This window comes from Sphingobium sp. CFD-1, from assembly GCF_024611115.1.
In the GTDB taxonomy this organism is placed as follows: domain Bacteria; phylum Pseudomonadota; class Alphaproteobacteria; order Sphingomonadales; family Sphingomonadaceae; genus Sphingobium; species Sphingobium baderi_A.
This window is the reverse complement of the sequence record NZ_CP084398.1, coordinates 554,029-609,152: the sequence shown is the minus strand read 5'-3', so window position 1 is coordinate 609,152 and position 55,124 is coordinate 554,029. Positions and strand designations below refer to the sequence as shown.

Below are 55,124 nucleotides of genomic sequence, written 5' to 3'. Positions count from 1 at the left end.
CATCGAACAGGTCTTCCGCATAGCCATATTCGATGCAGCCTTCTTCTGCACGACTAGCGACGGCCATTCGTCTCATGATGAGGCGCGCCGCCGCTAAATTTTCGGCCGGAAGGCGCATTGTTCCAATTATCAGCAGCAGCAAGGGTGAGCATCGAATCGGATGAAAGTAGCATGTCTGCTTCTCGTCCGTGGGCATCTGGAAGCTGCCGCGGTGCTCACCTGCCCAATCGCCCGCACAACCGCCCAAAACAAAAGGGCGCCGTTACGGGCGCCCTTCTCACTCATCCTCGCGGATGAGATTATTTCTTCAGCGTCAAGCCGCCGAAACGCTTGTTGAAGCGCGCCACCTGGCCGCCTTGGTCGAGCTGACGCTGACCGCCGATCCATGCCGGGTGCGACTTGGGATCGATGTCGAGCGCCATCGTGTCGCCTTCCTTGCCCCAGGTGGAGCGGGTGCGGAAGGTCGAACCGTCGGTCATCTGGACGGTGATGAAGTGGTAATCGGGATGCGTATCGGCTTTCATGATTTGCTCCATATATGGCCGGTTTCCGACCGGCCGTGGATGCCCAAAATGGCGAAGGCGCGCGGTTACATGCGTTTCCGCCCAAAAGCAAGGGGGAAAGGCTGCCCTTTCCCCCTGCCCGTCAGTCCTTCGGCGGGTCCGAGATCATGGCGACGAAGTTGGCTTCCGCCACCAGCTTGCCCTCGATCATCGCCTTGCCCGCGAATTTGCATATCGCGCCGCGCGACTGGGTGATCTCAACATGAAGGTCCAGCAGGCAGCCCGGCTCGACCGGCGAACGGAACTTCGCGCCGTCGATGCTCATGAAGTAGACCAGCTTGCCGGAATTGGCGAGTTGCATGGTTTCTACGGCGAGCACGCCCGCCGCCTGCGCCATGGCTTCCACGATCAGCACGCCCGGCATGATCGGCCGTGTCGGGAAATGGCCCTGGAAAAAGGGCTCATTCACGGAAACCGCCTTCACCGCGTGGATCGCGCTATTAGGCACAAGCGAAACCACGCGATCGACGAGCAGCATCGGATAACGGTGCGGAAGCGCCGCCATGACCCCGCGGACATCCATGGGGCCAAGAGCAGCGGCAGCCGCTTCAGGCTGATCGGTCATCTTCGATCAGCGCGAGGTCGGCTGCTGCGAGGGGTTGGCGGGAGCGGGAGCAGCCGCCGCGGGTGCCTGCCCCTGCTGCTGACCGCCCGGACGCCAGCCGGCCGGCGGCGTGATGCCGACGGAGGGAACCAGCGCATTGAGTTCGGTCACCACATTCTGCGTGATGTCGACGCTGGGCTGATAAGAAACGGTGGCGTCGGGGCCAAGCACCAGGTCAACCTTCGCCTTGCTCATCGCGGTCTTGAGCGCATCGGACAGCTTCGCCGAGATTTGCTCTTCGACATAGGCGTTGGCGAGACCGATGGGCTGGCCCAAACGCTGCAATTCGGCCTGGCCGTCCTGTCCTGCCTTCTGATAGGCTTCATATTGCGCCTGAAGCGCGGGCGTGCTCTTGCCACCGGCAGCCTTCGCGGCAGTTTCCAGCGCGGTCGCCTTCGCCTTCAGGTCGGCGTCGATGGCGTTCTTGCGCGCGGTGAAGCTGTCGATCTGCGCCTTGTAGGTCGTCTGGATCTGACCGCGTGCGGCGGTGTAGGCGTTGCTGGTCGCAACGGCGCGCTGGATGTCGACGACAGCGATGCCCTGTTTCGACTGGGCAACAGCGGGCGCGGTCGAAAGCGCGATGACGGAAACGGGCGCGAGTGCGATCGCGGCGGCCTTGAAGATCATTTTCATCAGAATTGAGTCCCTACGTTGAAGGTGATCAGTTTGGTATCGTCCCCTGGTTCCTTGAGCAGGGCCTTGGCGATGTCGATGCGGAACGGCCCGAAAGGCGAGTTCCAGTTGACGCCAAAGCCAACGGACACACGCGGTTTAAGCGTGTCGCCGAGATATTCTTCCTCGAACGGCCCGATGAGAAGAGAATGCGTGTTCTGGGTTGGGTCTGTAATATTGTCGCCTGGACACACGCCGTCGCTCACTGCCGGCGTACGCGCACCGGTTGTGTTGTTGGCGCAAACGCCTGGCGAGTGGGAAATAACCGAGGGATTTTTGAGCCCGGCTACGGCGCCGGCATCAACGAATATCGAAGGCCGAAGCCCCATTTCGCGTGCACCGGAACCCAATGGAATTTCGACTTCAGCGCGCGCCATATAGTAGATTTTGCCACCCAAGGCATCGTCGGAAACGCTGTTGCTTCCGCTCCCGCGCACATAGTTCCCGTCCGCATCCTTGGTGAGGTAGAAACGCTTGACCCGAGGACCGATACCGCGAATGTCGAAACCGCGAATTTGCGGCTCACCCAGGAAGAAGCGATCAGTCAGACGAACCTTGTCAACCAAATCGCCCGAAGCATCACGGCGCTCCCCTTCCAGCGAATGGATATAGCCGCCTTCGCCGGACAGCGAGAAAATGAAACCGCCACCCAACGGCCAATATTTGGAACCGTTGAGGCGGGTACGCACATATTTGACACTGCCGCCAAGCCCAGCAAAATCCTGGCTCAGAACGATGTTATGACCGCGCGTCGGACGGATGCGATTATCGCGAGTATCGTAAATCAGCGAATAACCGATGGACGATGTGGTGCGCTTGCCGATGGCGTCGCAGAGATAGCGGCCTGCAAGCAAGGGGTCACATTGCGATTGCGATGGACCCGAACCATCCGGATCGGAATAATAGGTATCCTTGTCCAGCGTCACATCATCCAAATTCAGGCTGTAGCGCAGCGCCAGCGACATATATTCGGTGATCGGGACGCCCGCGCGGATCTGAAAGCCGGTGGTCGTCTGTTCATACGTCGTATCGCGGTCGTTATTGTTGAGATAACGGAAGCTGTTGAGGTCACGACGATAAATGTCGCCGCCCAGCGCGATGTTCTTGTCCATGAAATAGGGTTCGGTGAAGCCTAGCTCAACCGACTTCGAGTAGCTGGACCAGTTGACGCTGGTGCGGAGTTCCTGGCCCTTGCCACGGAAATTGCGCTGGGTGATCGACGCCGATACGATGAACCGCTCCAATGACGAAAAACCGGCCGACAGCGAAAGTTCGCCGGTGGATTTTTCCTGCACGTTGGTTTCAAGCACGATGCGATCGGGCGCCGAGCCCGGTTTCTGCTCCACCTCCAACTTTTCCTGGAAAAAGCCGAGCGAATTGATGCGATCCTTGGACCGCTTGACGAGGAAGCTGTTGAAGGCGTCCCCTTCGGCCAGACGAAATTCGCGGCGGACGACCTTGTCCTGCGTCAGCGTATTACCGTTGATGTCCACCCGCTCAACATAGACGCGCGGCGCATTGGCGATGCGGAAATTGATCCCCATCGTCAGCGTGTCCTTGTCGCGCTGGAAATCCGGCTGCACGTCGGCGAAGGCGTAGCCGAACAGGCCCGCGGTCTCGCTCAGCGTATCGACCGTATCTTCGACCTGCTTGGCATTGTACCAGGCGCCCTTCTTCATGGGCAGCATCTTGGTCAGAGAATCGCCCGACAGGTCGCGAATGTCGCTCTCTACCTTCACATCGCCAAATTTGTAGCGATCCCCTTCTTCCACCACATAGGTGATGATGAAGTCCTGCTTGTCGGGCGTCAGTTCCGCCACCGCCGACGTCACACGGAAGTCGGCATAGCCTTCCGTCAGATAGAATTGACGCAGCTTCTGCTGGTCATAGGCCAGACGGTCGGGATCGTAGCTGGTGCCGGACGAGAAAATCCGGAACCAGCGCGATTGCTTCGTCACCATCTGGCTACGCAATTCGCCATCGCCAAACTTCTCGTTGCCGATGATATTGATCTGACGGACCTTAGACTTGGGCCCTTCCGAAATCTCGAATACGATATCGACGCGGTTCTGGTCGAGTTGCACCATCTTCGGTTCGACCGTCGCGGCAAAGCGACCCTGACGGCGATACAGTTCGATGATGCGGGCAACGTCGGCACGAACCTTCGAACGGGTATATATCTGGCGCGGGGCGAGCTTGATTTCCGGCCGGATCTTCTCTTCCTTCAGGCGCTTGTTGCCTTCCAGGACGATGCGGTTGATGACCGGATTTTCCTTCACCTCGATGGTGAGCGCACCATTGTCGTTGCGGATCTGCACATCGGCGAAGAGTTCGGTTTCATAGAGATCGCGCAATGCCTGATCGAGCGATTCCTGCGTGAAGGGCTGGCCCAGACGCAGCTTGGTGTAGGACAGCACCGTGTCCGGCTCCAGACGCTGTTGCCCCGAGACGGTCAGGCTGCGAACGGTTCCGGCAGGCGCCGCTGCGGGGGCGGCGACAGGCGGCGCGGCAGGCGCAGGCGCACTTTGCTGGGCATAAGCCGGCACGGCGGACAGGCCCGCGATCATCGTTGTCGCAAGCAAGGCCGCGACGACCGGACGCTGCCTGTTGCTGCTCATCATCGCTGTCACCCGCTCCACCCTCAAAATAAAGTTCTTTGCCGTCCGTATAGACGATGCGAAATCGCGTCTCCCTGCCCGATGCGGATCAACCGATCAAGTCAGACAGACGCTCCCAGAGCCCGAAAGAAGACAAATCGTTGAAAGTCACCAGCATCATCACCGTCAGCAACAGCGCCAGACCGGACCGATAGGCCCATTCCTGCACCTGCGGACTGACGGGCCGCCGCTGTATCGCCTCCAGCCCGTAAAACAGCAGATGCCCGCCATCCAGCATCGGGATTGGCAACAGATTGATGAACCCCAAATTAATTGAAATGAGCGCCATGAAGAAGACGAAGCTCTCCACGCCCAGCGTCGCGGCCTGACCGGACACTTCCGCGATCTTAAGCGGGCCGCCCAATTCCTTCACGGACCGTCCACCGCCGACGATCTGCCCCAGCGTCTCCACCATGGTCCGCACGATGTCGCCCGTGCGGTCGATGGCGACTATCGGCGCACGCCACAGGCTCACAGGTTCGATCACCGGGGCGCCGGGCGCAATGCCCAGCCGCCCGATGCGGAAACTATTGCCGAAGCCGTCTTTTTCCTCAACGCTGCCGATCTGCCCCTGCCGGTCGAACTTCTGGCCATCGCGCTCCACCACGATCGTCACCGGCTCTCCGGGACGGATCTGGGCATAGAGGCGAATGTCATCGAACGTCGCCATTTCCCGCCCGTTGAGCGAGACGATGCGATCCCCGGACTCAATGCCCGCCGCGGCGGCGGCACTGCCGGGTTGCACCTGACCTGCTATGGCGGGAGTCCGGCTTTCCCCATGAACAAAGGCGAAAGCGGCCAGGATCACAATGGCAAAGAGGAAATTGATCGCCGGGCCTGCCGCAACAATCGCCGCCCGCTGCCACAAGGGTTTTGCGGGGAAACTTTGCGCGCGTTCGGCTGCGGACTGTTCCAGCCATTTGGGATCGGTCTGGCTGGCGGCGTTCATGTCGCCCTTGAACTTCACATAGCCGCCCAGCGGAAAGGCCGCGATGCGCCAGCGCGTGCCCCGGCGGTCCACCCATGCGGCCAGTTCCGGGCCGAAGCCGATGGAAAAGGCGTCAGCCTTCACCCCGCACCAGCGGCCAACCAGATAATGCCCCATCTCATGCACAAAGACGAGTGGTCCGATAACCGCAACAAAAGCGAGAACGGTCAAAAGGAAGCCGGGATTTTCGATCAAACCGTCAATCTTTCCATCACCTGCCTTGCCATGGCGCGCGCTTCGGCATCGGCAGCCAGCACATCGTCGATCTGACGGGGCACAGCCGCGCTATAGCGGTTCACTACATCCTCCACAATCGTGGCGATATCAAGGAAGCCGATGGCACGTTCAAGAAAAGCGGCAACGGCAACCTCATTGGCGGCGTTCAGGATCGTGGGAACGGCACCGTCCGCCTGCGCCGCCTGCCGCGCGAGCCGCAGGGCAGGGAAGCGATTCTCATCGGGCGCTTCGAAATCCAGGCGACCGATGCACGCCAGATCGAGCGGCCGGCAGGGCGTGGCGATCCGCTTGGGCCAGGCGAGCGCATGAGCGATGGGAATCCGCATGTCGGGCGACCCCAGCTGCGCCAGCGTCGAGCGGTCGCGATATTCCACCATCGAATGGATGACCGACTGGGGATGGACCAGTATCTCGATCCGATCCAGTCCAATGGGGAAAAGATGCGCGGCCTCGATCAGTTCGAGCCCTTTGTTCATCATCGTCGCGCTGTCGACGCTGATCTTCGCGCCCATCGACCAGTTGGGATGGGCAACGGCCTGATCGGGAGTGATGTGACGCATCTCGTCACGGCTGAACGTGCGAAAAGGGCCGCCGCTTGCGGTAAGGGTGATGCGGGCGACTTCCTCCAGACTGCTGCCGGCAAGGCACTGGAAGATGGCGTTGTGCTCGCTGTCCACGGGCAGCAATGTCGCGCCCGATGCCGCCGCTGCATCGGTCATGAGCATCCCGGCCGACACCAGCGATTCCTTGTTCGCCAGAGCCACCGTGCCGCCTGCCCGCAACGCCGCCATGGTTGGCCGCAGACCAGCGCAGCCGACGATCGCCGCCATGCTCCAGTCCGCGCCTGCCTGCGCCGCTTCGATAAGGGCGGCCTCCCCGGCCATCGCCCGAATACCGGAACCGGCCAGCGCATCCTTCAACGCGCCATAGAGATCCGCCCGACCGATCACGGCCATGGCTGCGCCATATTGCCTAGCCAGCCCCGCTAGCCCCTGAACATCGTTATGGGCAGTCAGGGCGACGATTTCATAACCATCCGGATCACGCTGAATAAGGTCCAGCGTCGACATGCCGACCGACCCGGTCGCGCCGAAGATGGAAACCTTCCGCATCAGGCTGCGCCAACCAGCAGGAAAAGCGCAGCCGCCAGGGGCGCGGCAGCGACAACGCCGTCCAGACGATCCATCACGCCGCCATGCCCGGGCAGCAATGCGCCGCTATCCTTGACACCGGCGCGCCGTTTCATGGCGCTTTCCAGAAGGTCGCCCAACTGCGCCGCCACGGCCAGCAAGCCGCTGGCCGCAGCAAGCTGGATCGGCAATCCGGCAAAACGATGAAGCGCAAAACCGGTCAGCAGAGCCGCCAGCACGCCGCCAGCCAATCCTGCCCATGTTTTCGATGGACTGACGCGCGGCGCCAGCTTCGGCCCGCCAATGGAGCGCCCCGCGAAATACGCGCCGATGTCGGTCGCCCACACCAATGCCAAGGCCCAGAAGGCCAGCAAAAGACCGTATCCGTCAGGCGCCTGCCCTCTCAACAGCAGCAACGCCATGACCGGCACGCAGACATACAGAACGCCCAGCGCCAGAGCGAGCGAGCGCCCCGTCAGCAGCACGAAGAAAAAGGCGCTCATCATCAACACGAACGCGAGCCAGGAAATGCCCGCCGCCAAGGGGCATAGAATGGCGAGCGGCACGGAGACAGCAAACATGGCCATGCGCCTGCGCTCTTCGGAAGCGCCGACCAGCGCGCCCCACTCACCCTGCATGAGGACACCCGCGACGACCAGCAGCAGCCAGAACAAGAAACCGCCCATCAACAACCCGCCGAGCGCAAGCGCAACCAAGCCGAGGCCGACGATCGTGCGGGTGCGTAATTCACTCGCCATATGCGTCACAACCCGCCGAAGCGCCGGTCCCGCAATCGAAAGGCGTCCAGCGCCTGCGCGAGCATGGTTTCATCGAAATCCGGCCATAGCGTTTCCGTGAAGTAAAGTTCGGCATAGGCCGCCTGCCACAGCATGAAGTTGCTGAGGCGCTGCTCGCCCGATGTTCGGATAAGCAGGTCGAGCGGCGGCAGATCAGCGGTGTAGAGCGCGCGGTCAATATCCTCGATGCCGATCCGGTCCGGCGCGATCACCCTGTCCACCGCCTTTTGCGCCAGTGCCTGCGCGACACGGACCAGTTCATCCTGCGCCCCATAATTAAGGGCGATAGCGACAATCGGCCCGCTATTGCCTGCCGTGCGGGAAACAGCCCCTTCTATGAGCGTCACCAGCGACGGGTCGAGCACCTGATAATTGCCGATCACCCTCAACCGCACGTCATTGGCATGGAACTCGTCCAGATCGGACTGGATGAAATGCCGCAGGAGCGCCATCAGATCGGCGACCTCATGCGCGGGCCGTTTCCAGTTTTCCGACGAGAAGGCATAGAGCGTCAGACATTCCAACCCCAGCTCCCGTGCCGCGCGCGCAACGCGGCGCACCGCCTGCACCCCGGCGCGATGCCCCGCGATACGAGGAAGCAGGCGCTTCTTCGCCCAGCGGCCATTGCCATCCATAATGATGGCCACATGGCGCGCGCCATGGGCAGGACCGGATGGATGAAGATCGGGCTGGGCCTGGCTTGCCATCAGGATAGGATGCTCGCGCGAGTCACGGAGGACAAGGGCCTCGGCTCAACGGCCAAGGATTTCCTTCTCCTTGGAGGCCGCAGCCGCGTCGATGTCCGCAATGACGCTGTCGGTCAGCTTTTGGACTTCGGTTTCCTTGCGCTTGCGTTCGTCCTCGCTGATCTCGCCCTTCTTCTCGTCGGCTTTCAGATTGTCCATGCCGTCGCGGCGAACATTGCGGACGGCGACGCGCGCGCCTTCGGCATATTTGCTGGCGAGCTTGGCCAGTTCCTTGCGGCGCTCCTCGGTCAGGTCAGGGATCGGCAGACGCAGCGTCTGACCATCGACGATGGGGTTGAGGCCAAGGCCCGCCGAACGGATCGCCTTGTCCACCGGCCCCACATTGCCCTTGTCCCACACCTGCACGGACAACATGCGCGGTTCGGGCGCGGAGACGGTCGCCACCTGGCCGAGCGGCATATGCGCGCCGTAGACTTCGACCGTCACCGGATCGAGAAGCTGCACATTGGCGCGCCCGGTGCGCAAACCAGCCAGATCCCCTTTAAGCGATTCGATGGCGCCCGCCATACGGCGCTCAAGGTCCGCTTTGTCATATTGAGCCATGGGTTTTCAGCGCTCCTGATTTTGAACGATCGTCGCGACGCCATCACCTGCCAGCACCTTGGCCAGGTTTCCGGTTTCGCGGATGTTGAAGACGACGATGGGAATATTGTTTTCGCGGCAAAGCGCAATGGCGCTTGCGTCCATGACCTTGAGGTTGTCGTTCAGCACCTTGTCGAAGCTGATTTCCTCATAACGGGCCGCATCCGGCACCTTCTTGGGATCGGCATTGTAGATGCCGTCGACGCTGGTGCCCTTGAACAGCGCATTGCAATTCATTTCCGCAGCCCGCAGGGCCGCCGTGGTGTCGGTGGTGAAGAAAGGGCTGCCGGTGCCCGCCGCGAAGATGACGATCCGACCCTTTTCCATGTGCCGCACGGCCTTGCGCCGGATATAGGATTCGCAGACCGACGCCATCGGGATCGCCGACTGGACACGGGTGTCATAGCCGATCTTTTCCAACGCGTTCTGCACGGCCAGCGCGTTCATGACGGTGGCCAGCATCCCCATATAGTCGGCGCTCGCCCGGTCGAACCCCTTGGCCGCGCCTGCAAGGCCACGAAAGATATTGCCACCGCCCACGACGACGCACAGCTCGAAACCCGCATCCTTGGCCGCCGCGATTTCTCTGGCGACGCGATCCACCGTTTCGGGATCGATGCCGAACTGCCCCTGCCCCATCAGCACCTCGCCCGAGAGTTTCAGCAATATGCGCTTGAAGGGCGGGCGTGTCATGCGGGGCAATATTCCATCTATAAACGGGCAAGGAAATGGCGCGCACCTTAGGCAGTGCGCGCCATTATGTGAAGCGGGGTTTTAAGACCCGAAGCTTTCCTTAGCGTTGGTCCTGAACTTGTCGAGAAGCCGCGCCTCCCGATGTCGCCCGAACCGAACGGCCTGCCAGATCAGGCGACGCCGGCAGCGGCGGCTACCTCAGCTGCGAAATCGCTCGTTTCCTTCTCAATACCTTCGCCGAGCTGGAAACGGACATAGTTCTTCAAGCTGATGGACGCACCCGCATCCTTCGCCGCCTTGGCGACGACATCGGCGACCGGGGTCTTGTTGTCCATCACGAAAAGCTGCGACAGCAGGGCGTTTTCCTTGGCGAACTTGGCTACCGCGCCGTCAACCATCTTGGCGACGATTTCGGCAGGCTTGCCCGATTCGGCCGCCTTTTCGGCGGCGATGGCACGCTCACGCTCCAGCTGTGCCGGATCGATGTCAGCCGCCGACAGAGCCAGCGGGAAGGCAGCGGCGATGTGCATCGCGATCTGCTTGCCCAGCGGTTCCAGAACGTCGGCCGGCGCATCGCCTTCCAGCGCGACCAGCACGCCAATCTTGCCTAGGCCCGGCGCCGCGGCGTTGTGGACATAGGGAACGACGACGCCCTGGCTTACTTCAAGCTGGGCAACGCGGCGCAGAGTCTGGTTTTCGCCGATGGTGGCAATGTTCGACACCAGCTTCTCCGCCACGGTGCCGCCCGCGGGATGCGCCTGCGCCGACAGCGCTTCGGCGTCGGCGGCGCCGCTCTTCAGTGCGATTTCAGCGACGGTGCGGACGAAATCCTGGAACTGGTCATTCTTGGCGACGAAGTCGGTTTCGCTGTTCACCTCGACGGCTACGCCCTTGGTGCCCGCGACAGCGACGCCCACCAGACCTTCGGCGGCGGTACGGCTCGACTTCTTCTGCGCGGCGGCAAGACCCTTCGCGCGCAGCCAGTCGACGGCGGCTTCCATATCGCCATTGGTTTCGGCGAGCGCCTTCTTGCAGTCCATCATGCCCGCGCCCGAACGGTCGCGCAGTTCCTTGACGGCAGCAGCGGTAATCTCGGCCATGTTTCGGCTCCTAAAGTTTGAAGTTCAATGTTTCCAAATAAGCGGCAGGGCGCGTTCCAGTGGAGCGCGCCCTAGCCTGTCTACTTTGCAGTTCAAAGACCGCTATCAGGCCTGCGCGACGACCTCTTCAGCCTCGGGCTCGTCCAGAGCGCCCAGGTCGACGCCCGCAGCCTGCTGCGCGCCACGGTTGCCCTTGGTCGCGGCGGCGGCGATGGCTTCGCAATAGAGGCGGATCGCGCGGCTGGCGTCGTCATTCGCCGGAACCGGGAAAGCGATGCCGTCGGGCGAGACGTTCGAATCGAGGATCGCGACGACCGGGATGCCCAGCGTGTTGGCTTCCTTGATCGCCAGCTCTTCCTTGTTGGCATCGATCACGAACATCACGTCCGGAATGCCGCCCATGTCGCGGATGCCGCCGAGCGAAAGCTCCAGCTTCTCGCGCTCACGGGTCATCTGAAGCACTTCCTTCTTGGTGAGGCCGTGGGTATCGCCCGACAGTTTCTCTTCCAGGGTCTTCAGACGCTTGATCGACTGGCTGATCGTCTTCCAGTTGGTGAGCATACCGCCCAGCCAGCGATGGTTGACGAAATGCTGGCCCGACTTGCGCGCGGCTTCGGCGATGGACTCCTGCGCCTGACGCTTGGTGCCGACGAACAGAACCTTGCCGCCTGCGGCAACCGTGCCCGACACGAAGTCCAGAGCGCGCGCGAAGAGCGGCACGGTCTGCGACAGGTCGAGGATGTGGATGCCGTTGCGGTCGCCGAAGATATACGGCTTCATGCGCGGGTTCCAGCGGTGGGTCTGGTGCCCAAAGTGAGCGCCGGCTTCGATCAGCTGATTCATGGTGACGACGGGAGCCGCCATAATTTTTCTCCTTCCGGTTGATGCCTCTGGGAATCAGGAACCGAAGGAAGCCCTTCAGCACCGGATATGTGCGATTCCCATGTGGAATGGGCGGCCCTTTACCGGCGCGCGCGCGCAGATGCAAGAGGGCTTGACGCGCCGATCAAAATGGAACATATGGAGAACATCAGGAACAAAGGGCCGCTCGAGGCCGTTTGCGCCGTCATCATGATCAGGCCATGCGAATGGCAAGATAGAAAGTGAGCGCCTTATGTTCACCCTCTTCGCAGCAGTTGTTTTCTTCGCTTCTTTCCTGTTGGCGGTCGCCACGATCATCGGGATGTTCGCGCTTTATCATGACAAGATGGTTGCGGCCTTGCTGTTCGAGCCCATCCCACGGGAAGCCCCGGTCTATCGTTTGCGAATCAGCCGCCGCCGCGTGCCGGGCGGGCGTCATTCAAGCATACAAACCTTTCCCGTCCGCGCCTTAATCGCATGAACCTGCGGCAGGCGTCAGACAGCAAGACCTGAATGGTGGTGCCTGATCCGGGCATAGGACAATATGCCAAAGGGAATGGTCGCGACATAACCCGCGCACAGGACCAGCAGCGTCAACCACGGATCGGTAATCAACAAAGCCGCCAGCAGGCCCGCAAAGGCGATCGCTTCCAGCCTTATCCGTTTTCGCAGACGAAGCGCCGACCAGCTATAGGTCGCGATGCTGGAGATCATGAGAAATGCCGTGAAGGCCGCCCAGGGCGCGACCACATACCATTCACGGAAGATCTGCTCTCCCGTCACCAGCCACAGATACATGGGCATGAAGGCGATGCCCGCTCCCGCAGGTGCCGGAACGCCTGTGAGGAAGCCCGCCGACTTATGCGGCTGTTCGTCCGCATCGATATTGGCGTTGAAGCGGGCGAGCCGCAGCGCACAGGACAGCGCATGGGCGAGGGCGAATATCCAGCCGAACTTCGGCATGGCCTGCAACGACCAGAGATACAGGATCAGCGCGGGCGCTACGCCAAAGGCAATCGAATCGGACAGCGAATCCAATTCCGCGCCAAAGCGGCTCTCGCCCCGCAACAGACGCGCGATCCGTCCGTCCAACCCGTCCAGTACCCCTGCGAACAGGATGGAGAGCACCGCCCTCTCCCATTCACCCGAAATACCATAGCGCACGCCGGTCAGACCAAAGCACAGCGCCATGGCCGTCACGGCGTTGGGCGCGACCATCCGCAGGGTGATCCCCCGACGCAATCCGCGCGGGATGGTCCGCCGCTGCCTCATTGTCGGCCCTTCACTGCTGAATACCCTTGATGACGCGCATGTCCCCCATCTGACCGAGAATCGTCTCGCCCGCCACGGTTCGCTGCCCCAGCACCACGCGGGGGGCGGTTCCGGCGGGCAGATAAACATCCACCCGGCTGCCAAAACGGATGAGGCCGATGCGCTGTCCCGCCGCGACCATGTCGCCCGGCTTCACGAATGGCACGATCCGCCGCGCGACCAGCCCGGCGATCTGGGTGAAGCCCACGCGCACACCGTCATGCCGCTCGACCAATATATGCTGGCGCTCATTATCCTCACTCGCCTTGTCGAGGTCGGCGTTCACGAACTTCCCGGAAATATAGACGACCGCCTTCACCGTCCCGCCAATGGGCGTGCGGTTGATATGCACATCGAACACGCTCATGAAAATAGACACGCGGATCATCGGCTGATCGCCCAGCCCGTCCGCCCCGGCCATCTCACGCGGCGGCGGCACACGCTGGATCAGCGTAATGAGGCCATCGGCAGGCGCGACGATCGCATTTTCATCCTGCGGCACGGCGCGGACCGGATCGCGAAAGAAAGCCAGCACCCACATGGTCACGATGACCATAAGCCAACCCGCTATTTCCCAGCCCAGCAGAAAGAGAACGCCGGTGATCGCCGCGGCAATCAGGCCGAATTTCACGCCTTCGGGATGCACGGAGGGAAAGCGCCATTTCACATTGCCGCCCAGTGCGACCGTCAGTTCGTCATTTTCCATAAGCCGTCTTTAGGGAGAGACAAGGGCAGTGACAACGCCCGATGGCCTGAAGCGGCCAGACAGATGAATTGATCCTGCCTCGCAAGGGCAATCGGGCGGGTTGAACATTGCCGCCGCATTCCCTAGGGCGAGTCCGAAATTCCATCCAAAGCGAAGAAAGCGAAACAGGCGCATGGCGAAGATCAAGGTCAAGAACCCGATCGTTGAAATCGATGGCGATGAGATGACGCGGATCATTTGGGAGTGGATTCGCGAGCGCCTCATCCTTCCTTATCTGGACATCGACCTTAAATATTACGATCTGTCCGTCCAGAAGCGTGACGAGACGAACGACCAGATCACCGTCGATTGCGCGAACGCGATCAAGGAATATGGCGTCGGCGTGAAATGCGCCACCATCACCCCCGACGAAGCGCGCGTCGAGGAATTCAATCTGAAGCAGATGTGGAAGTCGCCCAACGGCACCATCCGCAACATCCTGGGCGGTGTGGTGTTCCGCGAACCCATCGTGATCCGCAACGTGCCCCGTCTGGTGCCGGGCTGGACCGACCCGATCGTCGTTGGCCGCCACGCCTTTGGCGACCAGTATCGCGCCACCGATTTCCGCGTCCCTGGCCCCGGCAAGCTGACCATGAAGTGGGTCGGCACCGACGGCAAGGAACTGGAATATGATGTGTTCAACTTTCCTTCCTCCGGCGTCGCCATGGGCATGTACAACCTTGACGAATCGATCCGCGATTTCGCCAAGGCCAGCATGAACTATGCGCTCGACCGTGGATGGCCGCTCTACCTGTCGACCAAGAACACCATCCTCAAGGCCTATGACGGCCGCTTCAAGGACCTGTTCCAGGAAGTGTTCGATGCGGAATTCGCGGACAAGTTCAAAGCGGCCGGTATCGTCTACGAACATCGCCTGATCGACGACATGGTCGCTTCCGCCCTCAAGTGGAGCGGCAAGTTCGTCTGGGCCTGCAAGAATTACGACGGCGACGTGCAGTCCGACACGGTGGCGCAGGGCTTCGGTTCGCTCGGCCTCATGACCTCCGTCCTGATGTCGCCCGACGGCAAGACGATCGAAGCGGAAGCAGCGCACGGCACCGTCACCCGCCACTATCGCCAGCACCAGCAGGGTAAGGCGACCTCCACCAACCCGATCGCCTCGATCTTCGCTTGGACGCAGGGTCTGTCCTTCCGCGGCAAGTTCGACGATACACCGGATGTCACGCGCTTTGCCGAAACGCTGGAAAGGGTCTGCATCAAGACCGTCGAGGACGGCGCGATGACCAAGGATCTGGCACTGCTGATCGGCCCGGATCAGGCATGGATGACGACGGAACAGTTCTTCGAACAGATCCGCGTCAACCTCGAAGCCGAAATGGGCAAGTGGAACTGATCGCCTTCTCAGGCTTTCAATACGGAAACGGAATGAGGGCGGCGCTGGACACCAGCGCCGCCTTTTCCATGACCAGGGAGCGACACAATGACGAGCACAGCCCGCAAACGCCTTGAGGTTCGCGCCGCCCTTCCCGCCGACGTGCGCGCCATCCAGCGGCTGATTGCCCGCGTCTACCCCGGCATGCCCAACTATTCGCTGGCCACCATAAGGGGACAGATCAACAACTTCCCAAAGGGCTGCTTCGTGGCGCTCTACGACAATAAGGTCGTGGGCTATTGCGCGACTATGCGGGTCAGCAAGACCATGGCCTTTTCCGCCCATGACTGGGAGGAGATCACCGCCAACGGCTTCGGCACGCGGCACAGTGCGGCGGGCGAGTGGCTTTACGGCTATGAGATGGCGGTGGACCCCAAGCTGCGGGGCTTGCGGATCGGCCAACGGCTTTATGACGAGCGGAAGGAACTGGCCGAGGAACTGGATCTGCACGGCATCGTCATCGCAGGGCGGATGCCGGGCTATGCCCGCGCGCGGCGGCGGGTCGAGGGCCCTACGGATTATCTGGACAAAGTCGTCACTGGCAAGCTGCGCGATCAGGTCATCAGCTTCCAGCTCAAGAACCAGTTCGAGCCGCTGGGCGTTCTCGAAAACTACCTCCCCGAAGACAAGCAATCGGCGGGCCACGCCGCGCATCTGGTCTGGCGCAACCCCTATGTCGACCCCGACGAAGCGCCCGAAATGCGGGTACCGCGCGGGGTGGAGGGCGTCCGCCTCGCCACCTGTCAGCTACAGGCGCGCGCGGTGAAGGATTTCGACGAATTCATCCGGAACATCGAATATTTCGTGGACGTAGCGGCGGATTATCGGTCGGACTTCATCGTCTTTCCCGAACTCTTCACCCTGCCCCTCCTTTCCTATGAGACGAAGAAGCTGGCGCCTATCGAGGCCATCGACCGGCTGACCAGCTACACGCCGCGCCTGACCAAGGAGCTGGAGCGGATGGCGCTGGAATATAATATCAACATCATCGGTGGCTCCCATCCGACACGCGCCGAGGATGGTGACATCCAGAACATCGCCTATGTGGCATTACGCGATGGATCGCTGCACCGGCAGGAAAAGATCCATCCCACGCCCAACGAAGCCTTCTGGTGGAACATCAAGGGGGGCGATGCGCTGGACGTGATCCAGACCGACTGCGGCCCCATCGGCGTGCTGATCTGCTACGACAGCGAGTTTCCAGAACTGGCGCGGCGGCTAGTGGATCAGGGCGCGCGCATCATCTTCGTCCCTTTCTGCACCGACAGCCGTCTAGGCTATATGCGCGTGCGCTATTGCTGTCAGGCGCGGGCAATCGAAAACCAGTGCTATGTGGTCATGTCGGGCAATGTCGGCAATCTACCCAATGTCGACAATATGGACATCCAATATGCCCAGAGCGCGATCCTGACACCCTGCGACCTGCCCTTCGCGCGCGACGGGATCGCGGCGGAATCGACGGAAAATGTGGAGACGCTGACGATGGCGGACGTGAACCTCGCGGACCTGAGCTGGGCGCGGGCGGAGGGCACGGTCAGGAACCTGCGCGACCGGCGGTTCGATCTCTATCATATCGACTGGGACAGCAATCCCGACCACGCCCATGCGCCCAGCGGCGGGCCGGTCCCGGCGGGCGGGCACAATGCGCCGGGCGGCGGCTGAGGAACCCGTTCTTGAGCAGACGGTTGACGTTTCATGCCGTCGACCGTCATCCACCGCTTCGACTATGACGCCAGCGCCCATGCGCTCGACATCCTGTTCGTCAGCGGCCGCCGCTACCGCTATTTCGACGTGCCGGAAGAAATCGTCGAACGGATGCGAGTTGCGCCATCAAAGGGCCGCTTTTTCAACGCCCGCGTGCGCGACCGTTACGACTTTACCGAACTGCACTGATCCTCATTCGACGGTGACGGATTTTGCAAGGTTCCTCGGCTGATCAACGTCCGTGCCCTTGGCCACGGCGACATGATAGGCGAGCAACTGCACCGGCACGGCATAGACCATCGGCGCTATCAGCGGGTGGACCTTGGGCATGGTGATGGTCGCGATGCATCCCTCCCCCGCCGCCTGCACGCCGTCATAATCGGAAATCAGCACGACCTTGCCACCGCGCGCCTGCACCTCCTGCATATTGCTGACGGTCTTTTCAAAGAGCGGCCCGCTGGGCGCCAGGACGATCACCGGCACCTGATCGTCGATCAGCGCGATCGGGCCATGCTTCATCTCGCCAGCGGCATAACCTTCGGCGTGGATGTAGCTGATCTCCTTGAGCTTCAGCGCCCCTTCCAGCGCCAGCGGATAATCCGGTCCGCGCCCCAGATAGAGCACGTCGCGCGCGCCCGCGATCAGATGCGCCATCGCCTCTATCGATTCATCATAGGCCAATGCGGCGTTCAGGGCCGCAGGCGCTTCGGCGAGGTGGCGGACCAGTTCTTTCTCCGCCTTTTCGTCCAGCCGTCCCTTGGCGCGGGCGAGATTGGCGGCGAAGGCAGCCAGAACCGCAAGCTGGCAGGTGAACGCCTTGGTCGAGGCGACGCCGATCTCCGGCCCTGCATGGGTGGGGAGCAGCAGGTCCGCCTCCCGCGCCATGGTGCTGGTCGGCACGTTGACGACGGCGGCGATCTTCTGCCCCTCGGCCCGGGCGTGGCGCAGGGCGGCTAGCGTGTCGGCGGTTTCACCCGACTGGCTGATGACGATCATCAGCCCGCCATCCTCCATCACCGGCGCGCGGTAGCGGAACTCGCTCGCCACGTCGATGTCGGCGGGGACGCGGGCGAACTGCTCAAACCAGTATTTCGCGACCATGCCCGCATAAAAGCTGGTGCCGCAAGCGACGATCGTGACGCGGCGGATCGCGCTCAGGTCGAAATCGGGGACCGGCAGTGACACCTGATCCTCCATGCGGCGCAAGTAGGAACGCAGCGTTTGCGCCACGACCACCGGCTGCTCGTAAATCTCCTTGAGCATGTAATGACGGTGATTGCCCTTGGAGATCAGCTCGCCGGTAACGCCGGAAATGGTGACGGGACGCTCGACGGGATTGTTGTCCTTGTCGAAGATCTCCGCGCCGTCGCGGGTGACGACGACCCAGTCGCCCTCCTCCAGATAGGCGATGCGCTGGGTCAGCGGCGCGAGCGCGAGGGCATCGGAACCCAGATAGGTTTCCCCCTCGCCATAGCCGACGACCAGCGGCGATCCGAGGCGCGCCCCGATCAGCATATCGGGATGGCTGCGGAACAGGATGGCCAGTGCAAAGGCGCCATGCAGGCGGGGGAGTACCTGTTCGACGGCCTCGCGAGGGGACGCGCCCTGCTCGACCAGTTCGCTGACCAGATGGGCGACGACTTCCGTGTCGGTCTGGCTGTCGAAGACGCGGCCCCGCGCGATCAGTTCCTCGCGCAGCGGCTTGAAATTCTCGATGATGCCATTGTGGACGAGGGCGACTTCGCGCGTGGCATGGGGATGGGCGTTGCTGGTGGTCGGCGCGCCATGGGTGGCCCAGCGGGTGTGGGCGATGCCGATGGTGCCGGGGAGCGGCGCATCCTCCAGCGCCTTCACCAGATTGACGAGCTTTCCCTCGGCGCGGCGGCGGTCGATCAGGCCGTCATGGACGGTGGCGACGCCCGCGCTGTCATAGCCGCGATATTCCAGGCGCTGGAGGCCGTCCACCAGCCGCTGCGCCACGTCGTCCCTGCCGATGATCCCGATAATACCGCACATGGATGTGAAAGCCCCGTGAAGAGAAAGATGCGCTGTTCATCGCCCTATAGCTGGGTCATTTCCACAAGGCATTAACGAAGGCGGAAGATGGCGAAGATTTCACGCCACAGAACGAAGGCCCCACCCTCCCGCCAGCGGAAGGGGGAGTAAAAGCGTCGCTTATTGCGCGGTCCAGCCGCCGTCGATGCTCATGTTGGCGCCGGTGATATTAGCGGCGGCGTCGCTGCACAGGAACAGCGCCATGGCGGCGACCTGATCCACGGTCACGAACTGCTTGGTTGGTTGGCCCGCGAGTAACACGTCGTTCATCACCTGCTCGCGGGTCATGCCCCGCGCCTTCATCGTGTCGGGAATCTGGTTTTCCACCAGCGGCGTCCAGACATAGCCGGGCGAAATGCAGTTGGCGGTGATGCCGCAGGTCGCCGTTTCCAGCGCCACCGTCTTGGTGAAGCCCGCAAGGCCGTGCTTGGCAGTCACATAGGCGCTCTTGAAGGGCGATGCGGTCAGCGAATGAGCCGATGCGGTCTGGATGATGCGGCCCCATTTCTTCGACTTCATCCAGGGAATGGCCAGCCGCGTCGTATGGAAGGCCGCATTCAGATTCAGCGCGATGATGAGATCCCATTTGTCGAGCGGAAATTCCTCCACCGGGGCGACATGCTGCATCCCGGCATTGTTGATGAGGATGTCGACGCCGCCAAAGGCGTCCGCCGCATCCTTCATCATCGCTTCGATCTGGTCGACCTTGGTCAGGTCATGGCCGGAATAGAGCGCCTTGGCGCCGGAGAGCGTCTCCAGCCCCTGCCGCTCCTTCTCGATCGCATCCGCATCGCCAAACCCGTTGATGACGACATTCGCGCCCTCCCCTGCCAACGCCTTGGCATAAGCGAGGCCGATGCCCGATGTGGAACCCGTGATAAGGGCGGTCTTTCCGGCGAGGGACTTACTCATGCCTTTTTCTCCTTGAGGTGATCGGGGGCGTCGATGTCGAAGGTAGCGCTTTTGCCGTCCATGATGTTGCGGGCGATCAGGTCGCCCTTATGCATCACTTCCTCCACGGCTTCCCGGCCTTGACTCCAATGGTCGAGCATGGTGGGGCGCGAAAACTCGAAGTCGCGCGCGCCGCTTTCCCAATTGCGGCTGCGATAGATCAGATGGACGATGTTCACCGATCCGCAATCCAGCATGTCGCGCAGCCGGCGGGCATCAGGGTCGTTCTGCAATTCCGGCGGCAGTTTGTCGAGCAAGGCGCGCATCGCTCCATGTTCGCGGCGCAGGCGCAGATATTGATCCGTCACCTGCCGGGTGCGGCTGGAATATTGAATATCCTTGGTGCGGGAATAAACGTCGGTGATCTGCCGCGGCATCGGTCCGGCGGCAGGAAACAGGTCCACCTGAAACACCAGCATATCGTCGGTCTGATGGTCAAGTACATGGGCCAGCGGCGTGTTGGACACGATGCCGCCGTCCCAATACCAGCGCCCGTCGATCTCCACTGGCGGCAAGCCAGGCGGCAGGGCGCCCGACGCCATGATATGACGCGCATCGATGCGGGTGGAATTGCCGCCGGGGCCGCGCGTATCCCAATAAGCGAAATTGCCGCTTTCCACGTCCACCGCGCCAACCGAGAGCCGCACCGGGCCGTCATTCAGAAGGTCCCAGTCGACGCAGGCGTCCAACATATCCTTCAATGGCGCGCTGTCGTAAAAACTGATCGCGCCCGGCGTCCCTTCGGGCATCAGCGGCGCAGGCCAAAGGCGGGGGCGGAACATGCCCGGCACGCCGAAACCAGCGACCGTGCCCGCCGCCATCAGATGCGCGAATTCGCGGATATGGTCGATTTCGGGCAGGATGACATTAGGCATGCCGCCCGACACGGTCAGCCAGAATTTCTTGAGGCGACTCAGCCTGCGGTGCGGCGGATTGCCCGCGATGATCGCGGCATTGACCGCACCGATAGAAATGCCCGCGACCCAAGTGACGTCGATCCCCAACCCGTCGAGCCGATCATAGACGCCCGCCTGAAAGGAGCCGAGTGCCCCCCCGCCCTGCAACAGCAATGCAACCTGCTGGGGAAGCGGCAGGGGCGCGGTACGCCGCCGGGGGCGGGACGAAGGGGATTCCGGTTCACTATCAGCCATGTCGCAGTGCAATATAGTCTTTGCGACCATCATTCCAACTTAATCTCCCGTAAGAATCTAGTCGGATTCCTCCCATGGTGGTTTCAGGACAGTTTCCACCTTCCCCCAAATCGCGTAGGCAAAGGAGCAGACGCGCAGAAACGAGGATGCGATGCGGCTGGACGACGAACAGGAAAGCGCCAATTTCGAGGTACAGGACGGCCGTTCCGGCGGTTTTGGCGGCGGGGGCCTGGGCGGCGGCCTGGGCATGTTGCTGCCGCTGATCGGCAGCCGCTTCGGGTGCGGGGGGATCGTCGTGGTGCTCATCATCCTGGCGGTCATGGGGGTCAATCCGCTCAATTTGCTGGGCGGCGGCGGGATCGCCCCTCAGCAGCAAAGCGCACCTGCCAGCAGCGATCCCAAGCAGCTAAGCGACATCCAGCATTGGTCACTGAAGGTGCTGGGATCGACCGAGCGGGTCTGGGGGCAGGTTTTCCAGGAATCGGGACAGAAATATCAGCCCACCATCCTCTCTTTCTACAGCCAGGCCGGCACGTCTGGCTGCGGTGCCGCGCAAAGCGCGATGGGGCCATTTTACTGCCCGAACGACCAGAAGGTCTATCTGGATACGGACTTCTTCACCGAATTGCAGCAGCGCTTCGGCGCACCGGGCGATTTCGCGCAAGCCTATGTCATCGCGCATGAGGTGGGCCATCATGTGCAGGATCTGGAAGGCACTCTGGGCCAGGTAAACAAGCAGCAGCGCGCCGTCAGCGAGGCGCAGGGCAATGCGTTGCAAGTCCGCGTCGAATTGCAGGCGGATTGCTATGCAGGCGTGTGGGCCAAGCGCACCGGCCTCATGGAAGCCGGCGACCTGGAGGAAGGCATGAAGGCGGCCCAGTCAATCGGCGACGATACGTTGCAAAAGGCGGCTGGACGGCGACCGGTCCCCGAAAGCTTCACTCATGGCAGCAGCGAACAACGGATGGAATGGCTACGGCGCGGACTGGACAGCGGCGATCCCGCCCAGTGCGACACTTTCGGGCGGGGCGCTTAACCGGGGGTTTCGGCGTCCGTCCCGTTGGCTTCCTCGTCATTCTGGGGAGCAGGCGGGATTGACGCTCCGGGCAGACCGTTGCCGGGTCTGAGGCTAGGCGTATCCGATCCGGGCATGGGCTGACCGAAAGCGGGCATGTGAGCGGGCGTGGCATCCAAAGGCGCGATTTCCTGTTCCACCGGAGGCGCGCTGACATAAGGGGGCGTTTCGCTAACAACTGGTGCAGGCACGGCATGGCTCTCCGCGGGGACGCGGGACGGAGTCAGGCGATCCGCCATCAGTCCGATCAGAAGCGCCAGCACCAATGTGGCGGCGGCAAATGCCTTGTAGATCATGCGACATGCTTCCCACGAAATCTGCGGGACACGATATTATAGGAAAATGTAAACAAGATATGCGATCCGAGAGGTGAGAAAGCGCGGCCTGTCCCGTTCGATCAAGGACCAGCCTTAATGCCGATCCAATTGCGCCAGCAACGCGAGCATATCGTCGGGCAACCCATCCTGCATCACTGGGCAATAGACTGAACGCAATGCTCTGCCGATGCCCTCGTCAGGAGAAGGCAAGCCGATAGTCACCATTCCGCCGCGTCCCGGTGTAAGGTCCTTCGCCGATCGGCCAGTCGCTTTGCGATGCAAATCCATGACCTGAAGAACGGATAGGCCGCACAAAAGTTTCTGGATTTCATCGCAAGCGGAAGCGATAGGCTGTGCCCATGGGAGAAGATATGGCAAAAGATTGGGCCGACTTGGAGGCACGGATAAGAGCGCATTCGCCCTTTCTATCGCGGCTGATGGATCGCTTTCCGGCGGTGACGGAAATTTTGGCCACCGGCGATTATGACGCCGCGATGGCGGCCGCGCGCGCCGTAACGGAAGGCGACGACAATGTAACGCGATCGCTGCGGCGGCGGCGCGGTGCGTTGGCGCTGGTGACAGCCGCGGCGGACCTTTCCGGCGCATGGGGGCTGGACCGGGTGACGCGCACCTTGTCCGACTTCGCCGACGAAGCACTGGAGGAAGCGCTGCAGACGGCTATGGCGGAACGCTATCCCGATGCGGAACGGCGCGGCTTCGTTGCGCTGGCTTTGGGCAAGCATGGCAGCAGGGAACTGAATTATTCGTCGGATATCGACCCGATCCTGCTCTACGACCCCACAACCCTGCCCCATGGCGAGCGCGAAGATGTGGCCGACGCCGCCGTCCGCATTGGCCGGCGGATGAGCGAATTGCTGACGGCGCGGGATGGGGACGGCTATGTTTTTCGCGTCGATCTGCGGCTGCGCCCCTCCCCCGAGGCGACGCCCATCGCGTTACCGATGGAAGCAGCCATCGGATATTATGAATCGACGGCCTTGGGGTGGGAGCAGGCCGCCTTCATCCGCGCCCGGCCAGCAGCGGGCGACATTGCGCTGGGCGACTATTTCATGCAGGCGATCCGGCCCTTCGTGTGGCGGCGGAGCCTCGATTTCAGCGCCATTGACGCAATCACCGATATTTCCCAGCGCATCCGCGATCATTATGCTCAGGGGCAGGCCTTCGGGCCGGGCTATGATCTGAAGCGCGGACGCGGCGGCATCCGCGAGGTGGAGTTTTTCGCGCAGGTACACCAACTCATCCATGGCGGGCGCAATCCGGCGCTACGGTCCGGCAATACCCGCGAGGCGCTGGCCGCGCTAGCCCAGGCGGGCGTGTTCGAGCCGGAGATTTCGGCCCGACTGGACGAAGCCTATGTCCTGTTCCGCACCATTGAGCATCGCTTGCAGATGGTCGAGGACCGGCAGACCCATGAACTTCCCAAACAAGCCGAAGCCCTGGACAATGTGGCGCGGCTGCATGGTCTGGAGGATGGTGCGGCGCTGCTGGACCTGTTGCGCCCCGATGTGGAGTGGGTGGGGCGCAATTATGACAGGCTGACCCCTGAGCAGGACAAGGCGGACCTGTCCCATGACGAGGAAAAGCTCAAGTCACAGCTTAGCGAGATGGGCTTTGCCGATGCGGAGACACCCTTTGCCCGCATAACCCGCTGGCGCAGCGGCACGATCCGTGCGCTACGCAGCGCCCCGGCGCGAGAAGCACTGGAAGAATTGCTGCCCGGCCTGATGCGGACGCTCGCCAAGGCGCCGGACTCCGACCGGGCGCTCAACCGGCTGGACGACATGATCGGGCGGCTGCCGAGCGCCATCAACTTCTTCAAGCTGCTGGCCGCGCGGCCCGGCCTGGTCGAATTGCTGGCGGAGATATTGAGCCATGCACCCACGCTGGCCGATGCGCTGGGACGGCGGGCGGAATTACTCGACGGGCTTATCGACACCTCAGCTTTCGACCCGCCGCCATCGGTGGAAGTGCTCGCGCAGCAATTCGCACAGCTTGAACCGGGCGAGGATTACCAGATGCTGCTCGACCGGGTGCGGCAACGGGTGGGCGACCGCCGCTTTGCCTTGGGCGCGCAGATCGTTCGGGGCAGCGATCCACTGGAAGTCGGGCGCGGCTATGCCCGTGTGGCGGAAGCCGCCATCGAGGCGCTGGGCGCAGCCACAGCCGCGGAATTCGAAGCGCAGCACGGCAAGGTGCCCGGCGGCGAACTCATGATCATCGCGCTGGGGCGCATGGGCGGCGGAGTGCTGACCCATGCGTCGGACCTCGACCTCGTTTACCTGTTCACCGGCGATTTCATGACGGAATCGGACGGGCCGAAACCCCTGGGCGCGACGCAATATTTCAATCGGCTGGGACAGCGCATCACCAACGCACTGTCTGTCTCCACCGCTGCCGGGCCGCTTTACGAAGTCGATACGCGGTTGCGCCCTTCGGGCGCACAGGGATTGCTGGCCGTCAGCCTCGATAGCTTCGCCAAATATCAGCGGGAGGATGCCTGGGACTGGGAGCATCTGGCGCTCACCCGCGCGCGGCCAGTCTTCGGCTCCCCGCAAGCCCGCAAAGCATTGAACGCCATCCTCGCCGAAACGCTGGAGCGGCCACGCGATTTCGACGATCTGGCGCGCCATGCGGTGAAAATGCGGGCCGACATTGCAAAGCATAAGCCGCCGGTCGGCGAGATGGATGTGAAACTGGTGTCGGGTGGCCTTGTCGACCTGGAGTTCCTGATCCACATCTCACAATTCCGCCACGGCATGGCGTTCGATCCCGATCTGGGCAAGGCGCTGGCCGAACTCGTCGAGGCCGGGCACCTCCCCAGCGACCTGATCGCCGCGCATGACCTCATCACACGCTATCTGGTGGTGTCGCGGCTCGTTTCGCCCAAATCGACCGAACCGCGTGAGGCAAGCCGGGAACTGGTGGCGCGGGCCTGCGGGATGGAAAGCTGGGGCGCGCTGCTGGACAGCTACGCCCATGCGCGGCAAAGCGTGCGCGACACATGGAATGCGCTCGCCGCGCCATTCGAGGAGAAGCCATGATGCTGGAACAAGGCGACAGCGCGCCCGACGTGGCGCTGAAGGATGCGGACGGCGCAGATTTCACGCTAACACGCTATCGGGGCAAGCCGGTAGTCGTCTATTTCTATCCCAAGGCGGACACGCCCGGCTGCACCAATGAGGCAAAGGATTTCACCGAACTAGGCACGGATTTCGCAACGCTCGGCGTGCCTGTGGTCGGGATTTCGAAGGACAAGCCCGCAAAGCTCAAGAAATTCGCGGACAAATATGGCCTCACCGTGACGCTCGCCTCCGACGAGCCGGGCTCGGCTTGCGAGGCGTTCGGCACATGGGTCGAAAAATCACTCTATGGCCGTAAGTATATGGGGATCGAGCGGTCCACCTTCCTGATCAGCTCGGATGGCAAGGTCGTCCGCGTCTGGCCCAAGGTGAAGGTAAAAGGCCATGCCACCGATGTGCTGGAGGCCGCGAAGGCGCTTTGACCCTGCCCGTTGCCATCGACAGCGTGGGCACGGCTTGCGCGCATGTGCTGCTGACGCCCGATCCCCGCAACAAGCTGATGGCGGCGCGGGCCGTCGCGCGAGCGTGGCGGCTGGGGCAGTTGGCACATCGCTTCGATGCCGCGATGCCCGATCGCCCCGCGCGCCCGACTGTGCCGGAACTGCTACCGCCCAATCAGATGCCCCGGCGCGGCAAGATCGGATCGGAGCGGGCGCGGATCGCCATGCTCCATGCGCTCGCTCATATCGAGTTCGTCGCCATCGACCTTGCCTTCGATATGATCGGACGGTTCGGCGGACAGTTCCCGACAGCCTTTACCGGCGACTGGATGCAGGTCGGCGCGGAGGAAGCCATGCACTTCGCCTTGCTCGACCGGCGATTGCGGCAGATGGGCAGCTTTTACGGCGCGCTGCCCGCCCATGACGGGCTATGGCAGGCGGCGGTCGAGACGGCGGGTGACGCGCTCGCCCGGCTTGCCATCGTGCCGATGGTATTGGAAGCCCGCGCGCTCGACATCACCCCCGCCACCATCGAACGGTTCGAGGGAGCCGGCGATTTTGCATCGGCACGCATGTTAGGGCGAATCATGACAGATGAGATTCGCCATGTCGCGGCAGGGACGAAATGGTTTTGCGACGCGACAGGGCGAATGGGCGTAGACCCCGCCAATCTTTACCAAATCCTTGTGAAAAGGCATTTTCGCGGCCCCGTTAAGCCCCCGTTCAACGACTCGGCGCGTCGACAAGCCGGTTTAACGCGTGATTTTTATGTCGCGCTTGCAACATGAGCCGGGATTTGCACTCTGCATCCATCGCGGGGTGATTGAGTTCGCTTGAAGTCAAACGGAGAGGGCCGAGAGGCAAATAAGCCTCCGGGAAAAGTCGGGGTCGGCATGTCAATTCGTTCGATTAATGCTCGTAGAGCGCGTTTGTTCCTGTCTGTCATAAAGACAATCAAGTTTATGGGAGGGGCAGGCATCGCAGGCGCACTGTGCGCCGCAGTTCCAGCCCACGCTTCGAACGATGACGACCCTTATGGCGACGCATCCGAAATCAACATGAGCCCGCTTGGACCTTCCGATGTCGGTTTCTCCAACCTCTTCACCAGCCTCCAGCGCCTTGACGGCAATGCCAAGTCGACTGCCTATATCCCCTCCGGCCGTCCCGTTGAAAAGCTGTCGCTGACCTCCAATTTCGGCGTCCGTTCCGACCCCTTCAAAGGCGGCGCGCGGATGCACAAGGGCGTGGATATCCCCGGTCCCATCGGCACCCCGATCTACGCCACTGCCGACGGCATCATCAGCCGCGCGGGCTGGGCCAGCGGATATGGCAATCTCGTCCAGATTTCGCACGGTCACGGCATGGAAACGCGCTACGGCCATATGTCGAAGCTGCTGGTGGCCGCGAACAGCTATGTGCGGCGCGGTCAGGTCATCGGCCTGATGGGCTCCACGGGCCGTTCGACCGGCAGTCACCTCCACTATGAAGTCCGCGTCGACGGACAGGCCATCAATCCAATTCCCTTCGTCGCCGGTCCCGACTATCTGATCGCGATGAACACCAAGCCGCCGATCGCCATGGGCGGCCCGACCAAGGCTGAAGAAAAAGCGGCCGACTAAGCGCGCTTTACCGATAAGCTTTTCAAAGGCCCGGCGCTCATGGGTTGCCGGGCCTTTCGCTTGCTCCTATCTAACATCCATGGCCGACATTGATCTGACACCCTCCGCCGCCGCTCGCGTGGCCGCCATCGCCGCCAAGCAAGGCAAGCCCGCGATCCTGCGCCTTGCCGTGGAAGGCGGCGGCTGTTCAGGCTTCCAATACCGCTTCGGCCTAGCCGATGCGGTGGAAACGGGCGATCTGACGGCGGAGCGGGATGGCGTGACGCTGGTCGTCGATGATGTCAGCATCGACCTGGTGCGTGGGGCCGCGGTCGATTTCGTGTCCGATCTGGGCGGCGCGGCGTTCAAGGTGACGAACCCCAACGCCACCGCCGGCTGCGGCTGCGGCACCAGCTTTTCGATCTGATAGCCAAGGGCGTTTCTTCTCTTTAGGGAGGCTGGCGAGGAGTCACCGCCATGCGCATCGCCACTTTCAACATCAATGGGATCAAGGCGCGCTTGCCGCGTCTGCTGGAGTGGCTAGACGAAACGCGGCCCGACATCGCCTGCCTTCAGGAGATCAAGACATCCGACGAAACCTTCCCTGTGAAGGATATAGAGGATGCGGGCTATGGCGCGATCTGGCACGGGCAGAAAGGCTTCAACGGCGTCGCCATCCTCGCGCGCGGGGAAACGCCCGTTGAAGTCCGGCGCGGCCTTGATGGCGAGCCGGAGGACGAACATAGCCGCTATATCGAAGCGAACGTGAAGGGCGTGCGCGTCGCCAGCATCTACCTGCCCAACGGCAATCCGCAGCCTGGCCCGAAGTTCGATTACAAGCTGCGCTGGATGAAAAGGCTGCGTGACCGCGCGGCTCAGATCTGGGCGGAGGAAATACCCGCTATCCTCGCGGGCGACTATAATGTCATTCCGCGCGACCGGGACGTCTATTCCGTAAAGGCGATGGCCAATGACGCGCTGATGCAGCCGGAAAGCCGCGCCGCCTATCGCCGCCTGCTGGGCGATGGGTGGACCGACGCGATTCTCAGCCGCCATCCTGCCGGGGGTGTCTGGACATTCTGGGACTACCAGATGAACGCTTGGCCGCGCGATGCGGGCTTTCGCATCGACCATCTTCTGCTCAGCCCCACCGCCGCGGACCGCCTGATCGATGCTCAGGTGGACAAGGAATTCCGGGGGCGGGAAAAAGCCAGCGACCATGCGCCGACGTGGGTAGAGCTACGGATCTGATATTTTACCCGGATCATATTGACTAAATAATACCCGGATAATAAATAGCATGCCGAAGGAGATCGGCATGACACGCACATTGACGGCCTTTGCGGACGAAACATGGATCGCGACGGGCGATGAGGAGGAGATACGCGCCGCCCTCAACGCCATGGGCAAGGACGCACAGAATATCCTGCTGTTCGACGATGTGACGGGGCGGCAGGTGGATATCGACCTGCGCGGTCCCGTCGCGGAGGCACCGCGCGGGCGCGGGCGTCCCAGACTGGGCGTGCAACCGCGTGAAATAACCCTCCTCCCTCGCCACTGGGAATGGCTGGCGGCGCAACCGGGCGGCGCTTCCGCCACCTTGCGGCGGCTGGTCGAAGCAGCGCGCAAGGATAGCGTGGGTAGCCCATCGCCCCGCGCCGCCATGGATGCAGCCTATCATTTCCTTACCGTGATGGCGGGCGACCGGCCGGGCTATGAGGCAGCGATGCGTGCGCTCTATGCGAAGGACAAAAGCGCGTTCGAAGCTGCCTGCGCCCCATGGCCCCGCGCGATTCGCGACCATGGCGAGGCGCTGGCGGAACCGGCTTTCGCAGCCTGACGGATTCTGTCAGGACCGATGCTGGGCGAGCGCTTCGGCGGTAGCGTCGATCGCGCCCGGCTCTTCCTCGCCGGTCAAGGCATATGACATGTCGCCGCGCCGCCAATAGGCCACCGATTGCTCGCCTTCGCGGATGGCATCGGGACGCTCGGGCGCGTCGGTCTTTTCCCGCACGGCGAAGATCGACAGCTTCTGCCCCCCCTCCGTCCGCACCGCGACCAACAGCGCTGGCCCCTTGTTCGTCGGAAAAAGCTGCACGTCGGTCACATGCCAGTCCTGCGGGAATTTGGGCATGGCGATGCGAGTTCGCAAAGCGATTTCCTGCGAATCGAAATGCGTGGTTTCAGCCTGTGAATCCATATGCGCCCGCAACATGGCGATGCGGTGAGAGGTGACCGCATAATTCACATAGCCCGGCGGCCCTTCGGTGATGACGGCGAAACCAGTTGCCGCCGCCGCGACTCCCGCGAAAGACGCCCCAAGCGGAACTGCGCGGCGCCACAAGGATTTGCGGCGCGGGTTCAACTGCGCGGCCAGCGGCTTCTTCCCCTCGCCCTTCACCGGGCTTGCATCCCACGTCAGCAGGGCGAGCGCGCTGCGAACGCTGAGGTCATCCATCACCTGCGCCGCACGCACCGGATGACGCGACAAATGCGTTTCCACCGCGAACCGCCGGTCGGGATCGAGCTGACCGTCGACATAGGCGTTGATCTCCAGATCGATCGGATCGTCAGTCATCTCGTCCTCCCACCAGGCGTAGGCCGGGTCCATGTTGCTGCCGTTCCTTCTCATCCCGCCGCAAAGCCGCGCGAGCGCGCCAGAGCCGTGACATGACCGTGCCCAAAGGCACATCCAGCGCGGCGGCTGCTTCCTGATAGCTCAACCCCTCCACCCCGATCAGGTGCAGCACCGCGCGATGCGCGTCCGGCAAGGCGGCAAAGTCGCGGGCGATTTCAGCCAGCCGCGCATGTTCTTCCTGCGCCGGGTCGATCCGGTCCACCATCGTTTCGGCAAAACGGCCGTTGCGCCGCGCTTCTGCCGCTTCGCGCCGCTTGGCCGACAGGAAGACATTGTGGACGATGGCGAGCAGCCAGGGACGGCGGCGGCGTTCAGGCTGGTAGGTCGCACTCCGTTCGATGGCGCGGACCAGCGCATCCTGCACCACATCATCCGCATCCTGATCGTCACGCGTCAGCGAACGGGCATAGCGGCGCATAGCGCGCAGATCGGCGGTGATGTCGGGATGATCGCCTGTCCTGTCCCTCATATGCCCATCATGCCGCCTGTCCCACCGGCACGGCAAGCGGGATGTGTAGAACATGGCAATATGCGCGCGCGACATCCTCCAGAACATCCGCCCAGCGATGACACGCCGCCGCCTCCGCTGCCGCGGCGCCAATCGCCAGCCGCTTCTCCCTGTCCGTCACCAGTTCGATGACTGCCTCCACATAGGCCGCCACATCGCCAGCCGGAGCCAGCAATCCCGTCCGGCCTTGGGCAATGAGCGCCGCCGCGCTGGCGACATCGGCAGACACGACAGCAAGACCGGACGCCATCGCCTCCAGATTGACGTTGCCGAAGGCTTCGGTAACGCTGGGGTTGATGAGCAGGTCCGCGCTGGCCACGGCGCGGCCCAGCGCTTCGTCCGACAAATGGCCCATGAAGGTGGCGTTGGGCATCCGTTCCGCCAGCCAGCCCCGTGCCGGGCCTTCTCCGACGATCAGGGGCCGCACATCATGTCCGCACGCGCGTACCTGGGCGACAGTCTCGGCAAAGATGCCCAACCCCTTTTCCAGCACTAGCCGCCCGAAGAACAGCGGGATCACATCATCGGGCGCATAGCCGTGCGCGGAGCGGAAGCCTTCGTCGCGAAGCCCGGGCCGGAACGATGCTGGATCGACTCCCCTGCCCCAGATCGACACCTTTCCCGCGCCGAAATCGGCGGCCATATCCTGTGCTATGGGCGGCGTGGGCGCCAATATATGATCGCTCTCGCTATAGAAACGATCAAGATAACGCTCGACCGCGGGACGCAACAAGCCGAGCCAATAATAGTCGAGGTAGGTTTCAAAGCGGGTGTGCAGGCTGGCGACCACCGGAATGCCGTGAAGGCGCGCGTATTTCTGGGCTTGTCGGCCCAGCAAGTCGGGCGCGGAAAGATGGATCACATCGGGTGCGAACTGTTCCAGATCCTGCCTTGCGGCGCGGGTCAAGCCCAATGCCAGCCGATATTCCGGCCGGCCCGGAATGCTGAGCGAGCGAACGGAGCAAATGTCGCCGACCGATTCGAACGCCTTACGGGGCGCGGTGGGAGAATAGATGCGGACCTGCGCGCCCAATTGATCCAGCAGATACGCGACAAGGCGATTGAGCGCCTGATTGGCGCCGTCCCGAACGCAATCATAGTTGCCCGAAAACAGCGCCACGCGCAGCGGTCGGCCCAACGCTCCACGAAGAGCGATCGCGCAGCCGGGGCGATGAAAAGGGGATATGTGCATGTCGGCGAAATGGGTCGTCATGCCGCGCATATGGCTGGCGCGCGGCGTTTATTCCCACGCGCCGGATCTTTCCAAATGAAAGGCAGGAAAAAGGCCCTCAGAGCGCCTTTTCGTATATCTGATAAACCTTGTTCACCTTGCTCTCGATGGCGTCGGCGATGGCGTTCATGCCCTGATTATCATCCAGCACCCAGCCGATTTCACCCCGGCTGGCCCCATAGCGGGTGATCGCGCTCCGGCGGATATATTCGATCATCATGAAGGCCAACTGGCTGGCGAGGCGCGACGCCTGCAACCGCTGCACCACGCCCATCAGCGGCACCCGCATGGTGCGGACCTTCGGATTACGCAGCCACCAGAGCAGCTTGGCCCAGCCGAAGGGGAAAAGAGATCCATTCAAAGGCCTGATCGCTTCGTTGAGGTCGGGCAGCGTGATCATGAATGCCACCGGCTCCCCCTCCAGTTCGGCGATCATGATCAGGTCTTCACGCACGATAGGCTTCAACTGCTTACCGAAATGCTCAACCTCATGATCGGTGATCGGCACGAATCCCCAATTATTGCCCCAGGCATCGTTCAGGATACGCAGGATGATTGCGGCTTCCTCGTCGAATTTCGACTTGTCGACCTGCCGAATGCGAATCCGCGCATTCTTTTCGCCCGATGTGACGATGCGCTGGATCAGCGGCGGAAAATCCTGCGTGATGTCAAGCTCATAGGTCTTAAGCTGCTTGACCGGGCTGTAACCCGCGCCCTCGATCATCCCCTGATAGGCAGGGCTGTTATGACCCATCATCACCGTGGGCGCATGATCGAAGCCCTGAATCAGCAAGCCGGGCTCTTCCCAGATCGACAGCGAAACCGGACCGACGACGCGGGTCATGCCCTTGGCCTTCAGCCAGCCTTCCGCCGCCCGAATCAACGCCGCACCGATTTCAGCATCCTCGGCTTCGAACAGGCCGAAATTGCCGGTACCTGGCCCCATGCCCTGCTCCACCGGCATGGCCAGCGCCAGCCGGTCGAAATGGGCGGAGATGCGCCCAACCACTTTCTGCCCGCGCCGGGCGAGAAAATATTGCGCCTCGGCATGTTCGAAAAAGGGGTTCTTGCCGGGGCTTATGATCCCGTAGACCTCGCTCTTGAGCGGCGGCACCCAGTGCGGGTCGTTAGCGTAAAGCTGCCAGGGCAGATCGACAAATGCCTTCAATTCACCCTTGGAAGATACGGGGGAAATCACCAGATCATGAGACGCCACGGCTGACCGCTTTCACTGAGAGAAAGGGGGAGCAGTTCGACGGTTGGACGGCGATTGTCAATCAGGGACTTACCGCCATCCGGAGACGAACGGGATGTGGCGTTATGGCTGCAACTGGGCGAGTATGTCACGTTGCTGCCACGATCTCAGCGCAATTGCGTTTTAGGAACGCCTGCATGACTGTGCATGACCCTGTTCTTGCCGCCGCGCACCGGACGCCGGACGCTCAGGCCCGCAAGCCGATACCAGACGACGCGGCGATGCTGCGCGCCGCCGCCGAACTGACGCGCACGCTGTCGACGGCCAATCCCGCGATTTACTGGCCAGATTTCCTCGCATCCGCATTGCTGGGCTATGCAGCGCTGGCGGGCGCGGTGCTGTTTGACAGCACGGCGTTGGCCGTCATTTCCGGGCTGGTCGCAATGCTGGCGCTTTATCGCGCGGCGAGCTTCATCCATGAACTAACACATATTCGCGAAGGCGCGCTTCCGGGCTTCCGTTTCGCATGGAATCTACTGGTCGGCATCCCGCTGATGATCCCCTCTTTCATGTATGAGGAGGTGCATACCCAGCATCATGCCCGTACCCGTTACGGCACCGCGAACGATCCGGAATATCTACCTCTCGCGCTGATGAAGCCTTGGTCGCTGCCCCTGTTCATCATCGTGGCGGCGCTGGCGCCGATTGGCTTGATCCTGCGCTTTGGCGTGCTGACGCCACTGTCCGTGCTCATCCCCTCGCTTCGCCAGAAGGTGGTGGCGGAATTTTCGGCGCTGTCGATCAATCCGGCCTATCGCCGCCGTGCACCCGAAGGTAACTTTGCGCGGCAATGGGCATGGCAGGAAGCAGGCGCTTGCGTCTTTGCGCTGGCGCTGGTGGGCAGCGTGTTCGCCTTCGGGTGGAAGCCGTTGCTGATTTATATGGCCGTGCATTCGGGCATGACCGTCATCAACCAGCTTCGCACGCTGGTCGCGCATCTCTGGGAAAATGAGGGAGATGCGATGACCGTGACGGCGCAATATCTGGATTCCGTGAACGTGCCGCCGCCTTCCCCGCTGGCCGCGATCTGGGCGCCGGTGGGGCTGCGCTATCATGCGCTGCATCACCTGCTGCCGAGCGTTCCCTATCACGGGCTGAGCAAGGCGCATCGCCGCTTGATTGCGACGCTGGAAGCGGACTCGCCCTATCATCGCGGGAACTACAAGGGGATGTTCCCCTTGGTCGGCAAGATCGCGCGAAGCACCATGACGCGGCGCTGAATGGCGGGAATGAAGCAGGCTGATTTCGTTATCGGCGGCGAATTCATGATGAGTGGAAGTCGCTGGCGCTGCACCGACGTCGGCACTCGTATCGTGGTCGCAATCAAACTCGATGCGCCAGACTCAAACTGGTACAACGGGCCGCCCTATGCGGTGGCCGAATATTATTGACATGGAAGGATGTGAATCGGTTTGGCCTTGCGCTGGACCATCTTCCTCCCCCCTATTCCTCCGTCCTGAACAGCACCGTTTCGCCCACCAGCAGGAACAGCAAGAAAGGCGCCCACGCTGCAAGGAAAGGCGGATAAGCGCCCAGACTGCCCATGGCGAGCGAGAAATTATCCGCCACAAAATAGGCGAAGCCCAGCGCCATCCCCAGAACCGCACGGACGAAAAGCTGGCCTGAGCGCGCCAGCCCGAACGCTGCCACGGACCCCAGTATCGGCATCAGGATCGCAGAGAGCGGCCCTGACAGCTTGTGCCACAAACTGGCTTCCAGTTCGGATGTAGGCCGCCCGGCGTCATGAAGGTCGGCAATGGCGGAACGCAAATCGCCAAAGGTCAACGCATCGGCATCGACCTTGGCCAGGGTGAACTGCTCCGGCCTGATATCACGCCCGAAATGGACCGTGCCCAAATCCCGCACCGTGCCGCGCGCTACGTCGAATTGCTGCGCGCCTTCCAATACCCAATCCTTCGCGCCGGCGTCATAATGGCCCTTGGGCGCACGCACGATGGTCGTCAGGCTGTTGTTGACGCGATTGTAGATATGCACTTTCCGCAACTGCGTCGCCGTGCCCCGGCCCGCAACGATGGTGGCGTTGACGAGATTGTTGCCATCCAGCACCCAGGGATTGACCTTGACTCCGCTATCCTGCGGGATCGGGCCGTAATCGACCGCCTGCCAGGCGCTGAGCGCGGCTGTCGAGCGCGCCACGACCCGCTCGTTGAAGGCATAGCTGATGAGGGCCACGCCCAGCGCCGAAGCGATGAGCGGCGCCAATATCTGATGCGCGGACAGCCCCGCCGCCTTCATCGAGATGATCTCGCTGTTCTGGTTGAGCGTCGCCAGCATGATGAGCGTGCCCAGCAGCACGGAAAATGGCAGAAAACGGGCAACGATCTGCGGCGCGCGCAGGCCGACATAATGCCATAATTGCGCGTCGCCATTGCCCGCATAAGCCAGGATGTCGCCCGATTCGCCCAGCAAGTCGAGCATCTGGAGCACCACCACCAGCATCGCCAGCACGGCGAAGGTCCGGGTGAAAAACAGCCGCGCCATGTAGAAGCTGATCTGGCGCGACGGGAAGAAATCGAACATCACGCCGCTCCCTGCGGTTCTTGCGTAGAACTGCCGTTACGCCGGTTGCTCAGCGGCAGGATACGGCTCACCTGCTTGCCGATCTTCGCAAAGGCATATTCCAGCGCGCCAATTGGCTGGCCGCCGGGACGATGCGCGACCACATGATACATCCAGAAGATGAGCACCGACGTCAGCAGGAATGGCCCCCATAGCGCAATGATCGGATCGACCCGCCCCAGCGCGCCGACGCTTTCGCCATATTGATTGATCTTGTGATAGGTCACGATGAACACGATGGAGAGGAATACGCCCAGCGCCGATGTGGATCGCTTGGGCGGAATAGCAAAGGCCAGCGCCGCCAGCGGCAGCAGCAGCATCATCACCACTTCCACCACGCGGAAATGGAAATTGGCGCGCACTTCGTTCCGCAACTTTTTTGGTGTGGCGGGATCATGGGCTATGGTGACAAGTTCGTTGATTGTCTTTTCCCGGTCCACGTCGCGCCCGCGAAAGCTCTCGATCTGCGGCAGGTCGATGGGCAGATCGTGGCTGGAAAAGGACAGTATCCGCGGCGTTTTATATTTGGGCGCATTGTTCACCAGCACACCATCGCGCAGGCGGAAGATGATCGTGTCGGGATCGTCCGTCGCCAGAAAGCTGCCCTGCGCCGCGGTGACAGCAAGCGACTGGCCGTTCTTGCCCTCCGCGCGCACGAAAATGCCTTGAAGATTGCGTCCCTCATCCAAGCTGCGCTCGATCCGCATGGTCATGCGCTTACCCAGGCTGGTGAACTCGCCCACCTTGATCGACGCGCCCAGCGCGCCGGAGCGCAGTTCGAAGCGCAACGCTTCATAGGCATGGCGGGACAGCGGCTGAACGAAACCGACAATGCCCAGATTGAGGACCGCCATACCGATCGCGAACATATAGGGCACCCGCAAGAGCCGCCCATAGGACAGGCCCACCGCCCGCATCACGTCCAGCTCCGACGTCTGCGCCAGCTTGCGGAAGGCGAGCAATATGCCCAGCATCAGCCCGATCGGAATGCCGAGCGAGAGATATTCGGGCAGCATATTGGCCAGCATCCGCCAGACGACGCTGACCGGTCCGCCCTCGGCCGCGACGAAATCGAACAGGCTCAGCATCTTGTCCAGCACCAGCAGCATGGCGGCGATCACCAGCGTGCCCAGCATGGGCAAGGCAATCAGACGGGCGAGGTATCGATCGATGGCGGTCAGCATTTCAATATGTCGTCGTCCCATCACCATGTTTTGGCCGCAAAGCCGGACCATATGCGATTCTACGGAAAAAGTGGGGCGAACAGGGCCGCCGTCCGATCCGTTCGGGCGGCTATAGCTTCCAGGAGTGTAATGGTCATGTTGAAAGTTGTTGCAGGACTGATGTCGGTGGGGGCTTTGTTCGCCGCTGCCCCGGCATGGGCCCAGCATCGCGAGGTCGGAAACGACATGGATCTGTGCACCGCGTCAGCCAAGGGGCCGGCGGTGCTGGTGGACGTGCGCGGTTTCGTCGCCTCGACGGGCAGCGTGCGGCTTCAGTCCTATCCTGCCACGCGGAGCGCCTGGCTGGCCAAGGGCGCCTGGCTCAACCGCATCGAAACCACGGCTCGTCCCAGCAACGGCACCATGCGTTTCTGTATGCCGGTGCCGGAGCCGGGCAAATATGGCATCGCCGTGCGCCATGATCGCGACGGAAACGGGAAAACCGATATTTCCCGCGACGGTGGCGGCTTTTCCAACAATCCGAGCATCAGCATCTTCAACCTGGGCAAGCCCTCGGTCGACAAGGCAGCATTTTATGCCGGGCCGGGCGTGACCCGGATCACAATCAACCTCAAATATATGTGACGATATAGCCATGGTCCGCGTCGCGCTCCTGTCCAATCCCAAATCCACGGGCAACCGGCAGACCCTGCCGCGGGTGCGGAGCTATTGCGCCAGCAACCCTGACATCTTCCATTATGAAGTGGAGCATGTCGACCAGATCGGCCGGGCGCTTCAGATCTTCGCCCGCATCGACCCTACCGTGATCGTCATCAATGGTGGCGATGGCACGGTGCAGGCGGCGCTGACGGAACTCTATCAGGGTGAGCATTTCCAGGGCCGCGTGCCGCCTATCGCGGTGCTGCCCAACGGCAAGACCAATCTCATCGCGCTGGACCTTGGCATCCATGGCGATCCGATCAAGGCGCTGGAGCGGATCGTGGCCATCGCCAAGTCGGGCGTGGATGATCATGTCGTCGCGCGCGAGCTGATCGCGCTGTCTGACGGGCGGGCGGAAACACGGCCGGTGCTGGGCATGTTCCTTGGCGGCGCGGGCCTTGCCGATTCGATCCTCTATTGCCGCAATCAGATCTATCCGCTGGGCCTGTCCAATGGCCTCAGCCATTTCCTGACGGCCATCGCCGTGCTGGTGTCGCTGCTGTTCGGCGTCCGCGCGCGCTTCCTGCCGCCGTCGAGCCGCCCGGTCCGCATCTCACTTATCCGCGAGGGCGAGCTGGTGGGGCGCTTTTCCGTGCTGATCGTCACTACGCTGGAGCGGCTGCTGCTCGGCACCCGCCCGGGCGAAAGCCAGCGCGGCAACATGAAGCTGATGGCGGTGGACCAAAGCGTTCCCGCGCTGGTGCGGCTCGCCTGGGCCAGCATCTTCAAGCGCGTGGGCAAGGCGCATATGCAAGGCATCCATCTGGAACAGGGCGACACCATCCGCATCGAAGGCGACCGCAGCAGCGTCATCCTGGACGGCGAACTGTTCGAAGCGTCGGAGGGCCACCCTATCGTCCTGCGCTCAACCCAACCGGTGCCGTTCCTGCGCCTGGCGGCTTGAACGCGCCTTCGTCGACACTCGATCAATAGCGGGTTGGGGTGGAAGGTGGACATTCCCTTATCTCCGTTCGCCCTGAGCAAAGTCGAAGGGCTAGGCCGATCGTAAGGGAGGCCTCTTCGCTTCGCTCAGTGGAAGGCCCTTCAACGCCGCCCGCGGCGTCGCTCAGGACAGGCTTCGACAGGCTCAGCCCGAACGGAGGTGGGTTGTCCGCTTCTGGCCGAAACCGGTCCTGTAAACATAACAAACCCCCTTTCCCATCCCTTCGCCTTGCTCTTATGCTGTCCGCCCCGCAACGGAGTTTCATTCATGCGTCATATGCTGACGGCTGTTCTGGCCGCGGTGAGCCTGTCCTCCATCGCCAGCGCCCAAACGCCGCCTTCCCCGGCGGCCCCGCCCGCACCCGCGCCCCGGCAAAGCGAGATCGGCGCGGCCATCGCAGGCGACATGGACGACCTCATGACGCTCTACCGCGATCTGCACGCCAACCCCGAACTGTCAGGCCAGGAAAGCGAAACCGGCGTCAAGCTCGCCAAACGGCTCAAGACGATGAAGTTCGACGTCACCGAAAAAGTCGGCGGCACCGGCGTCGTGGCGGTGATGAAGAACGGCTCCGGCCCCGTGCTGCTGATCCGCGCCGACATGGACGGCCTGCCGGTGACGGAGCAGACCGGCCTCCCCTTCGCCTCCAAGGTCCGCGCCAAGACGGCGGAGGGCGTGGACACCGGCGTCATGCACGCCTGTGGTCATGACACGCACATGACTGCCTTTATCGAAACGGCGAAGTTGCTTTCCGCCCGCAAAGACCAGTGGAAAGGCACGCTGGTCATGATCCTGCAGCCCGCCGAGGAAACCGGCAAGGGCGCGCGGGCGATGCTGGAGGACGGGCTCTACAACCGCTTCCCGCGCCCGACCCATGCCATCGCCTTCCACGACGCCGGCAATATGGAGGCGGGGAAGATCGGCTATACGCCCGGCTATGCGCTCGCCAATGTGGACAGCGTCGATATCGTGGTGAAGGGGATAGGCGGCCATGGCGCCTATCCGCAGGCGACCAAGGACCCCATCGTCCTGGGCGCGCGCATCGTCACCACTCTCCAGACGCTGGTGAGCCGGGAGCAAGATCCCCAAGACCCCGCGGTCGTCACCGTCGGTAGCTTTCAGAGCGGGACCAAGCACAACATCATCCCCGACGAGGCGAAGCTGCAACTGACTGTCCGCAGCTATTCCGACGAGACGCGAGCAAAGCTCATCAAGGGGATTGAGCGGATCGCCCGGGGGGAGGCCATAGCGGCGGGCATTTCCGAAGACCGGATGCCGGTGGTATCGGTAAAGGATGAATTCACGCCCTCCACCTACAACCCGCCGGAATTTGCCGAACAGATGGCGACCCTGCTGCGTGGTCATTTTGCACAAGACCAGGTGGTGAAAACTCCGCCAGTCATGGGCGGCGAGGATTTCGGCCGCTATTACCGCGCGGACAAGAATATCAACAGTTTCATCTTCTGGGTCGGCGGCGTTCCCGCAGACCAGATGGCGAAGGCAGCGGCGGGTCAGCTCTCCCTCCCCTCGCTCCACAGCCCCTTTTGGGCGCCGGAAGCCGACAAGGTCGTCGCCACCGCAAGCGAAGCCCTGACCGTGCTGGCGCTGGACATATTGAAGCGCGATTGATGGCAGGACGGGAAACGACCAATTGCCGGTCATTTATCAAGCCTTGCACCGCACTCTAAAGCCGACACTGACGGAAAACACCTGCTTGTCGGTGTTGTGCGGCCGTGTCGTGCATTGGGTTGTCCGAGAATCACTGTCGGATTGAGAAACTGTCCGACAATGCGAGTCGAGGGGTTTTCCGGCGCCGTGGAATGACTTCCATCAGGCCACACTTTCCCGCAAGCTGCCTGTCTGAAAACCACCCAACCTGCCATCGTCATCTAAACCGGCCGATGCCCCTTGCGCCATTTGGTGAACAAATGCCGCGCCAGCATCATCGGGGGCATCCGCAGCCAGTGCGAGCGGAGATAGAAGGCGAAGCACAGCCCTTTGCGCGTTTCCCTGCCCCAGCCGTCGCGGGCCAGCAGACGGGCGATGACGATCCGATCCCACGGCGTGAGCCGCCTCCGCCCTTCTCCATAAAGCGCATCGGCCAGCCGCCGCGCCTGCCGCACATGGCGCGACAGGCCATGCCGCCCGGCGCGCGTTTCCAGCGCTCCGGCGTCCACCTCCCCCAGCAGGCAATATATGTCCCACAAGTTCCGCAGGCCGCCCGCCAGATCGCCGTCCGCCAGCAGATGCGCGACCGCGTGGCAGATCCGGTCTTCCGGCGACAGGACATATAATCCGCCGGTTACGGAAATGGCGTCCGCGATCATCGCCCCCGCATCCGGCGTTTGCCTTGCCGTCAGCGGCAGGATGGTGTGATGCACGTCGATCATCCGGTCCCGCTCCTGATGGATCATCGGCGGCAGTTCATGCATCCACTGACGGTAATAGGCGTCATCATAGGGATCGGGCTTCACCCACTCCCATCCCGCCGCCATCAAATATTTCTCCACCTCCGCCATCGCATTGCGCGGCACGAGGATATCGAGATCGCCAATGAACCGCCCCTCCCCAGCCTTCAACCTGGCAGCCGCATAAGCGGTGCCCTTGAGCAACACGACCCGCAACCCCAGCGGCTTCAGCGCGACCGCCGCACGATCCGCCTCCCATAGCGCCTGCCGTGCCTCCCACTCGGCATCCAACCGTGCGTCGGCCAGCACGAAGCGCACTGCTTCCGGCACTGGCATGTCGCCGATCCGCACGGCGAGTGTACCAATCAACCGCTCCGCCCGCGCCATGGCGATCAGCATATTCCATTGCTCCGCCCCGAACGCCGCGACGGTGCCGGGCTCCCGCAAAGCGCAGACAAGCGGCAACGCATTCACGCGCGTTGTTCCCACAGTCGTTCGACCATGGCGATGGCCTCGTTGCCCGATGGGAAATCGATAGCCTTGGCTGGCACGGTTTTCACAAAGCGGGTCAGCGCCGCAAAACCCGGCTCGCCCAGCGCCACATAATTGGTCGACGCCTGTGTCAACCGCATGAACGTCTCTCCATGTCCAACGGAACGGATATCCGGCGCATGGCCAAATCGGGGAAACAGCAGCAGTGCAGGGGAAGCGCCTTCATCCATGCGAGCCACGGCCTCGGCGCGGGGCACCATATGGCGAATGTCGCCCTTGGCCGTGCCTGCCATCAGCGGCCCCATCCGCTCTGCAGGCACTTCAGCCGCCATCACGCCGATCGCCCGGTTCTTGAGCGAGACGAGGCGAGGAAAGGGCAGCACGACTCCCGTCGCCAGATCGAGCAACGCAAATTCATCCCCCATTAACCGCCAGCCACGCTCGCCCAGTTGCGCCGCCAATGTGGATTTGCCTGACCCGGACTCGCCGGTCATGACCAACACGCGCCCGTTCTTTTCCACGCTGGAGGCATGGAGGAGCAAGTGCCGCCGCCAGCCTAGCGCCATTTGCAGGTTCATCCCCATCTCTGCGGCGAGCAGGCCATGCGGCAGGCTCATGGGCGCGGCATCGGCCAGGCCGTGATCACCGGTAATGAAGATGGATGGGCGCAGCCAGCGGCGCAACGCCCCGGCCGGCTCGAGCCGGACGGTGAAATCGGCGAAATCGCCCGCAGGCGCGGGATAGTCGGCATAGAGGCGCTTCAATTCCCGGATCGGGTCTGGCCATGCCGACCCGATGCGAAAGGTCGCCGGGCCAATGGAAAGGGTGATACGATGCTTCATGCGGCTGTGCGGATTAACCCCAGCGCCGTCATGTTCACCAGATGTCCCTCTATCTCCGCCAGCGCGGTGCCAGCCGGTCCCAGGTCGTAGAGGCGCGATAACCGTTCATACAGGATTTGCGCCGACGCCGGGGCGCTATCCTTCAGCGCGGCCAGGATTTCCGGCACGGGACTGATAACCATATGCGTCTGGCCGGAGGGGCGGTGATAGAGCAGCACCATGTCATCAAGGATTCGGGAAATAATGCTTCCCTGCGCCTCCTCATGATAGCATTGATCGACTGTCACAGCCCTACCCCGTTTAATTGCCGCCTCCGCCATAACGCAAAGGGGTAAGCAGGTGACTAACGCATCCCGATCACACTGGCGATGTCGCCCTGGAATAATGCTGCACACTCAGGCTTTGACAGGCACGAAAATATTCATCCAGCGCATGAGACAGCCGATACGGACTGGTCGCAGCGGCCAGTTGTTCCGGAGAGGCGGGATGGGCCAACGCCCATTCAATGGCGCGTGCGAAGGCTGCCTCATCCCCGACCGGAACCGGATCATGCTGTCCTGCCGCCTGCAACACAGGCCGGATATTAGCCGTGCTATCGGTCGCCACCACGCCCGCGCCGCAACCCAGTGCTTCGATGACGGTGCCGGCCAATCCTTCCCATCGGGAAGGCTGAAGCAGCAGGTCGACCTGCCCCATCATGGCTGCGAGTTGCTGGGGATCAATGACGAAACCAAGGAAATCGACCCTGTCGCTGATACCCAGTTCCTCGCATAGCTGGCCAAGTTCTTCGCGCAACGGGCCATCGCCCGCAATTTTCAAGCGCCAGTCGATATGCGGCAAGCGAGCCAGCGCTCGCAGCGCCAGCGCGTGATCCTTCTGCACGGTAAGACGACCGGCCATGAGCAAGCGGAAGGGATCGTCCAGATGGCGGCGTTGCCGTGCCGCGAACGCGGCCTCCATCGCTGGCGTTACGCTAGGACGCGGCAACAGGCGGACGTCATGTGCCGCCAACGGTCCCGGCGCCATCAGCATGCGGCGATCCTGCTCTCCCATCACTATGGTCATCGCACAGGCGCGAGCTATGGCGCGAAAACGGCGGAGTCGGAAATAAGCGGCCAGACGCCTTTGATGAGCATAAATCAGAGGATTGGAAATACGCCCGACCGCGCGCGTGCCAGTACCCAACGCTGCCAGAGCAACCAGCATATTGCTTTGATTTCCGGCAGAACAGAGGATTGCGGGACGATGCCGTCTTATCATGGCCGCCAAGGCGGGAAATTGCGCGATCATCGCCAGACGTCGGGGCAAAGGCGGCGACGGCACGCGACGCACCGTGACCGCCGGATCGATCAGCCCTGCCACTGGTCCTTCCCTTCGCGCCATCCACAATTCAGCCCGCACGCCGCGCCGCGCAAGATGGCTGGCAAACAGAATGGCAATCCGATCCAGCCCGCCGTCGCTCGGCTCATAAAGATAGATCGCAATGGAAAAAGATTCCGCCACCGGCGGACGGGTATGAAACATGGAGGCCTCTAAACACTGCGCCGTAATGCAACGGCATCAACGCTAAAAAGCCATATGCGCTCCCTGGAAAATCAACGCGGCATCTGAAGTGAGGCGTAGCAGGTAAAGCCGCTGGTGCCCGATTGAAGGCGACGAATATAGTTCAGATAGGCCTGATTCTGCTCATAGCCGGTCCCCGGCAGCGGCCTTCCCCGCAAAGCCTGCTTCACCTGTTCGCCGGTATAGCTCCGTCCCGCCGCGGGAAAGGCGCCGGGCGTTCCGGCGGGCACGACCTGTCCGTTGGGCGCGATATAGTTGCCCGCCCGCGCCTGATCGGGCACGGGGATGGTACAGTTGAGGACGGACGCAGCGGTATTGGCGAGCGCGGGACGTATCGATACGATGGCTGACGCGGCGATCGCGCCACCCATCAGCAATTGCCGACGCGACGACACCGGCTCGTGCGCCGTCTCTTGCCCTTCCTGCGCGGAGGGTTGCTGAGGATCATCCTGTCCGGTCATGGGCTCGCTCATTTCGTCATGATCCGCTATCGCGCTTGCCAAAGCGTAAATTTTACGCGCTATACCTCTAGCCATCGCAGTAAAAGCCGGAAGAATCCAGCGCGGTAACCATGAATCGACTGAGCGTATCGCAGATCACGGCTTCCATCGCCATGCTGTTGCTGGGCACAGGAGGCGCACTTTTGCTCGGCGCGTCGCCGCTGGCCATCGTGCTGCCGGTGCTGGCGGGTGTGCTCGTCCTTCTGATCTCGACGCAAGGAGGCCAGCGTGGCATTGTCCAGGAACGCGTGGAGGATGCGCCACTATCCCCCAGGCTGATCGACCAGCCCGGCTTTGCCGATCTTTTGGAGGGCATAGCCGACCCGCTTCTGCTGATCGAGAAAGGACGCATTCTGCGCGCCAATCGCGCGGCGCGACTGTTGCTGGGCGCATATATCGAGGGTGAGGATGCCCGCATCGCCATCCGCCATCCGGCAGCCGCCGAAAGGTTGACGAACATGGCGGCGATGACCGAAGCGGATATGGTTGAACTGGTGGGGCTAGGCGCGCGGGACCAGCGCTGGCAAATGCGGATCGCTCCCTTTGGCGCGGCGGAAGAAATGTGGCGGCTAGTCCATCTGGTCGATCATAGCGGCGCTTATGCGGCGGAGCGGATGCGGGTCGATTTTGTGGCCAATGCCAGCCATGAACTGCGGACTCCGCTGGCCGGGATATTGGGCTTCATCGAAACGCTGGCCGACCCGGAACTGGGCAAGGACACCGAAACGCGGCAACGCTTCCTGAAGATCATGGACGGTGAGGCGCGGCGGATGCAGCGCCTGATCGATGACCTTATCTCCCTGTCGCGGATCGAAGCCGACAAATATCGCGCCCCGGATAGCGCGGTCGATCTATCTGGCCTGGTGGCGGAAGTCGCGGGCGTGTTCCGCACCAGCCATGGCGAGCGCGGGGCGGAGGTAGAAATCAGTATCGACGCCGGTCTGCCGCCCGTCCGAGGCGATCGCGCGCAGCTTTCCCAGTTGCTGCATAATCTGATCGGCAATTCCGCCAAATATGGCCGGCCCGGCACGCCGATCCGCGTGACCCTGACGGAAGGGCCGAGCGGCATGACGCGGCTGACCGTGGCGGACGAGGGCGAAGGGATCGCGCCCGATCACCTGCCGCGCCTGACGGAGCGTTTTTATCGCGTGGATTCGGGCCGGAGCCGGGCCATGGGCGGCACCGGGCTGGGTCTGGCCATCGTCAAGCATATCGTGGAACGCCATCGGGGACGGATGGACATCAGCAGCATCGTGGGCAAGGGGACGACCATAGTCGTGCTGCTGCCGAAGATGCCTGCCGGCGAAATCATGAATGAGATGGCGAAGGGATAGCGTTTTTCCGGCTTTCCTATCCTATTGTCATGAAACTGAAACCTGAGTGTCACAAAGGCGCGATGAACCGCAGCTAGGCGCAGACCCATCGGGGGGCAGCGACCAGCGAATCGCGGCCTTTGCAATGATGGAGGTTTCCGTGAAGCATTTCGCTCTCTTCGCCGCGACGGCCGTGGCCGCGCTCACCCTTGCCGGCTGCGGCGATCAAAGCGGCGGCGGCGCGGGCGGAACCCGTGACCAGATCCGCGCGGTCGGTTCCTCCACCGTCTATCCCTTCGCCACGGCGGTCGCCGAACTGTTCGTGCAGGGCAATCCGGGCATGAAGTCGCCGATCATCGAATCGACCGGCACGGGCGGCGGCATGAAGCTGTTCTGCGCGGGCGTAGGCGCGCAATATCCCGACATCGCCGACGCATCGCGCCGCATGAAGAAGGCCGAGTTCGAGATGTGCCAGCAAAATGGCGTCAAGGACATCGTGGAGATCCAGATCGGCGTCGATGGCCTCGCCTTCGCCGAATCGAGCAAGGGACCGGGTTTCAAGCTGACCCCCAAGATCGTCTATGAGGCGCTGGCCGCCAACCCCTATGGCAAGGGCCCGAACAAGGCGCAGAGCTGGAAGGATGTGGACCCCAGCCTGCCCGCCATTCCCATTTCCGTCTTTGGCCCGCCGTCGACCAGCGGCACGCGCGATTCGCTGGCCGAGCTGATCCTGGAGAAGGGCTGCCAGAGCGACGAGGCGATGAAGGCGCTCAAGGAAAAGAATGAGGACGAATATAAGGCCACCTGCACCCGCATCCGCGAGGACGGCAAATATGTGGACTCAGGCGAAAACGACAATCTGATCGTGCAGAAGCTGGGCGCCAATCCCAACGCGCTGGGCATCTTCGGCTTCAGCTTCCTGGAAGAAAACAAGGATACGCTGAAGGACGTGCCGATCAACGGCGTCGAGGCGACCTATGAAACGGTGTCGACCGGCCAGTATCCGGGCGCGCGTCCGCTCTACATCTACGTCAAGAAGGCGCATATGCAGGCGGTTCCGGGGCTTCAGGCCTATCTGAACGCCTTCGCCGCCAATTGGGCCCCGGACGGCCCGCTGACCAAGCGCGGCATGGTCGCAGCGCCCGACGATGTGCGGAAGGCGAGCGCGGAAGCGGTGAAATCGCTGACCGTGCTGGATGGTTCGGTCCTGAAATAAGCGACAGCGATGACCGGACCTGCAATCTTCCTGCTGCTGGCTGGCCTTGGCGCGATCGCCTGGGTCAGCGCGCGCGCGCGCGCGCTGCGGTTGCAAACCGTGGCGCGGACGTCGGGGCGGCGTGATGCCGTGCATAGCCTGCCGGGCTATCATGGCTGGTATGTAGCGCTGTGGACACTGATCCCCGCCGCCATTTTCCTCGCCATATGGGCCAATGTGTCGCCCGGCCTGATCACCCAGACGGTGCTGAGCGACCCGGCGGCGCAGAGCCTGCCCGCCGATGCCTTCTCCCGATCCGCCATATTGGGTGAGGCGCGCAACATCGCGTCGGGCGCGCAGGCCGCCGCCTTCAACCCCGCCGCGCAGACGCTGGTCGAACCCTATCGTTCGGCGATCAGCGAATATGGCGTCATCGGCGCGGTGCTGGCGCTGGTGCTCGCCTTTGCGGGCGGAGCCTATGCCTTCACCCGCGTCCGGCCGGATTTCCGGGCACGCACGCGGGTCGAGCGGCTGGTGATGGCGTCGCTGCTGATCGCGTCACTGCTGGCGATCGTGACTACGCTGGGCATCGTCGTGTCGCTGCTGTGGGAATCGATCCGCTTCTTTTCGATGGTGAACCCGGTCGACTTCCTGTTCGGGACCAAATGGAGCCCGCAGTCGGCGGCGATGGGTTATGGCAATAAGGACGCCTTTGGCGCGGTGCCGCTATTCTGGGGCACGATCTTCATCGGCGCGATCATCGCCATGGTGGTCGCCATTCCGCTGGGCCTGATGAGCGCCATCTACCTGACCCAATATGCGCGGCCGCAGGTCCGCAAATGGATGAAGCCCATCCTTGAGGTGCTGGCCGGCGTCCCGACCGTGGTTTACGGCTATTTCGCGGCGCTCACCATCGCGCCTGCGCTCCGCGACTTCGCGGTGAGCGTCGGCATTCATGGCGCGAGTTCGGAAAGCGCGCTGGCGGCGGGACTGGTGATGGGGGTGATGATCATCCCCTTCGTGTCGTCCATGGCGGACGACAGCATCGCCGCCGTGCCGCAGTCGATGCGCGACGGCAGCCTCGCCATGGGCGCGACCACCAGCGAGACGATCCGCAAGGTGCTGATCCCCGCGGCGCTCCCCGGCGTGGTCGGCGGCGTGCTGCTGGCCGTGAGCCGCGCCATCGGCGAAACGATGATCGTGGTGATGGCGGCGGGCCTTGCCGCGAACCTGACGCTCAATCCCTTTTCCAGCGTGACGACGGTGACGACGCAGATCGTCCAGCTTCTGACCGGCGATCAGGAGTTCGACAGCGCCAAGACGCTGGCGGCCTTCGCGCTGGGGCTGGTGCTGTTCATCGTCACCCTGCTGCTCAACATCGTGGCCCTGCGGGTCGTGAAGAAATATCGCGAGGCTTACGAATGAGTGCGACGCGCAACCCCACCGACTGGAAGTCGGACGTGATGCAGAAGCGGATCGCGCGGCGTTATGCGGCCGAACGGCGCTTCAAGCTCCTGGGCCTGTTCGCGGTGATGCTTTCCGCCGCTTTCCTCGCCTTCCTGCTGTTCACCATGCTGGGCAACGGGCTGCGCGGCTTCACCCGGACGGAGATCGCGCTGCAAGTCGATTTCCCGGCCTCGCCGCTGCTGCTCGACCCGGCCAATATCACCGATCAGGGGCTGGTCGGCGCGAACCTGCCCATGGTGACGAGCGAGGTCGCGAAGAAGGCGCTGGGGCCGGACGCCGACGCGCTGCTGTCGCCGACCGCCTGGACCAGCATCCGCGACGCGATCAAAGCCGACCCGAAGATTCTCAGCCGCACCGAAACCATCAGCGTGCCCGCCTCGACCGTGATCGACCTGGCCGCCAAGGGCAAGGGATCGCCGCAGGCCGAAGCCGCCGTCGCGCGGCTGAAGCAGCAGGGCGTGTTGTCGACCGGGTTCAACGCGAGCTTCCTGACAGGGAGCGACGGCACCGATCCGACGCAGGTCGGCATCTGGGGCGCGTTCAAGGGATCGTTGCTCACCATGCTGGTGACGCTGCTGCTGAGCTTTCCGGTAGGGGTCGCGACCGCGCTCTATCTGGAGGAATATGCGCGCAAGAGCTGGTGGACCGACATTATCGAAGTGTCGATCAACAATCTGGCGGCGGTGCCTTCGATCATCTTCGGCCTGCTGGGGCTGTCGATCTTCCTCAACTTTATGCACCTGCCGCGTTCGGCCGCGCTGGTGGGGGGCATGACGCTGGCGCTGATGACCATGCCGGTCATCGTCATTGCCGGGCGCAACGCGATCAAGTCCGTGCCGCCCAGCATCCGCGACGCGGCGCTCGGCATCGGCGCTTCCCCGGTTCAGGTGGTGTTCCAGCATGTGCTGCCGCTGGCGCTGCCCGGCATCCTCACCGGCACGATCATCGGCATGGCGCGCGCTTTGGGCGAAACCGCGCCGCTGCTGATGATCGGGATGCGCGCCTTCATCGCGACGCCGCCGGGCGGGATCACCGACCCCGCGACCGTGCTGCCGGTGCAGATATTCCTGTGGTCGGATGAAGTCTCCAAGGGCTTTGTCGAAAAGACGTCCGCCGCCATCATCGTGCTGCTGGTCTTCCTGCTCGCGATGAACGGCCTCGCCATCTACCTGCGTAACAAGTTTGAAAAACGGTGGTAAATATGATGCATGAACCGCAAACGCTGGCCCCCGCCACCGAAACCAAGATGACCGCGCGCGACGTCAAGGTGTTCTATGGCGACAAGCAGGCGATCAAGGGCGTGTCGATCGACGTCGACATGGACAATGTGACGGCCTTCATCGGCCCTTCGGGCTGCGGCAAGTCGACTTTCCTGCGGACGCTCAACCGCATGAACGACACGGTGGCGAGCGCCCGCGTCGAAGGCGCGATCACGCTGGACGGGGAAGATATCTACGCGCCCTCCATGGACGTGGTGCAATTGCGCGCGCGGGTGGGAATGGTGTTCCAGAAGCCCAATCCCTTTCCCAAGTCGATCTACGAGAATATCGCTTACGGGCCGCGCATCCACGGGCTGGCGGCGGGCAAGGCCGATCTGGACGTGATCGTCGAGAAGTCGCTGCGCCGCGCGGGGCTGTGGGACGAGGTGAAGGACCGGCTGCACGACAGCGGCACGGCGCTTTCGGGCGGGCAGCAGCAGCGGCTTTGCATCGGGCGGGCCATCGCGGTGGAACCCGAAGTGATCCTGATGGACGAACCCTGTTCCGCGCTCGATCCCATCGCGACGGCGAAGATCGAGGAACTGATCCACGAATTGCGCGGGCGTTACGCCATCGTCATCGTCACGCACAATATGCAGCAAGCGGCGCGCGTGTCGCAGCGGACGGCCTTTTTCCACCTGGGCGAGCTGGTGGAATATGGCGTGACGTCCGACATCTTCACCAATCCGCGGCAGGAACGGACCAAGGATTACATCACCGGGCGCTACGGCTGACTTTGGGGCCGACCGGCGCGGGAGAGAGGCGAGACATGGCTGAACATACGATCAAGGCGTTCGACGAGGAAATCGACAAGCTGCGCGGCCTTATCGCCGAGATGGGCGGGCGCGCGGAGGCGGCGATAGAAAATGCGATGCTGTCGCTGCAACGGCATGACAAGAAACTGGCCGCGCAAGTGGTGGCTGAGGACAAGCGCATCGACGCGCTGGAATCGGAGGTCGAGAAGCTGGTGATCCAGATCATCGCCCTGCGCGCCCCGATGGCGAACGACCTGCGCGACGTGATCGCCGCGCTCAAGATCGTGAGCGTGGTGGAGCGGATCGGCGACTATGCCAAGAACATCGCCAAGCGCGTGCCCTCCATCGCCACTAACAAGCGGACGCTGGAGCCGATGTCGATGCTGCCGTCCATGGGGCAGGTGGCGGGCGAGATGGTGCATGATGCGCTCAACGCCTTCGCCGCGCGGGACGCGGACCTGGCCGTGGCGGTGATCGAGCGGGACACGGTGGTGGACGATTTCTATGACAGCGTCTTCCGCTCGCTGGTCACCTACATGGTCGAAAATCCCAAGACGATCAGCGAATGCGCGCATCTGCTGTTCGTCGCCAAGAATATCGAGCGGATCGGCGACCATGCGACCAATGTGGCCGAGATGGTCTATTACGCCGCGACCGGCCAGACGGCGCCCGACCGCGAACGCGGCGGCAGCGGCCAGGCGGAGGATTGAGCGTGGCCCGTGCCAAGATGCTGCTGGTCGAGGATGACGCGGCGCTCGCCGAACTGCTGATCTGGCATTTCAAGCGGGAGGATTTCGAGGTCGCCCACACGGTCGACGGCGAGGAGGCGCTGCTGCTGGCGCAGGAGAACGCGCCGGACATCGTGCTGCTCGACTGGATGGTGGAGAGCCTGTCGGGGATCGAGGTGTGCCGCCGCCTGCGCCGCATGAACGGGACCGCGAACGTGCCGATCATCATGCTGACCGCGCGGGGCGAGGAAGAGGACCGCGTGCGCGGCCTGGAGACGGGCGCGGACGATTATGTGACCAAGCCCTTTTCGCCGCGCGAACTGGTGGCGCGGGTGGGCGCGGTGCTGCGGCGGGTGCGCCCGGCGCTGGCCGGAGAGACGCTGAGCTTCGCCGATGTCGAGATGGACACGGTGGGTCACAAGGTCCGGCGCGGCGGGCAGGTCGTCCCACTGGGGCCGACCGAGTTCCGCTTGTTGAAGCACTTTCTGGAGCATCCGGGCTGGGTCTTTTCACGCGAGCGGCTGCTCGACAGCGTGTGGGGGCAGGACAGCGACATTGAGCTGCGGACGGTGGACGTGCATATCCGCCGCCTCCGCAAGGCGATCAACGCGGACGGCAAATATCAGGACATCATCCGGACGGTGCGCTCGGCGGGCTATGCGCTGGATACGGATGGGGTAGGGTAAGGCACTGAAAATCGTCATTTATTCCAAAAAAAAATGGCGTGTGTTTGTGACAAATATCGGAAGGGTGCCGTCGAGCCTCAATTCTTGACAAATTCATTGATGGTCCAGATTTTCCCAATTAGTGCTTTGCCCGATCGCCTTGAAGCGGAAGGACGCAAAGTTGTTGAAAAAATGCCTGTTGCTGGCTTTTGCGTTCTTATACCCACTGGGTTCGGCTCACGCACAACACCCTATAGTGCTACAAAAGTTGAACGAATGGAACGAGGCAACCCCTCCGCCCGATAATGAAACGTTCAAGAAGGAAGTGTTGAGCACAGCACAAAGCCTTTACAGCCCAAGTGCTGCATGTTCGACTTCCCAAGTTCTAATAGAAAACTTCAGCCAGCCACTGCGGAACGTTTTGTCTTCTCCGCTGTCCTGAACCGCACAATACGCAACGCCTGGACTGTGATTGCTCGCTTGCCTGGGTGCGATGACGTGCCAGCGCGCTATATGATAATGCGGAATGCGGATGACAGTATACGGACGATAAGAGTAAACCGAGGCATATCCTATGCGTGGGATTCTCTGATTAGCGACACGCTTCCGCTTGTGCGTTTAGCGGCTCTTACGGCGCTTAAAGGCAAGGGCATTGATTGCGGGACAGAAGCCAAATTCAAACTGGGCGTGACCCGAATCGCCTCCGAAGGCAAAGATCTCGGCGGTGATTCATTCGGTGTCCGCTACGCAGGAACTTGGAGCGAGATATGGCCTATAGAAACATGCAATCGAAAGGTCGAAGTTCGCGTTGATTTTACTGCTGATGGCGACGGCGGCGCTTATTCCCATATCACCGGCGGCCAAGTTGCGATCTTGCCCAAATAGCCATTGTTGCAGATAGCGCCGCTCGAACTTTGTTCCCCCCAAACAGAAGCACCCCAGCCTTTCAGCCGGGGCGCTTCTGTTTGCGCTTTAGATCAGATCAGGCCGCCGCCTTCCGCGCCTTGTCGAGTTTCTTCAGCAGCATGTCGCGCTTCAGGCGTGAGAGGTGGTCGATGAAGAGGACGCCCTGCAAATGGTCCATCTCATGCTGGAGGCAGGTGGCAAGGAGGCCTTCCAGCTGTTCCTCATGGATGCGGCCGTCGCGGTCCATCCAGCTGGCGCGGATGGTCGCGGGGCGCTCCACCTCGGCATATTGGTCGGGGACGGAGAGACAGCCTTCATTGTAAACCGACAGGTCGTCCGATCCTTCGAGGATTTCGGGGTTGATGAAGACCAGCGGCTTCTTGACCGACGGCGCGCTTTCTTCGTCCGATTCGGGTTCCTGGAGGTCGATCACCAGCACGCGCCTGGGCACGCCGACCTGAATCGCGGCGAGGCCGATGCCGGGCGCGTCATACATCGTTTCGAACATGTCGTCGATCAGGCGCTGCAAATCGTCGTCGATCGCCTCAACGGGCGTCGAAATGGTACGCAGGCGCGGATCGGGCGCCTCAAGGATGGGAAGAATGGCCATGATCGCAAAATAAGCGGATCAGCCGCTTTTTTCAAGCGACCGGACGGCGGGCGCGCAACGCCTGCGCCAAAGTGCCTTCGTCCAGATAATCCAGCTCTCCGCCGACCGGCACGCCATGGGCCAACTGGGTGAGGCGGATGGGGAAACGCTCCAGCCTTTCGGCGAGATAATGGGCGGTCGTCTGCCCCTCCAGCGTGGCGTTCATGGCGAGGACGACTTCGTCTATGCCGCCCGCCTCCACGCGCGCGACCAGCGTGTCGATGCCGAGGTCTTCAGGCCGCACGCCCTCCAGCGCGGACAGGCGGCCGCCCAGCACATGGAAACGGCCGGGGAAAAGGCGCGACTTGTCGAGCGCCCACAGATCCGGCACATCCTCCACCACGCAGAGCGCGCGGGCGTCGCGGCGCGGATCGGCGCAGATGCCGCAGGGATCGACCGTGTCGACATTGCCGCATATGCCGCAGGTGACGAGCCGTTCGTTCACGGCCTCCAATGCGCGCAAGAGCGGTTCGAGCGCGGTTTCGCGCTTCTTGAGCAGGTGCAGCACGGCCCGCCGCGCCGAACGGGGGCCAAGGCCCGGCAGGCGGGAAAGCGCCTGCGTCAGCGCGTCGATTTCTGGAGAAGCCATGGAACCGAGATAAGGGCTTGCAAGCTGAGGGTCAAAAGAGTTTGAGAGGCTTCCTCGGAAATGCGCCGGCAAGCGCATTTCGGATGCGGTGCCAGGGAACCAAGCAAGAAGGCCGTTATGCGTATCGTCTATATGGGCACCCCCGATTTCGCCGTTCCGGCGCTCGACGCGCTGGCGCGGGCCGGGCATGAGATCATCGCGGTCTATAGCCAGCCGCCGCGTCCGGCGGGCCGGGGCAAGGCGCTGCGTCCCTCCCCCGTGCACAGCCGCGCCGAAGAAATGGGGGTCGAGGTGCGGACGCCGCTGACGCTGAGGGACGCGGCGGTGCAGGCGGACTTCGCGGCGCTCAAAGCCGATGCGGCGGTGGTGGCGGCCTATGGGCTGATCCTGCCCAGGGCGATATTGGATGCGCCGCGTTTCGGGTGCCTCAATATCCATGCCTCGCTGCTGCCGCGCTGGCGGGGCGCCGCGCCGATCCAGCGGGCGATCCTGTCGGGCGACAATCTGAGCGGCGTCACGATCATGGACATGGAAGCGGGGTTGGACACCGGTCCGATGCGCGCCAAGCATGTGACGCCGATCGAGGACAAGACGGCAGGCGAATTGACGCAGGAACTGGCGGAGGCGGGCGGCGCGTTGATGGTGGAGGTGCTCGATGACCTGTCGCTGCATCCGCCGGTGCCGCAGCCGGAAGAGGGCGTCACCTATGCCGCGAAGATCGACAAGGCGGAAGCGCGGATCGACTTTTCGCGGGACGCGCATCAGGTGGAGCGGCAAGTGCGCGCCTTCAACCCCTTTCCCGGCGCGTTCTTCGAATATCGCGGCGAGCGGTTCCGGGTGCTCGCGGCGCAGGTGGAGGAGCATGGCGGAACGGCGGGCGAACTGCTCGACAACAGCCTGCTGATCGGGTGCGGGCATGGCGCGATCCGGCCCACGCTGATCCAGCGGGCGGGCAAGGGCGCGATGTCGGCGGGGGAATTGCTGCGCGGGTTCGACATGCCCGCGGGCAGCCGGGTCGATGGCTGAGCCCTACATGGCCGTTCGATAATCCATGACCCGCTTCGCTTTCACCGTGGAATTTGACGGGCGGCCCTTCATGGGCTGGCAGCGGCAGGCGCATGGGCCAAGCGTGCAGCAAGCCATGGAGGACGCGATCTTCGCTGTCACGGGCGAGCGCGCCGTGATCCATGCGGCGGGGCGGACCGACGCGGGGGTTCATGGGCTGGCGATGCGGTGCCATGCCGATGTCGAAAAGGACATGCC

60 protein-coding genes (2 of these 60 only partly in view) are annotated in these 55,124 nt (G+C 62.6%); 27 read left to right on the top strand and 33 right to left on the bottom strand.

All coding sequences use genetic code 11. The features are described 5' to 3' along the window. The 13 genes from LDB26_RS03065 to rpsB all read right to left on the bottom strand — a co-directional run. Positions 1–142, bottom strand: the 5' end (the start) of a protein-coding gene (locus LDB26_RS03065; RefSeq protein ID WP_231746429.1) for a putative quinol monooxygenase. The gene continues 161 nt to the left of window position 1, outside the view; only the first 142 of its 303 coding nucleotides appear in the window; the start codon lies at positions 140–142; its stop codon lies beyond the left edge, outside the window. A 157-nt stretch (positions 143–299) separates the two neighbouring features. Beyond that, positions 300–524, bottom strand: a complete 225-nt coding sequence (gene rpmE, locus LDB26_RS03060) for a 50S ribosomal protein L31 (RefSeq protein ID WP_021245674.1) — start codon at positions 522–524, stop codon at positions 300–302. A gap of 121 nt (positions 525–645) precedes the next feature. Next, complete coding sequence (fabZ, locus tag LDB26_RS03055) at positions 646–1,128, bottom strand: 3-hydroxyacyl-ACP dehydratase FabZ (RefSeq protein ID WP_062063944.1); 483 nt, start codon at positions 1,126–1,128, stop codon at positions 646–648. Between the two features lie 6 nt (positions 1,129–1,134). Further along, positions 1,135–1,800, bottom strand: coding sequence for an OmpH family outer membrane protein (locus tag LDB26_RS03050; protein ID WP_062063942.1), 666 nt, complete (start codon positions 1,798–1,800; stop codon positions 1,135–1,137). After that, a complete protein-coding gene (gene bamA, locus LDB26_RS03045; RefSeq protein WP_257540263.1) occupies positions 1,800–4,460 on the bottom strand; it encodes an outer membrane protein assembly factor BamA in 2,661 nt (886 codons plus the stop codon). The genes LDB26_RS03050 and bamA overlap by 1 nt, the downstream gene beginning before the upstream one ends. Before the next feature lie 85 nt (positions 4,461–4,545). After that, on the bottom strand, positions 4,546–5,679 hold the full coding sequence (gene rseP, locus LDB26_RS03040) for an RIP metalloprotease RseP (protein ID WP_257540261.1): 1,134 nt from the start codon (positions 5,677–5,679) through the stop codon (positions 4,546–4,548). Next, entirely contained in the window at positions 5,676–6,833 is a 1,158-nt protein-coding gene (locus LDB26_RS03035) for a 1-deoxy-D-xylulose-5-phosphate reductoisomerase (RefSeq protein WP_257540259.1), read from the bottom strand. The genes rseP and LDB26_RS03035 overlap by 4 nt, the downstream gene beginning before the upstream one ends. Next, a complete protein-coding gene (locus LDB26_RS03030; protein ID WP_257540257.1) occupies positions 6,833–7,609 on the bottom strand; it encodes a phosphatidate cytidylyltransferase in 777 nt (258 codons plus the stop codon). Before LDB26_RS03030 ends, LDB26_RS03035 begins: the two co-directional genes overlap by 1 nt. A gap of 5 nt (positions 7,610–7,614) precedes the next feature. After that, positions 7,615–8,355, bottom strand: coding sequence for a polyprenyl diphosphate synthase (uppS, locus tag LDB26_RS03025; protein ID WP_257540255.1), 741 nt, complete (start codon positions 8,353–8,355; stop codon positions 7,615–7,617). A 45-nt stretch (positions 8,356–8,400) separates the two neighbouring features. After that, complete coding sequence (gene frr, locus LDB26_RS03020) at positions 8,401–8,958, bottom strand: ribosome recycling factor (protein ID WP_062063931.1); 558 nt, start codon at positions 8,956–8,958, stop codon at positions 8,401–8,403. Between the two features lie 6 nt (positions 8,959–8,964). After that, positions 8,965–9,690 carry a UMP kinase gene (gene pyrH / locus LDB26_RS03015; RefSeq protein WP_062063929.1) on the bottom strand — a complete coding sequence of 242 codons (726 nt, stop codon included), beginning with the start codon at positions 9,688–9,690 and terminating at the stop codon, positions 8,965–8,967. Positions 9,691–9,860: 170 nt separating this feature from the next. Continuing rightward, the gene (gene tsf / locus LDB26_RS03010) at positions 9,861–10,790 is read right to left on the bottom strand and encodes a translation elongation factor Ts (RefSeq protein WP_257540253.1); all 930 of its coding nucleotides are present in this window, start codon (positions 10,788–10,790) and stop codon (positions 9,861–9,863) included. A 105-nt stretch (positions 10,791–10,895) separates the two neighbouring features. Next, a complete protein-coding gene (gene rpsB, locus LDB26_RS03005; protein ID WP_062063925.1) occupies positions 10,896–11,654 on the bottom strand; it encodes a 30S ribosomal protein S2 in 759 nt (252 codons plus the stop codon). A 250-nt stretch (positions 11,655–11,904) separates the two neighbouring features. On the opposite strand from rpsB, the gene LDB26_RS03000 reads away from it, so the two are divergent. Further along, positions 11,905–12,132 (top strand): hypothetical protein, encoded by a 228-nt coding sequence (locus tag LDB26_RS03000; RefSeq protein WP_062063923.1) that lies wholly within the window; start codon positions 11,905–11,907, stop codon positions 12,130–12,132. 14 nt (positions 12,133–12,146) lie between these two features. Here the strand turns inward: LDB26_RS03000 and LDB26_RS02995 are convergent, their stop codons facing one another. Next, positions 12,147–12,923: a phosphatidylcholine/phosphatidylserine synthase gene (locus tag LDB26_RS02995; RefSeq protein WP_062063922.1), complete on the bottom strand. Its 777-nt coding sequence runs from the start codon at positions 12,921–12,923 to the stop codon at positions 12,147–12,149. Positions 12,924–12,933: 10 nt separating this feature from the next. Then, positions 12,934–13,668 carry a phosphatidylserine decarboxylase gene (locus LDB26_RS02990; RefSeq protein WP_257540251.1) on the bottom strand — a complete coding sequence of 245 codons (735 nt, stop codon included), beginning with the start codon at positions 13,666–13,668 and terminating at the stop codon, positions 12,934–12,936. Between the two features lie 172 nt (positions 13,669–13,840). Here LDB26_RS02990 and LDB26_RS02985 point away from each other — a divergent pair, with 172 nt between their 5' ends. The 3 genes from LDB26_RS02985 to LDB26_RS02975 all read left to right on the top strand — a co-directional run bounded on the left by LDB26_RS02985 (position 13,841) and on the right by LDB26_RS02975 (position 16,993). After that, entirely contained in the window at positions 13,841–15,061 is a 1,221-nt protein-coding gene (locus tag LDB26_RS02985; protein ID WP_062063918.1) for an NADP-dependent isocitrate dehydrogenase, read from the top strand. An 87-nt stretch (positions 15,062–15,148) separates the two neighbouring features. Continuing rightward, a complete protein-coding gene (locus LDB26_RS02980) occupies positions 15,149–16,762 on the top strand; it encodes a carbon-nitrogen hydrolase family protein (protein ID WP_062063917.1) in 1,614 nt (537 codons plus the stop codon). 33 nt (positions 16,763–16,795) lie between these two features. Then, positions 16,796–16,993, top strand: a complete 198-nt coding sequence (locus LDB26_RS02975; RefSeq protein ID WP_062063915.1) for a KTSC domain-containing protein — start codon at positions 16,796–16,798, stop codon at positions 16,991–16,993. A gap of 3 nt (positions 16,994–16,996) precedes the next feature. On the opposite strand, the gene glmS is transcribed toward LDB26_RS02975, so the two are convergent. The 3 genes from glmS to LDB26_RS02960 all read right to left on the bottom strand — a co-directional run bounded on the left by glmS (position 16,997) and on the right by LDB26_RS02960 (position 20,961). Beyond that, a complete protein-coding gene (gene glmS / locus LDB26_RS02970) occupies positions 16,997–18,820 on the bottom strand; it encodes a glutamine--fructose-6-phosphate transaminase (isomerizing) (RefSeq protein WP_257540249.1) in 1,824 nt (607 codons plus the stop codon). Positions 18,821–18,979: 159 nt separating this feature from the next. After that, positions 18,980–19,771, bottom strand: a complete 792-nt coding sequence (locus LDB26_RS02965; RefSeq protein ID WP_257540247.1) for a 3-hydroxybutyrate dehydrogenase — start codon at positions 19,769–19,771, stop codon at positions 18,980–18,982. Then, complete coding sequence (locus LDB26_RS02960; protein WP_257540245.1) at positions 19,768–20,961, bottom strand: DUF3734 domain-containing protein; 1,194 nt, start codon at positions 20,959–20,961, stop codon at positions 19,768–19,770. The genes LDB26_RS02965 and LDB26_RS02960 overlap by 4 nt, the downstream gene beginning before the upstream one ends. A gap of 151 nt (positions 20,962–21,112) precedes the next feature. On the opposite strand from LDB26_RS02960, the gene LDB26_RS02955 reads away from it, so the two are divergent. Then, entirely contained in the window at positions 21,113–21,997 is an 885-nt protein-coding gene (locus LDB26_RS02955) for a neutral zinc metallopeptidase (protein WP_257540243.1), read from the top strand. On the opposite strand, the gene LDB26_RS02950 is transcribed toward LDB26_RS02955, so the two are convergent. Further along, positions 21,994–22,332: a hypothetical protein gene (locus LDB26_RS02950; RefSeq protein ID WP_257540241.1), complete on the bottom strand. Its 339-nt coding sequence runs from the start codon at positions 22,330–22,332 to the stop codon at positions 21,994–21,996. The two genes, LDB26_RS02955 and LDB26_RS02950, sit on opposite strands and share 4 nt — an antisense overlap. 114 nt (positions 22,333–22,446) lie before the next feature. Then, positions 22,447–22,578, bottom strand: coding sequence for a NepR family anti-sigma factor (locus tag LDB26_RS02945; protein ID WP_231746428.1), 132 nt, complete (start codon positions 22,576–22,578; stop codon positions 22,447–22,449). A gap of 146 nt (positions 22,579–22,724) precedes the next feature. Here LDB26_RS02945 and LDB26_RS02940 point away from each other — a divergent pair, with 146 nt between their 5' ends. From LDB26_RS02940 to LDB26_RS02910, 7 genes are all read left to right on the top strand, one after another. After that, positions 22,725–25,415: a bifunctional [glutamine synthetase] adenylyltransferase/[glutamine synthetase]-adenylyl-L-tyrosine phosphorylase gene (locus tag LDB26_RS02940; protein ID WP_257540239.1), complete on the top strand. Its 2,691-nt coding sequence runs from the start codon at positions 22,725–22,727 to the stop codon at positions 25,413–25,415. After that, positions 25,415–25,876 carry a thioredoxin-dependent thiol peroxidase gene (gene bcp, locus LDB26_RS02935; protein WP_062068571.1) on the top strand — a complete coding sequence of 154 codons (462 nt, stop codon included), beginning with the start codon at positions 25,415–25,417 and terminating at the stop codon, positions 25,874–25,876. Before LDB26_RS02940 ends, bcp begins: the two co-directional genes overlap by 1 nt. After that, positions 25,873–26,682: a ferritin-like domain-containing protein gene (locus tag LDB26_RS02930; RefSeq protein ID WP_257540237.1), complete on the top strand. Its 810-nt coding sequence runs from the start codon at positions 25,873–25,875 to the stop codon at positions 26,680–26,682. Before bcp ends, LDB26_RS02930 begins: the two co-directional genes overlap by 4 nt. A gap of 105 nt (positions 26,683–26,787) precedes the next feature. Next, on the top strand, positions 26,788–27,513 hold the full coding sequence (locus LDB26_RS02925) for a M23 family metallopeptidase (protein WP_082635136.1): 726 nt from the start codon (positions 26,788–26,790) through the stop codon (positions 27,511–27,513). 79 nt (positions 27,514–27,592) lie between these two features. Then, positions 27,593–27,919 (top strand): iron-sulfur cluster assembly accessory protein, encoded by a 327-nt coding sequence (locus tag LDB26_RS02920; RefSeq protein ID WP_062063905.1) that lies wholly within the window; start codon positions 27,593–27,595, stop codon positions 27,917–27,919. Between the two features lie 50 nt (positions 27,920–27,969). Then, positions 27,970–28,743, top strand: coding sequence for an exodeoxyribonuclease III (gene xth / locus LDB26_RS02915; RefSeq protein WP_062063904.1), 774 nt, complete (start codon positions 27,970–27,972; stop codon positions 28,741–28,743). Positions 28,744–28,810: 67 nt separating this feature from the next. Beyond that, positions 28,811–29,332 carry a DUF2239 family protein gene (locus LDB26_RS02910; RefSeq protein WP_062068568.1) on the top strand — a complete coding sequence of 174 codons (522 nt, stop codon included), beginning with the start codon at positions 28,811–28,813 and terminating at the stop codon, positions 29,330–29,332. Between the two features lie 9 nt (positions 29,333–29,341). Here the strand turns inward: LDB26_RS02910 and LDB26_RS02905 are convergent, their stop codons facing one another. The 4 genes from LDB26_RS02905 to LDB26_RS02890 all read right to left on the bottom strand — a co-directional run bounded on the left by LDB26_RS02905 (position 29,342) and on the right by LDB26_RS02890 (position 33,085). Next, positions 29,342–30,070, bottom strand: coding sequence for an anti-sigma factor (locus LDB26_RS02905; RefSeq protein ID WP_062068566.1), 729 nt, complete (start codon positions 30,068–30,070; stop codon positions 29,342–29,344). Further along, on the bottom strand, positions 30,063–30,599 hold the full coding sequence (locus LDB26_RS02900) for a sigma-70 family RNA polymerase sigma factor (RefSeq protein ID WP_062063902.1): 537 nt from the start codon (positions 30,597–30,599) through the stop codon (positions 30,063–30,065). Before LDB26_RS02900 ends, LDB26_RS02905 begins: the two co-directional genes overlap by 8 nt. Positions 30,600–30,606: 7 nt before the next feature. Next, entirely contained in the window at positions 30,607–31,851 is a 1,245-nt protein-coding gene (locus LDB26_RS02895) for a glycosyltransferase family 1 protein (RefSeq protein ID WP_257540234.1), read from the bottom strand. Between the two features lie 76 nt (positions 31,852–31,927). Then, positions 31,928–33,085 (bottom strand): hypothetical protein, encoded by a 1,158-nt coding sequence (locus LDB26_RS02890; protein WP_062063900.1) that lies wholly within the window; start codon positions 33,083–33,085, stop codon positions 31,928–31,930. A gap of 176 nt (positions 33,086–33,261) precedes the next feature. Here LDB26_RS02890 and LDB26_RS02885 point away from each other — a divergent pair, with 176 nt between their 5' ends. Continuing rightward, positions 33,262–34,344: a fatty acid desaturase gene (locus LDB26_RS02885; protein ID WP_062063899.1), complete on the top strand. Its 1,083-nt coding sequence runs from the start codon at positions 33,262–33,264 to the stop codon at positions 34,342–34,344. After that, positions 34,345–34,515 (top strand): hypothetical protein, encoded by a 171-nt coding sequence (locus tag LDB26_RS02880; RefSeq protein ID WP_257540232.1) that lies wholly within the window; start codon positions 34,345–34,347, stop codon positions 34,513–34,515. It abuts the gene before it with no gap. A gap of 52 nt (positions 34,516–34,567) precedes the next feature. Here LDB26_RS02880 and lptG read toward each other — a convergent pair whose 3' ends face one another. Further along, positions 34,568–35,668, bottom strand: coding sequence for an LPS export ABC transporter permease LptG (lptG, locus tag LDB26_RS02875; protein WP_082635135.1), 1,101 nt, complete (start codon positions 35,666–35,668; stop codon positions 34,568–34,570). Next, complete coding sequence (lptF, locus tag LDB26_RS02870; RefSeq protein ID WP_062068563.1) at positions 35,665–36,888, bottom strand: LPS export ABC transporter permease LptF; 1,224 nt, start codon at positions 36,886–36,888, stop codon at positions 35,665–35,667. The genes lptG and lptF overlap by 4 nt, the downstream gene beginning before the upstream one ends. A gap of 129 nt (positions 36,889–37,017) precedes the next feature. On the opposite strand from lptF, the gene LDB26_RS02865 reads away from it, so the two are divergent. The 3 genes from LDB26_RS02865 to LDB26_RS02855 all read left to right on the top strand — a co-directional run bounded on the left by LDB26_RS02865 (position 37,018) and on the right by LDB26_RS02855 (position 40,159). Further along, positions 37,018–37,512, top strand: a complete 495-nt coding sequence (locus LDB26_RS02865; RefSeq protein ID WP_062063895.1) for a DUF2141 domain-containing protein — start codon at positions 37,018–37,020, stop codon at positions 37,510–37,512. A gap of 10 nt (positions 37,513–37,522) precedes the next feature. After that, complete coding sequence (locus LDB26_RS02860; protein WP_062063894.1) at positions 37,523–38,491, top strand: diacylglycerol kinase family protein; 969 nt, start codon at positions 37,523–37,525, stop codon at positions 38,489–38,491. A 306-nt stretch (positions 38,492–38,797) separates the two neighbouring features. Beyond that, the gene (locus LDB26_RS02855) at positions 38,798–40,159 is read left to right on the top strand and encodes an amidohydrolase (RefSeq protein ID WP_257540230.1); all 1,362 of its coding nucleotides are present in this window, start codon (positions 38,798–38,800) and stop codon (positions 40,157–40,159) included. Positions 40,160–40,419: 260 nt separating this feature from the next. Here LDB26_RS02855 and LDB26_RS02850 read toward each other — a convergent pair whose 3' ends face one another. The 5 genes from LDB26_RS02850 to LDB26_RS02830 all read right to left on the bottom strand — a co-directional run bounded on the left by LDB26_RS02850 (position 40,420) and on the right by LDB26_RS02830 (position 44,308). Then, positions 40,420–41,412 carry a nucleotidyltransferase family protein gene (locus LDB26_RS02850; RefSeq protein WP_257540228.1) on the bottom strand — a complete coding sequence of 331 codons (993 nt, stop codon included), beginning with the start codon at positions 41,410–41,412 and terminating at the stop codon, positions 40,420–40,422. Then, entirely contained in the window at positions 41,409–42,272 is an 864-nt protein-coding gene (locus LDB26_RS02845) for an HprK-related kinase A (protein ID WP_062063888.1), read from the bottom strand. Before LDB26_RS02845 ends, LDB26_RS02850 begins: the two co-directional genes overlap by 4 nt. Further along, complete coding sequence (locus LDB26_RS02840; RefSeq protein ID WP_231746426.1) at positions 42,269–42,559, bottom strand: HPr-rel-A system PqqD family peptide chaperone; 291 nt, start codon at positions 42,557–42,559, stop codon at positions 42,269–42,271. The genes LDB26_RS02845 and LDB26_RS02840 overlap by 4 nt, the downstream gene beginning before the upstream one ends. 70 nt (positions 42,560–42,629) lie before the next feature. After that, the gene (locus tag LDB26_RS02835) at positions 42,630–43,796 is read right to left on the bottom strand and encodes a glycosyltransferase (RefSeq protein WP_062063885.1); all 1,167 of its coding nucleotides are present in this window, start codon (positions 43,794–43,796) and stop codon (positions 42,630–42,632) included. Between the two features lie 71 nt (positions 43,797–43,867). Continuing rightward, entirely contained in the window at positions 43,868–44,308 is a 441-nt protein-coding gene (locus tag LDB26_RS02830) for a hypothetical protein (RefSeq protein WP_062068561.1), read from the bottom strand. A 98-nt stretch (positions 44,309–44,406) separates the two neighbouring features. On the opposite strand from LDB26_RS02830, the gene LDB26_RS02825 reads away from it, so the two are divergent. The 8 genes from LDB26_RS02825 to LDB26_RS02790 all read left to right on the top strand — a co-directional run bounded on the left by LDB26_RS02825 (position 44,407) and on the right by LDB26_RS02790 (position 52,602). Further along, positions 44,407–45,669 (top strand): ATP-binding protein, encoded by a 1,263-nt coding sequence (locus LDB26_RS02825; RefSeq protein ID WP_062063883.1) that lies wholly within the window; start codon positions 44,407–44,409, stop codon positions 45,667–45,669. Between the two features lie 139 nt (positions 45,670–45,808). After that, on the top strand, positions 45,809–46,864 hold the full coding sequence (locus tag LDB26_RS02820; protein ID WP_062063881.1) for a substrate-binding domain-containing protein: 1,056 nt from the start codon (positions 45,809–45,811) through the stop codon (positions 46,862–46,864). A 9-nt stretch (positions 46,865–46,873) separates the two neighbouring features. After that, positions 46,874–48,268 carry a phosphate ABC transporter permease subunit PstC gene (gene pstC / locus LDB26_RS02815; protein WP_257540226.1) on the top strand — a complete coding sequence of 465 codons (1,395 nt, stop codon included), beginning with the start codon at positions 46,874–46,876 and terminating at the stop codon, positions 48,266–48,268. Further along, a complete protein-coding gene (gene pstA / locus LDB26_RS02810; protein WP_257540224.1) occupies positions 48,265–49,509 on the top strand; it encodes a phosphate ABC transporter permease PstA in 1,245 nt (414 codons plus the stop codon). The genes pstC and pstA overlap by 4 nt, the downstream gene beginning before the upstream one ends. A 5-nt stretch (positions 49,510–49,514) precedes the next feature. Further along, positions 49,515–50,303, top strand: coding sequence for a phosphate ABC transporter ATP-binding protein PstB (gene pstB / locus LDB26_RS02805; protein ID WP_373886186.1), 789 nt, complete (start codon positions 49,515–49,517; stop codon positions 50,301–50,303). A 35-nt stretch (positions 50,304–50,338) separates the two neighbouring features. Beyond that, positions 50,339–51,034, top strand: coding sequence for a phosphate signaling complex protein PhoU (gene phoU, locus LDB26_RS02800; RefSeq protein WP_257540222.1), 696 nt, complete (start codon positions 50,339–50,341; stop codon positions 51,032–51,034). Positions 51,035–51,036: 2 nt separating this feature from the next. Then, positions 51,037–51,738 (top strand): phosphate regulon transcriptional regulator PhoB, encoded by a 702-nt coding sequence (phoB, locus tag LDB26_RS02795; protein ID WP_257540220.1) that lies wholly within the window; start codon positions 51,037–51,039, stop codon positions 51,736–51,738. Between the two features lie 345 nt (positions 51,739–52,083). Continuing rightward, positions 52,084–52,602: a hypothetical protein gene (locus tag LDB26_RS02790; protein WP_257540217.1), complete on the top strand. Its 519-nt coding sequence runs from the start codon at positions 52,084–52,086 to the stop codon at positions 52,600–52,602. Positions 52,603–52,699: 97 nt separating this feature from the next. On the opposite strand, the gene def is transcribed toward LDB26_RS02790, so the two are convergent. Then, positions 52,700–53,233, bottom strand: coding sequence for a peptide deformylase (gene def, locus LDB26_RS02785; protein WP_257540215.1), 534 nt, complete (start codon positions 53,231–53,233; stop codon positions 52,700–52,702). A gap of 31 nt (positions 53,234–53,264) precedes the next feature. Then, positions 53,265–53,861 carry a recombination mediator RecR gene (gene recR / locus LDB26_RS02780; protein WP_062063866.1) on the bottom strand — a complete coding sequence of 199 codons (597 nt, stop codon included), beginning with the start codon at positions 53,859–53,861 and terminating at the stop codon, positions 53,265–53,267. A gap of 117 nt (positions 53,862–53,978) precedes the next feature. Here recR and fmt point away from each other — a divergent pair, with 117 nt between their 5' ends. Continuing rightward, a complete protein-coding gene (fmt, locus tag LDB26_RS02775) occupies positions 53,979–54,887 on the top strand; it encodes a methionyl-tRNA formyltransferase (protein WP_257540213.1) in 909 nt (302 codons plus the stop codon). A gap of 25 nt (positions 54,888–54,912) precedes the next feature. Next, positions 54,913–55,124, top strand: partial view of a tRNA pseudouridine(38-40) synthase TruA gene (gene truA, locus LDB26_RS02770; RefSeq protein ID WP_257540211.1) — the start only. It continues 532 nt past the right edge of the window; 212 of the gene's 744 nt are visible here — the first part of the coding sequence; its start codon is at positions 54,913–54,915; the stop codon falls past the right edge of the window.

Bases quoted from the DNA above. Each gene is read 5' to 3' on its own strand.
- bamA (WP_257540263.1), bottom strand. From the start codon at position 4,460: ATGATGAGCAGCAACAGGCAGCGTCCGGTCGTCGCGGCCTTGCTTGCG.
- frr (WP_062063931.1), bottom strand. From the start codon at position 8,958: ATGGCTCAATATGACAAAGCGGACCTTGAGCGCCGTATGGCGGGCGCC.
- LDB26_RS03050 (WP_062063942.1), bottom strand. From the start codon at position 1,800: ATGAAAATGATCTTCAAGGCCGCCGCGATCGCACTCGCGCCCGTTTCC.
- xth (WP_062063904.1), top strand. From the start codon at position 27,970: ATGCGCATCGCCACTTTCAACATCAATGGGATCAAGGCGCGCTTGCCG.
- lptF (WP_062068563.1), bottom strand. From the start codon at position 36,888: ATGCTGACCGCCATCGATCGATACCTCGCCCGTCTGATTGCCTTGCCC.
- tsf (WP_257540253.1), bottom strand. From the start codon at position 10,790: ATGGCCGAGATTACCGCTGCTGCCGTCAAGGAACTGCGCGACCGTTCG.
- LDB26_RS02855 (WP_257540230.1), top strand. From the start codon at position 38,798: ATGCGTCATATGCTGACGGCTGTTCTGGCCGCGGTGAGCCTGTCCTCC.
- LDB26_RS02790 (WP_257540217.1), top strand. From the start codon at position 52,084: ATGTTCGACTTCCCAAGTTCTAATAGAAAACTTCAGCCAGCCACTGCG.
- fmt (WP_257540213.1), top strand. From the start codon at position 53,979: ATGCGTATCGTCTATATGGGCACCCCCGATTTCGCCGTTCCGGCGCTC.
- LDB26_RS02825 (WP_062063883.1), top strand. From the start codon at position 44,407: ATGAATCGACTGAGCGTATCGCAGATCACGGCTTCCATCGCCATGCTG.
- LDB26_RS02960 (WP_257540245.1), bottom strand. From the start codon at position 20,961: ATGGCTGATAGTGAACCGGAATCCCCTTCGTCCCGCCCCCGGCGGCGT.
- bcp (WP_062068571.1), top strand. From the start codon at position 25,415: ATGCTGGAACAAGGCGACAGCGCGCCCGACGTGGCGCTGAAGGATGCG.
- LDB26_RS02830 (WP_062068561.1), bottom strand. From the start codon at position 44,308: ATGAGCGAGCCCATGACCGGACAGGATGATCCTCAGCAACCCTCCGCG.
- LDB26_RS02920 (WP_062063905.1), top strand. From the start codon at position 27,593: ATGGCCGACATTGATCTGACACCCTCCGCCGCCGCTCGCGTGGCCGCC.
- LDB26_RS02985 (WP_062063918.1), top strand. From the start codon at position 13,841: ATGGCGAAGATCAAGGTCAAGAACCCGATCGTTGAAATCGATGGCGAT.
- LDB26_RS03000 (WP_062063923.1), top strand. From the start codon at position 11,905: ATGTTCACCCTCTTCGCAGCAGTTGTTTTCTTCGCTTCTTTCCTGTTG.
- LDB26_RS02860 (WP_062063894.1), top strand. From the start codon at position 37,523: ATGGTCCGCGTCGCGCTCCTGTCCAATCCCAAATCCACGGGCAACCGG.
- glmS (WP_257540249.1), bottom strand. From the start codon at position 18,820: ATGTGCGGTATTATCGGGATCATCGGCAGGGACGACGTGGCGCAGCGG.
- recR (WP_062063866.1), bottom strand. From the start codon at position 53,861: ATGGCTTCTCCAGAAATCGACGCGCTGACGCAGGCGCTTTCCCGCCTG.
- pstA (WP_257540224.1), top strand. From the start codon at position 48,265: ATGAGTGCGACGCGCAACCCCACCGACTGGAAGTCGGACGTGATGCAG.
- LDB26_RS02990 (WP_257540251.1), bottom strand. From the start codon at position 13,668: ATGGAAAATGACGAACTGACGGTCGCACTGGGCGGCAATGTGAAATGG.
- LDB26_RS02845 (WP_062063888.1), bottom strand. From the start codon at position 42,272: ATGAAGCATCGTATCACCCTTTCCATTGGCCCGGCGACCTTTCGCATC.
- LDB26_RS02955 (WP_257540243.1), top strand. From the start codon at position 21,113: ATGCGGCTGGACGACGAACAGGAAAGCGCCAATTTCGAGGTACAGGAC.
- uppS (WP_257540255.1), bottom strand. From the start codon at position 8,355: ATGGCAAGCCAGGCCCAGCCCGATCTTCATCCATCCGGTCCTGCCCAT.
- pstC (WP_257540226.1), top strand. From the start codon at position 46,874: ATGACCGGACCTGCAATCTTCCTGCTGCTGGCTGGCCTTGGCGCGATC.
- LDB26_RS02865 (WP_062063895.1), top strand. From the start codon at position 37,018: ATGGTCATGTTGAAAGTTGTTGCAGGACTGATGTCGGTGGGGGCTTTG.
- LDB26_RS02910 (WP_062068568.1), top strand. From the start codon at position 28,811: ATGACACGCACATTGACGGCCTTTGCGGACGAAACATGGATCGCGACG.
- LDB26_RS02945 (WP_231746428.1), bottom strand. From the start codon at position 22,578: ATGGTGACTATCGGCTTGCCTTCTCCTGACGAGGGCATCGGCAGAGCA.
- fabZ (WP_062063944.1), bottom strand. From the start codon at position 1,128: ATGACCGATCAGCCTGAAGCGGCTGCCGCTGCTCTTGGCCCCATGGAT.
- LDB26_RS02965 (WP_257540247.1), bottom strand. From the start codon at position 19,771: ATGAGTAAGTCCCTCGCCGGAAAGACCGCCCTTATCACGGGTTCCACA.
- LDB26_RS02995 (WP_062063922.1), bottom strand. From the start codon at position 12,923: ATGAGGCAGCGGCGGACCATCCCGCGCGGATTGCGTCGGGGGATCACC.
- phoU (WP_257540222.1), top strand. From the start codon at position 50,339: ATGGCTGAACATACGATCAAGGCGTTCGACGAGGAAATCGACAAGCTG.
- def (WP_257540215.1), bottom strand. From the start codon at position 53,233: ATGGCCATTCTTCCCATCCTTGAGGCGCCCGATCCGCGCCTGCGTACC.
- LDB26_RS02940 (WP_257540239.1), top strand. From the start codon at position 22,725: ATGGCAAAAGATTGGGCCGACTTGGAGGCACGGATAAGAGCGCATTCG.
- LDB26_RS02905 (WP_062068566.1), bottom strand. From the start codon at position 30,070: ATGACTGACGATCCGATCGATCTGGAGATCAACGCCTATGTCGACGGT.
- pstB (WP_373886186.1), top strand. From the start codon at position 49,515: ATGCATGAACCGCAAACGCTGGCCCCCGCCACCGAAACCAAGATGACC.
- rpmE (WP_021245674.1), bottom strand. From the start codon at position 524: ATGAAAGCCGATACGCATCCCGATTACCACTTCATCACCGTCCAGATG.
- LDB26_RS03030 (WP_257540257.1), bottom strand. From the start codon at position 7,609: ATGGCGAGTGAATTACGCACCCGCACGATCGTCGGCCTCGGCTTGGTT.
- LDB26_RS02885 (WP_062063899.1), top strand. From the start codon at position 33,262: ATGACTGTGCATGACCCTGTTCTTGCCGCCGCGCACCGGACGCCGGAC.
- LDB26_RS02975 (WP_062063915.1), top strand. From the start codon at position 16,796: ATGCCGTCGACCGTCATCCACCGCTTCGACTATGACGCCAGCGCCCAT.
- LDB26_RS02835 (WP_062063885.1), bottom strand. From the start codon at position 43,796: ATGTTTCATACCCGTCCGCCGGTGGCGGAATCTTTTTCCATTGCGATC.
- LDB26_RS02925 (WP_082635136.1), top strand. From the start codon at position 26,788: ATGTCAATTCGTTCGATTAATGCTCGTAGAGCGCGTTTGTTCCTGTCT.
- LDB26_RS02950 (WP_257540241.1), bottom strand. From the start codon at position 22,332: ATGATCTACAAGGCATTTGCCGCCGCCACATTGGTGCTGGCGCTTCTG.
- LDB26_RS02980 (WP_062063917.1), top strand. From the start codon at position 15,149: ATGACGAGCACAGCCCGCAAACGCCTTGAGGTTCGCGCCGCCCTTCCC.
- LDB26_RS02895 (WP_257540234.1), bottom strand. From the start codon at position 31,851: ATGACGACCCATTTCGCCGACATGCACATATCCCCTTTTCATCGCCCC.
- pyrH (WP_062063929.1), bottom strand. From the start codon at position 9,690: ATGACACGCCCGCCCTTCAAGCGCATATTGCTGAAACTCTCGGGCGAG.
- rpsB (WP_062063925.1), bottom strand. From the start codon at position 11,654: ATGGCGGCTCCCGTCGTCACCATGAATCAGCTGATCGAAGCCGGCGCT.
- LDB26_RS02880 (WP_257540232.1), top strand. From the start codon at position 34,345: ATGGCGGGAATGAAGCAGGCTGATTTCGTTATCGGCGGCGAATTCATG.
- LDB26_RS03035 (WP_257540259.1), bottom strand. From the start codon at position 6,833: ATGCGGAAGGTTTCCATCTTCGGCGCGACCGGGTCGGTCGGCATGTCG.
- LDB26_RS02900 (WP_062063902.1), bottom strand. From the start codon at position 30,599: ATGAGGGACAGGACAGGCGATCATCCCGACATCACCGCCGATCTGCGC.